This window comes from Anaeromyxobacter soli (genome assembly GCF_022808855.1).
GTDB classification, from domain to species: Bacteria; Myxococcota; Myxococcia; order Myxococcales; family Anaeromyxobacteraceae; genus Anaeromyxobacter; species Anaeromyxobacter soli.
The window spans coordinates 1-56,056 of record NZ_JAKZLF010000028.1 but is presented as its reverse complement, the minus strand read 5'-3'; the positions used below and the strand labels follow the sequence as shown (position 1 = coordinate 56,056).

At 74.2% G+C, this 56,056-nt stretch carries 49 protein-coding genes (1 of these 49 cut by a window edge); 28 read left to right on the top strand and 21 right to left on the bottom strand.

Features of this window, described 5'->3' with window-relative positions; genetic code table 11:
- The 3 genes from bioB to MLV88_RS17655 all read left to right on the top strand — a co-directional run.
- A protein-coding gene (gene bioB, locus MLV88_RS17665) for a biotin synthase BioB (protein ID WP_243338209.1) crosses the window boundary here: on the top strand, positions 1 to 276 show its end. 834 nt of this gene lie to the left of the window's left edge; 276 of the gene's 1,110 nt are visible here — the last part of the coding sequence; the start codon falls outside the window, past its left edge; the stop codon is at positions 274 to 276.
- Positions 277 to 279: 3 nt separating this feature from the next.
- On the top strand, positions 280 to 1,458 hold the full coding sequence (gene bioF / locus MLV88_RS17660) for an 8-amino-7-oxononanoate synthase (protein ID WP_243338207.1): 1,179 nt from the start codon (positions 280 to 282) through the stop codon (positions 1,456 to 1,458).
- 65 nt (positions 1,459 to 1,523) lie between these two features.
- Positions 1,524 to 1,763, top strand: a complete 240-nt coding sequence (locus tag MLV88_RS17655) for a DUF2905 domain-containing protein (RefSeq protein WP_242337775.1) — start codon at positions 1,524 to 1,526, stop codon at positions 1,761 to 1,763.
- 9 nt (positions 1,764 to 1,772) lie between these two features.
- Here the strand turns inward: MLV88_RS17655 and MLV88_RS17650 are convergent, their stop codons facing one another.
- From MLV88_RS17650 to MLV88_RS17620, 7 genes are all read right to left on the bottom strand, one after another.
- The gene (locus tag MLV88_RS17650; RefSeq protein ID WP_242337773.1) at positions 1,773 to 2,105 is read right to left on the bottom strand and encodes a hypothetical protein; all 333 of its coding nucleotides are present in this window, start codon (positions 2,103 to 2,105) and stop codon (positions 1,773 to 1,775) included.
- A gap of 113 nt (positions 2,106 to 2,218) precedes the next feature.
- Positions 2,219 to 2,707, bottom strand: a complete 489-nt coding sequence (locus MLV88_RS17645) for a hypothetical protein (protein WP_408628796.1) — start codon at positions 2,705 to 2,707, stop codon at positions 2,219 to 2,221.
- Positions 2,708 to 2,709: 2 nt separating this feature from the next.
- Positions 2,710 to 6,015, bottom strand: coding sequence for a protein kinase domain-containing protein (locus MLV88_RS17640; RefSeq protein ID WP_243338204.1), 3,306 nt, complete (start codon positions 6,013 to 6,015; stop codon positions 2,710 to 2,712).
- 14 nt (positions 6,016 to 6,029) lie between these two features.
- On the bottom strand, positions 6,030 to 6,599 hold the full coding sequence (locus MLV88_RS17635; protein ID WP_242341454.1) for an RNA polymerase sigma factor: 570 nt from the start codon (positions 6,597 to 6,599) through the stop codon (positions 6,030 to 6,032).
- A 187-nt stretch (positions 6,600 to 6,786) separates the two neighbouring features.
- Positions 6,787 to 7,017, bottom strand: a complete 231-nt coding sequence (locus tag MLV88_RS17630) for a hypothetical protein (RefSeq protein WP_242341453.1) — start codon at positions 7,015 to 7,017, stop codon at positions 6,787 to 6,789.
- Positions 7,018 to 8,229 (bottom strand): threonine ammonia-lyase, encoded by a 1,212-nt coding sequence (locus tag MLV88_RS17625; RefSeq protein WP_243338202.1) that lies wholly within the window; start codon positions 8,227 to 8,229, stop codon positions 7,018 to 7,020.
- A gap of 158 nt (positions 8,230 to 8,387) precedes the next feature.
- Positions 8,388 to 8,849 (bottom strand): helix-turn-helix transcriptional regulator, encoded by a 462-nt coding sequence (locus MLV88_RS17620; RefSeq protein ID WP_242341451.1) that lies wholly within the window; start codon positions 8,847 to 8,849, stop codon positions 8,388 to 8,390.
- A 372-nt stretch (positions 8,850 to 9,221) separates the two neighbouring features.
- Between MLV88_RS17620 and MLV88_RS17615 the strand changes: the two genes are divergently transcribed.
- The 3 genes from MLV88_RS17615 to MLV88_RS17605 are packed head-to-tail and all read left to right on the top strand — an operon-like array spanning position 9,222 to position 10,840.
- Positions 9,222 to 10,001 (top strand): GNAT family N-acetyltransferase, encoded by a 780-nt coding sequence (locus tag MLV88_RS17615; RefSeq protein ID WP_243338200.1) that lies wholly within the window; start codon positions 9,222 to 9,224, stop codon positions 9,999 to 10,001.
- Positions 9,998 to 10,342 (top strand): hypothetical protein, encoded by a 345-nt coding sequence (locus MLV88_RS17610; RefSeq protein WP_243338198.1) that lies wholly within the window; start codon positions 9,998 to 10,000, stop codon positions 10,340 to 10,342. The genes MLV88_RS17615 and MLV88_RS17610 overlap by 4 nt, the downstream gene beginning before the upstream one ends.
- 42 nt (positions 10,343 to 10,384) lie before the next feature.
- Positions 10,385 to 10,840, top strand: a complete 456-nt coding sequence (locus MLV88_RS17605; protein WP_242360751.1) for a hypothetical protein — start codon at positions 10,385 to 10,387, stop codon at positions 10,838 to 10,840.
- A 59-nt stretch (positions 10,841 to 10,899) separates the two neighbouring features.
- On the opposite strand, the gene dnaE is transcribed toward MLV88_RS17605, so the two are convergent.
- The gene (dnaE, locus tag MLV88_RS17600; protein WP_243338196.1) at positions 10,900 to 14,565 is read right to left on the bottom strand and encodes a DNA polymerase III subunit alpha; all 3,666 of its coding nucleotides are present in this window, start codon (positions 14,563 to 14,565) and stop codon (positions 10,900 to 10,902) included.
- 228 nt (positions 14,566 to 14,793) lie between these two features.
- Here dnaE and MLV88_RS17595 point away from each other — a divergent pair, with 228 nt between their 5' ends.
- Positions 14,794 to 14,994, top strand: coding sequence for a hypothetical protein (locus MLV88_RS17595; RefSeq protein ID WP_242371160.1), 201 nt, complete (start codon positions 14,794 to 14,796; stop codon positions 14,992 to 14,994).
- A gap of 89 nt (positions 14,995 to 15,083) precedes the next feature.
- Here MLV88_RS17595 and MLV88_RS17590 read toward each other — a convergent pair whose 3' ends face one another.
- The 3 genes from MLV88_RS17590 to MLV88_RS24685 form a co-directional block, all read right to left on the bottom strand.
- Entirely contained in the window at positions 15,084 to 15,764 is a 681-nt protein-coding gene (locus MLV88_RS17590) for a YkgJ family cysteine cluster protein (RefSeq protein ID WP_243338194.1), read from the bottom strand.
- Between the two features lie 183 nt (positions 15,765 to 15,947).
- Positions 15,948 to 16,874 (bottom strand): tetratricopeptide repeat protein, encoded by a 927-nt coding sequence (locus tag MLV88_RS17585; protein WP_243338186.1) that lies wholly within the window; start codon positions 16,872 to 16,874, stop codon positions 15,948 to 15,950.
- Positions 16,871 to 18,181, bottom strand: coding sequence for an ATP-binding protein (locus MLV88_RS24685; protein WP_243338184.1), 1,311 nt, complete (start codon positions 18,179 to 18,181; stop codon positions 16,871 to 16,873). The genes MLV88_RS17585 and MLV88_RS24685 overlap by 4 nt, the downstream gene beginning before the upstream one ends.
- A gap of 229 nt (positions 18,182 to 18,410) precedes the next feature.
- Between MLV88_RS24685 and MLV88_RS17575 the strand changes: the two genes are divergently transcribed.
- From MLV88_RS17575 to MLV88_RS17565, 3 genes are all read left to right on the top strand, one after another.
- Positions 18,411 to 19,865 (top strand): DNA-3-methyladenine glycosylase 2, encoded by a 1,455-nt coding sequence (locus MLV88_RS17575; protein WP_243338181.1) that lies wholly within the window; start codon positions 18,411 to 18,413, stop codon positions 19,863 to 19,865.
- Entirely contained in the window at positions 19,862 to 20,353 is a 492-nt protein-coding gene (locus MLV88_RS17570; protein WP_243338180.1) for a methylated-DNA--[protein]-cysteine S-methyltransferase, read from the top strand. Before MLV88_RS17575 ends, MLV88_RS17570 begins: the two co-directional genes overlap by 4 nt.
- A gap of 321 nt (positions 20,354 to 20,674) precedes the next feature.
- Positions 20,675 to 25,552 (top strand): InlB B-repeat-containing protein, encoded by a 4,878-nt coding sequence (locus MLV88_RS17565; RefSeq protein WP_243338178.1) that lies wholly within the window; start codon positions 20,675 to 20,677, stop codon positions 25,550 to 25,552.
- A 38-nt stretch (positions 25,553 to 25,590) separates the two neighbouring features.
- Here the strand turns inward: MLV88_RS17565 and ypfJ are convergent, their stop codons facing one another.
- From ypfJ to MLV88_RS17550, 3 genes are all read right to left on the bottom strand, one after another.
- The gene (ypfJ, locus tag MLV88_RS17560) at positions 25,591 to 26,472 is read right to left on the bottom strand and encodes a KPN_02809 family neutral zinc metallopeptidase (RefSeq protein WP_243338176.1); all 882 of its coding nucleotides are present in this window, start codon (positions 26,470 to 26,472) and stop codon (positions 25,591 to 25,593) included.
- Positions 26,473 to 26,603: 131 nt separating this feature from the next.
- Positions 26,604 to 27,254, bottom strand: coding sequence for a DUF6448 family protein (locus tag MLV88_RS17555; RefSeq protein ID WP_243338174.1), 651 nt, complete (start codon positions 27,252 to 27,254; stop codon positions 26,604 to 26,606).
- Positions 27,251 to 27,943 carry a TetR/AcrR family transcriptional regulator gene (locus MLV88_RS17550; RefSeq protein WP_243338172.1) on the bottom strand — a complete coding sequence of 231 codons (693 nt, stop codon included), beginning with the start codon at positions 27,941 to 27,943 and terminating at the stop codon, positions 27,251 to 27,253. Before MLV88_RS17550 ends, MLV88_RS17555 begins: the two co-directional genes overlap by 4 nt.
- A 119-nt stretch (positions 27,944 to 28,062) precedes the next feature.
- Between MLV88_RS17550 and MLV88_RS17545 the strand changes: the two genes are divergently transcribed.
- Entirely contained in the window at positions 28,063 to 28,620 is a 558-nt protein-coding gene (locus MLV88_RS17545; protein WP_243338171.1) for a YceI family protein, read from the top strand.
- An 82-nt stretch (positions 28,621 to 28,702) separates the two neighbouring features.
- On the opposite strand, the gene MLV88_RS17540 is transcribed toward MLV88_RS17545, so the two are convergent.
- The gene (locus MLV88_RS17540; RefSeq protein WP_243338162.1) at positions 28,703 to 30,016 is read right to left on the bottom strand and encodes a type 2 periplasmic-binding domain-containing protein; all 1,314 of its coding nucleotides are present in this window, start codon (positions 30,014 to 30,016) and stop codon (positions 28,703 to 28,705) included.
- A gap of 337 nt (positions 30,017 to 30,353) precedes the next feature.
- Between MLV88_RS17540 and MLV88_RS17535 the strand changes: the two genes are divergently transcribed.
- The 10 genes from MLV88_RS17535 to MLV88_RS17490 all read left to right on the top strand — a co-directional run bounded on the left by MLV88_RS17535 (position 30,354) and on the right by MLV88_RS17490 (position 41,300).
- A complete protein-coding gene (locus MLV88_RS17535) occupies positions 30,354 to 32,057 on the top strand; it encodes a methyl-accepting chemotaxis protein (RefSeq protein WP_243338160.1) in 1,704 nt (567 codons plus the stop codon).
- 15 nt (positions 32,058 to 32,072) lie between these two features.
- Positions 32,073 to 32,948 (top strand): phosphate/phosphite/phosphonate ABC transporter substrate-binding protein, encoded by an 876-nt coding sequence (locus MLV88_RS17530; RefSeq protein WP_242340130.1) that lies wholly within the window; start codon positions 32,073 to 32,075, stop codon positions 32,946 to 32,948.
- A 60-nt stretch (positions 32,949 to 33,008) separates the two neighbouring features.
- On the top strand, positions 33,009 to 33,539 hold the full coding sequence (locus MLV88_RS17525) for a chemotaxis protein CheW (protein WP_243338158.1): 531 nt from the start codon (positions 33,009 to 33,011) through the stop codon (positions 33,537 to 33,539).
- A 52-nt stretch (positions 33,540 to 33,591) separates the two neighbouring features.
- Positions 33,592 to 34,785, top strand: coding sequence for a methyl-accepting chemotaxis protein (locus MLV88_RS17520; RefSeq protein WP_243338156.1), 1,194 nt, complete (start codon positions 33,592 to 33,594; stop codon positions 34,783 to 34,785).
- On the top strand, positions 34,782 to 35,150 hold the full coding sequence (locus MLV88_RS17515; protein WP_242340127.1) for a response regulator: 369 nt from the start codon (positions 34,782 to 34,784) through the stop codon (positions 35,148 to 35,150). Before MLV88_RS17520 ends, MLV88_RS17515 begins: the two co-directional genes overlap by 4 nt.
- The gene (locus MLV88_RS17510; RefSeq protein WP_243338154.1) at positions 35,147 to 35,647 is read left to right on the top strand and encodes a chemotaxis protein CheW; all 501 of its coding nucleotides are present in this window, start codon (positions 35,147 to 35,149) and stop codon (positions 35,645 to 35,647) included. The genes MLV88_RS17515 and MLV88_RS17510 overlap by 4 nt, the downstream gene beginning before the upstream one ends.
- A 3-nt stretch (positions 35,648 to 35,650) precedes the next feature.
- Positions 35,651 to 38,089, top strand: coding sequence for a hybrid sensor histidine kinase/response regulator (locus MLV88_RS17505; RefSeq protein ID WP_243338152.1), 2,439 nt, complete (start codon positions 35,651 to 35,653; stop codon positions 38,087 to 38,089).
- Complete coding sequence (gene cheB / locus MLV88_RS17500; RefSeq protein WP_243338151.1) at positions 38,086 to 39,177, top strand: chemotaxis-specific protein-glutamate methyltransferase CheB; 1,092 nt, start codon at positions 38,086 to 38,088, stop codon at positions 39,175 to 39,177. Before MLV88_RS17505 ends, cheB begins: the two co-directional genes overlap by 4 nt.
- Before the next feature lie 123 nt (positions 39,178 to 39,300).
- Positions 39,301 to 39,633 carry a hypothetical protein gene (locus MLV88_RS17495; protein WP_243338149.1) on the top strand — a complete coding sequence of 111 codons (333 nt, stop codon included), beginning with the start codon at positions 39,301 to 39,303 and terminating at the stop codon, positions 39,631 to 39,633.
- A 17-nt stretch (positions 39,634 to 39,650) separates the two neighbouring features.
- Complete coding sequence (locus MLV88_RS17490; RefSeq protein ID WP_243338148.1) at positions 39,651 to 41,300, top strand: hypothetical protein; 1,650 nt, start codon at positions 39,651 to 39,653, stop codon at positions 41,298 to 41,300.
- An 81-nt stretch (positions 41,301 to 41,381) separates the two neighbouring features.
- Here the strand turns inward: MLV88_RS17490 and MLV88_RS17485 are convergent, their stop codons facing one another.
- From MLV88_RS17485 to MLV88_RS17465, 5 genes are all read right to left on the bottom strand, one after another.
- Entirely contained in the window at positions 41,382 to 41,969 is a 588-nt protein-coding gene (locus MLV88_RS17485) for a hypothetical protein (protein ID WP_243338145.1), read from the bottom strand.
- Between the two features lie 170 nt (positions 41,970 to 42,139).
- A complete protein-coding gene (locus tag MLV88_RS17480) occupies positions 42,140 to 43,882 on the bottom strand; it encodes a hypothetical protein (RefSeq protein WP_243338143.1) in 1,743 nt (580 codons plus the stop codon).
- A 171-nt stretch (positions 43,883 to 44,053) separates the two neighbouring features.
- Positions 44,054 to 44,509: a bactofilin family protein gene (locus tag MLV88_RS17475; RefSeq protein ID WP_243338142.1), complete on the bottom strand. Its 456-nt coding sequence runs from the start codon at positions 44,507 to 44,509 to the stop codon at positions 44,054 to 44,056.
- Positions 44,510 to 44,676: 167 nt separating this feature from the next.
- Complete coding sequence (locus MLV88_RS17470) at positions 44,677 to 45,402, bottom strand: hypothetical protein (protein ID WP_243338133.1); 726 nt, start codon at positions 45,400 to 45,402, stop codon at positions 44,677 to 44,679.
- A gap of 157 nt (positions 45,403 to 45,559) precedes the next feature.
- On the bottom strand, positions 45,560 to 46,183 hold the full coding sequence (locus MLV88_RS17465; RefSeq protein ID WP_243338131.1) for a lysophospholipid acyltransferase family protein: 624 nt from the start codon (positions 46,181 to 46,183) through the stop codon (positions 45,560 to 45,562).
- 130 nt (positions 46,184 to 46,313) lie between these two features.
- On the opposite strand from MLV88_RS17465, the gene MLV88_RS17460 reads away from it, so the two are divergent.
- The 7 genes from MLV88_RS17460 to MLV88_RS17430 all read left to right on the top strand — a co-directional run bounded on the left by MLV88_RS17460 (position 46,314) and on the right by MLV88_RS17430 (position 54,766).
- Positions 46,314 to 47,294: an OmpA family protein gene (locus tag MLV88_RS17460; RefSeq protein ID WP_243338129.1), complete on the top strand. Its 981-nt coding sequence runs from the start codon at positions 46,314 to 46,316 to the stop codon at positions 47,292 to 47,294.
- A 407-nt stretch (positions 47,295 to 47,701) separates the two neighbouring features.
- The gene (gene nrfD / locus MLV88_RS17455) at positions 47,702 to 48,907 is read left to right on the top strand and encodes an NrfD/PsrC family molybdoenzyme membrane anchor subunit (protein WP_243338125.1); all 1,206 of its coding nucleotides are present in this window, start codon (positions 47,702 to 47,704) and stop codon (positions 48,905 to 48,907) included.
- Between the two features lie 249 nt (positions 48,908 to 49,156).
- Positions 49,157 to 50,266: a hydrogenase small subunit gene (locus MLV88_RS17450; RefSeq protein WP_242339869.1), complete on the top strand. Its 1,110-nt coding sequence runs from the start codon at positions 49,157 to 49,159 to the stop codon at positions 50,264 to 50,266.
- A 3-nt stretch (positions 50,267 to 50,269) separates the two neighbouring features.
- Complete coding sequence (gene hybA, locus MLV88_RS17445) at positions 50,270 to 51,151, top strand: hydrogenase 2 operon protein HybA (protein WP_242339870.1); 882 nt, start codon at positions 50,270 to 50,272, stop codon at positions 51,149 to 51,151.
- Positions 51,148 to 52,365, top strand: coding sequence for an NrfD/PsrC family molybdoenzyme membrane anchor subunit (gene nrfD / locus MLV88_RS17440; protein ID WP_243338123.1), 1,218 nt, complete (start codon positions 51,148 to 51,150; stop codon positions 52,363 to 52,365). The genes hybA and nrfD (MLV88_RS17440) overlap by 4 nt, the downstream gene beginning before the upstream one ends.
- Positions 52,362 to 54,065, top strand: coding sequence for a nickel-dependent hydrogenase large subunit (locus tag MLV88_RS17435; protein WP_242339873.1), 1,704 nt, complete (start codon positions 52,362 to 52,364; stop codon positions 54,063 to 54,065). The genes nrfD (MLV88_RS17440) and MLV88_RS17435 overlap by 4 nt, the downstream gene beginning before the upstream one ends.
- Positions 54,066 to 54,175: 110 nt before the next feature.
- Complete coding sequence (locus MLV88_RS17430) at positions 54,176 to 54,766, top strand: hemerythrin domain-containing protein (RefSeq protein ID WP_242355540.1); 591 nt, start codon at positions 54,176 to 54,178, stop codon at positions 54,764 to 54,766.
- A 273-nt stretch (positions 54,767 to 55,039) separates the two neighbouring features.
- Here the strand turns inward: MLV88_RS17430 and MLV88_RS17425 are convergent, their stop codons facing one another.
- Positions 55,040 to 55,918: a hypothetical protein gene (locus MLV88_RS17425; RefSeq protein ID WP_243338121.1), complete on the bottom strand. Its 879-nt coding sequence runs from the start codon at positions 55,916 to 55,918 to the stop codon at positions 55,040 to 55,042.
- Between the last annotated feature and the right edge of the window lie 138 nt (positions 55,919 to 56,056).

The window sequence follows — 56,056 nt, the reverse complement described above, 5'->3', positions numbered from 1 at the left end:
GAGGTGAACCTCGGCGTCCACCAGCACCTCATCTTCCGGGCCGGCGCGAACGGCACCATGATCGGCAACTACCTCACGAGCGCGGGGCGCGGTCCGGGCGAGACGGTGGAGATGGTGGAGGCCCAGGGGCTCTCGCTCCGGGCGCCCGACACCGGCCGCGCCTGGTCGTTCGACGGGACGGTCCCTCCCGACGCCGAGTGGAACCGCCGCGCCGCCGAGCCGGGCGGGAAGCGGGCGCTGCCCGTCGTCGGGGCGCCGCGCGGCGGCTGCGCGTAGCCGATGGGGCGCGCCTCGCTCGACTGGATCGACCGCGAGCTCGAGGCGCTCGAGACGAAGGGGCTCCGCCGCGCGCTCGAGCCGATCGGCTCGCCCCAGGGGCCGGAGGTGGAGCTCGGCGGCCGCCGCCTCGTGAACCTCTGCTCGAACGACTACCTCGCGCTCGCGGCCGACCCGCGCCTCAGGCGCGCCGCCGCGGACGCGGCCGAGCGCGAGGGGGCGGGGAGCGGCGCCTCGCGCCTCGTCGCCGGCGATCTCCCGGTGCACGGCGCGCTCGAGCGGGCGCTCGCGGCGCACGCCGGGGCGGAGGCCGCGCTCCTGTTCGGCTCCGGCTACCACGCGAACGCGGGCGTCCCCCCGGCCCTGGTCGGACGCGACGACGCGGTCTTCTCCGACGTACTGAACCACGCGTCCATCGTCGACGGCTGCCTCCTGTCACGCGCGGAGCTCGTGCGCTACCGGCACTGCGACGTCCAGGAGCTCGCGGACCTGCTCGCGCGCTCGCGCGCGCGGCGCAAGCTCGTCGTCACCGACGCGATCTTCTCCATGGACGGCGACGCCGCGCCGCTCCGCGAGCTCGCCGAGCTCTGCGACCGGCACGGCGCGATGCTCTACGTGGACGAGGCGCACGCGGAGGGCGTGCTCGGGCCGCGGGGCGGCGGGCTGGCCGAGGCGCTCGGGATCGCCCACCGCGTCGACGTGCACATGGGAACGCTCGGCAAGGCGCTCGGCGCGGCCGGCGCGTTCGTGGCCGGGGAGCGGCGGCTCGTCGATCTGCTGATCACCCGCGCGCGGACGTTCGTGTTCACCACGGCGCCCGCGCCCGCGGCGTCGGCCGCCGCGCTCGCCGCGCTCGGGATCGTCGCGTCGGAGCCGGAGCGCAGGGAGCGGCTCGGGGCGCTCGTCGCGCGCATGAAGGCCGGCCTGGCCCGGCTCGGCTTCGACGTGGCGCGCGTGGTCGCGCCGATCTTCCCCGTGATCCTCGGGGACGAGGCCCGGGCCGTCGCCGCGTCCCGGGCCCTGCGCGAGCGCGGCTTCTACGTGCGCGCGATCCGCCCGCCCACGGTGCCGCGCGGCACGAGCCGGCTGCGCGTCACGCTGACCGCAGGGCACACGGAGGCGCAGGTGGACGCCTTCCTCGTCGCGCTCGCAGAGGTGATCACCCTAGCCGCGAAGGGCTGAGCCGAACCGGGGTCCCCGTCGGCTCACCCTTCGCGACACGCTCTCGCCTCCGCTAGGATGGGTGCATGGCAGCGGGTGGCCTCGGGGGCCTCGGCCGGATGCTCGTCCTCGCCGGCGCGATCATCGCGCTCGCCGGGGTCCTCCTCATCCTCGCCGAGCGCTTCCCCGGGCTTCGCCTCGGACGGCTGCCGGGCGACGTCTCCGTGGAGCGGGACGGCTTCCGCCTCTACCTCCCGCTCGGCACGTCGATCGTCCTGTCGATCCTCCTCACGCTGCTGCTCTGGCTCCTCGGTCGACGAGGCTGACCGTCCGCGTCACGGCGCCTGGCAGAGCGCGGGCGGCGTGTGGACCTGCAGCGTGGCGGGCGTGACGACAGCCGCCGCTCGGTCTCGCTGGGCGGTGGCCGGCGGCGTCCGCGCGCGGCGCGGCGCGTCGGTCTGCTGCGCGGCGCGCGCAGCGAGGACGTGGGCGTAGGCATCGCGTCGCGCCTCGACCCCGTACAGCCATTCGGCGCTCGACTTCGTGGGCACCAGGTCGGTCGCGAAGGCGACGGCGATACCGAGCCAGAGAGCGATCGTGACGAACCCGGCGAGACGCCGCCTGCGCGGCAACCCGGCAAAGAGGACTTCCTGCTTCTCGCGCGTCATTTTCCGCTCCTCCAGAGGGCGCTGCCACCACCCGATGATCTAGAGCAGCGAGAAGGAGTCTCGTGACGCGCGCCGGCGCGGTCCCTGGGGGGCCCACCGCAGGGCCAGGGGTATCACCGGAGGCGCGCGTAGCCCACGAGCGTCTGTAGCTCGAAGGGACTCCCCTTACCGACTTCACCTGACGCACAGCTCGTGAACGTGCCGCGGCCGACCGCGCGCGCGTACGCGCCCGTGCCGCCCACGACCGTCCAGCGCCCGAACAGCGCCGGGAAGCGCGGCACCTTCGCGGTGCGCTGCACGCGGAGGACGAGCGTCCCGCGCGCGCCCTCGAGCACGCGCTCCACCGTCGCCTGCGACGCGAACCCGCCGTCGTCCCGCGCCGTCCCCTCGTCGAGGAGGTCGCCGGAGATCGTCTCGAGCCGGAACTTGCCGGTGTACTGCCAGGGCGGGAACGTGACGCGGACCTCGACGCGCTCGGCGCCGGCCGGCGGTGGCTCCGGAGCGGGGGGCGGGAGCCGCGGTGGCGTGGGCGCGTCGGCGTGCGCGGGCGCGGCGGCGAGCGCGGCCACGAGGGAGAGGGCGGCGAGGGCGCGGGCGTTCACGGTCATCCTCCCCGCGCCGAGGTCGGCGGCGGAAGGCCGGCGCCCGGCTCTCCCTCCGGAGGCCGGCGGGGCTCGGGCGCCCGCCCGTGGCGCTGCTCGCACGCGGCGGCCCGGCGCTCCGCCTCCGCCGCGCTCTCCCCGAGGATCTGGACCCGGTGCGCCACCGGCAGGCACGCCGTCGTCGAGGCGCGAAGGAGGGCGAGCACGCGTCCCCACGAGACGGTCCACACGCGCGCGGTGCCGTCGACCGAGGCCGTCGCGAGCTCGGTGCCGTCCGGGCTGAACGCCGCGTGCCCCACGCTGCCGTCGTGGCCGCGCAGGATGAGCGGCTCGCCGGTGCCCGAGGCCGGGTAGACGCGCACGATGCCGTCGTGCGAGGTGAGCGCGATGCGGTCGCCGTCCGGGCTCGCCGCCGCGGAGAAGAGCCCCTCCGGCAGCGCCGCGATGGGCGGCAGCTCCTCGAGCGGCTCGAGCCGGTACACGTGCAGCGGCCCGTTCTCCTCGGCGACGAGCAGGCGCGTCCCGTCGGGCGTCACCGTCGCGCGGAAGACGCTCCGCTCCGCGCGGATGACGCTCGCCGGGGAGCCGTCCACCGGCCAGATGCGGACGGTAGCGTCGAGCTGCGAGGCCGAGACCACGAACTTGCCGTCCGGCGTCCAGCACACCGAGGTGATGCCCTTCTCGTGGCCGTAAAGCACGAGCGGCTCGCCGTCCCCGTCGGCGGGCCAGATGCGCACGGTGCCGTCGAGCGAGGCGCTCGCGATGCGGGTGCCGTCGGGGCTGAACGCCGCCGAGAGGACCGAGCTCGTGTGGCCGCGCAGCTCGCGGAGCAGCCGCCCGTCGCGGGCGTCCCAGAGCCGTACCGTCCCGTCCTCCGACGCCGTCACGAGCCGCCGCTCGTCGCGATCCAGGTCCGCCGAGTGCAGCACGCGACCCGGGTCGGAGATGACGAGGGGCGCGCCGTCCCCGTGGATGGGCCAGATCCGCGCCGTGCCGTCGTGCCCGGCGGTGACGATGCGCGTGCCGTCGCGCGTCCACTCGACGGTGTCCACGAGCTCGCCGTGCCCGCGGAGGACGCCGCGCTCCCGCGGGTCCTCGGCCTTCCAGACGCGGATCGTCCGATCCTTCCCCCGCGTGAAGATGCGCGATCCGTCGGGAGAGAACGCCGCCTCGAAGGCCGTGTGGCCGCGGAGCACGAGCGGCGTGCCCTCGCCGTCGGCCGCCCACACCCGCGCGGTCCCGTCCGCGCCGACGGTGAGGACGTGCGCGCCGTCGGGGCTGAAGCGCGCGTCGATGACCGCGCCGCGGTGGCCGCGCAGGCGCACCTGCTGGGCGGGCGCGGAGACCGGGTGGATCCGCGCGGACCCGTCCTGCGAGGCGATCACGATCCGCCGCGAGTCGGGGCTGAACGCGACGGAGGAGAGCGGCGCGCCCGCCGCGCCGAACGCCGCGCGGGGCGTGCCGCCGTCGGAGAAGAGGCGCGCCACCCCGTCCTCGGAGGCCGTGGCGATCGCGCCGCCGTCGGGGGCCCAGGCGAGCGCGAAGATCGCACCGCCGGGCAGGGTCACGCGCGCGAGCAGCGCGCCCGAGCGCGTGTCGAACACGCGCAGGTGCCCGTCTCCGCCGCCGGTGGCGAGCCGCGCGCCGTCCGGTGCGTAGGCGAGGGTCAGCACCGCCCCGTCGTGGACGAGCGGGCGCGCCGGCCGCGCGCCGTCGAGCGGGACGATCCAGGCGCGCCCGTCGAGCGCGCCGACCGCGGCGGATCGGCCGTCGGGCGCGACCGCCAGCGCCGCGTGCGGGCTCGAGCCGGCGGCCAGCACGAGCGGCCTCCCGCTCCCGTCCGCGCGGAACACCCTCAGCTCGCCGTCGTGCGTCCCCACGACATCGCGCGCCCCGTCGGGCGTGAAGGCGAGCGCGGTCGTGTGCAGGCCCGGGGCGGTGAGGACGCGAGCGCCCCCGGTGCCGTCCGCGTTCCAGATGGCCACGCCCGCCGCCGGGGCGCCGCCGCCGGCCGCCTCCGCCGAGCCCACCCCCACGGCGACCTCTCTGCCGTCGGGGCTCACCGCGAGCCCGAGGCCGCCCGGCGGGTGGTCGAGCACGGCGACGGGGATCGGCTCCGACAGGATCCGCTGCGCGATCTCGAGCGCGCGGGCGGGCGGATCCTCGCCGAGCTCGGTCATGAGGAGCGCCGCGGCGAGCGGGTCGGAGGCGCCCTCCGCCGCGCTCGCGATGCGCGAGGCGCGCAGGGCGCGCTCGGCCTCGCCGCGCGCCCGGAGCGCGAGCGCCGCCGCGCCCGAGGCCGCCGCGATCGTGATCGTGCCGAGCACCGCCGCGACGCGGCGCAGCCGGCGGTGGCGCAGCGCCCGGGAGGCGGCGGCGGCCCGCTCGGTGTACGCCTCCTCCACGCGCTGCAGGGCGGCGAGGAGGGCGCTCGCGCTCTGGGGGCGCCCGGCGGGATCCTTCGAGAGGGCGCTCGCGAGCAGCGCGGGGAGCTCGGGCGGCGCGTCGTGCAGGGGGAGCGGCGGCGGCGGGCCGGGATCGAGGGCCGCGCTCCGGCCCTCGACCTGCGGGAACGGGAGCCGTCCGGCGAGCATCTGGAAGAGCATCACCGCGGCGCTGAACACGTCGGCGCGCGCGTCGCCGGGCTCTCCCCGGAGCTGCTCCGGCGCCATGTAGGCCGGCGTGCCGCCGGCGAGGCTCGCGCGATCGAGGAGGCGGGCGAGGCCGAAGTCGAGGATCTTCAGGCCGCCCTCGTCGGTGAGGAAGACGTTGCCCGGCGTGAGGTCCCGGTGGACGACGCCGTTCGCGTGGGCGTGCACGAGCCCGCGCGCGACGTCGCGCGCGAACCGCACCGCCTCGAGCGGCGCCAGCGCGCCGCGGCGGATCCGCTGCTGGAGGGTCTCGCCGCGGAGGAGCTCGAGGATGAGGTACGGCGTCCCCTCGTGGATCCCGTAGTCGTGCAGCGTGACGACGTTCGGGTGGTTGAGCCGGGCGGCCGCCTCGGCCTCCTCGCGGAGCGGCTTCTCGAGCAGCGCCGGCTGCGCGAGCGACGGGCGCATGGCCTTGAACGCGACGAGCCGCCCGAGCTCCGTGTCTCGCGCCTCGAAGACCACGCCGAAGCCGCCGCGCCCCACCTCACGGAGGAGCTCGAACCTCCCGATCCGCTGGCCCGCCACGATGGGGCGGGCGAGGTCGCCGGGATCGCGCGCGGGCGCGCTCGCGAGCTCCATGAGCAGGGAGGACAGAGCCTCGCCGTCCCCCGCCAGCTCCGGGGAGGTGGGGCGCCGCGGGTGGATCCCGTCGTCCATGCGCTCCCGCGCTCCTACTCGAGGAGCCCCTCCTCGCGTGCCATCCGGGCGAGCCGCTCCTTGAGGCGCTCGAACCGCTTGCGGAGCGCCGGCTCGTCCACGCCCTCACCCTCCTCCGCGAGGACGGTCGCGACCTCCCGCCAGGACAGGCCGCGATCGAGCCGGAGCACGAGCAGCGTCTGCTCGTCGGGCGAGAGGCGCGCGCGCAGGAGGTCGATGCCGCGCTGCCGCGCCTCGCGCTGCCCGAGGAGGACGCTCGAGCGCACCTCCTCCGCGATGCGCGACAGCTCCGTGGTCTCCAGGCGCCTGCCGCGCTGCCGGTACGGATCGCGCAGGTGGCGCGCCGCGGCGTGCCAGGCGAGCCGGTACGCCCAGACGCGCACCGGGCACTCGCCGCGGAACCCGGGGAGCCCGCGCCAGAGATCCTCGGTGAACTGGGAGAAGACCTCGGCCGCGTCCGCGTCGTTGCGCAGGATCGAGGTGAGGTACCCCAGGATCTGGGGGCCGTAGTCGCGGACGACCGCCTCCGCGCCGGCCTGGAGCTCTCCGTCCTCGATGAGCGCCCCAGCGCGGTCGTCCCTCATGCGCGCGGACCTCCCTGCCGGCTCCCACCTCCGGGGCACGGCTACCAGGCCGGGATCATGACCGACCGGACGGATCCGTTCAACGCACACGAGGCTGCCCAATTTCGTCCTCCGCGGGTCGCCCCCGCAGCGCGGGCGAGGGCTCCCCCGGAGCGAGGCGCGGGCGGGGACGACGTGACGTGCCGTTTCAGCGCGCGTGCTCGCGCGCGTGCTCCTGCAGCTCGCCCACCGCGTCCCGGGCGCGCGCCTCGGGCGAGCGATCGGTCCACATCCGCACGAGGAGGCCAGCGCCGAACCCCACGATCGCGGCCACGATCGCGCCGATGAGGAGCGTGCGCGCCCGCTGCCGCCGGTGCGCGTCCGCCACGATCGCGTCCGCCCGCGCCTCGCCCCCCCTGCGATCCCGCCGCCTCGCCATCTACAGCCCCATGCGCTGCACCTGGTAGCCCCGCTCGCGCAGCGCGGTGAGGAGCTCCTCGACGTGCTCGGGCCCGCGCGTCTCGAGCGTGAGCTGGAGGGTGGTGTCGCCGAACCGGTAGGCGAACGCGCGCGTGTGGTGGACCTCGATCACGTTCGCGCGGTGGTGGGCGACGATCGAGGACACCTTCGCGAGCTGCCCTGGCTTGTCCTGGAGCGCGACGCTGATGCGGACGAGCCGGCCGTCCTTCACGAGGCCGCGCTCGATCACCCGGGCGACGAGGTTCACGTCGATGTTGCCGCCCGAGACGATCGCGACGACGTTGCGGCCCTCGACGCCGCGCAGCTTCCGCTGCATCAGCGCGGCGACCGTGACGGCGCCGGCGCCCTCGGCGACCGTCTTCTCGCGCTCGAGGAGGTACAGGATCGCGCTCGCGATCTCCTCCTCGGAGACGGTGACGATGTCGTCCACGTAGCGCTTCACGTGGTCGAGGGTGAGCTCGCCCGCGCGCTTCACGGCGATGCCGTCGGCGATGGTGTTCGCCGGCTCGAGCGTCACGGGCTTGCCCGCGTCGATCGCCGCGATCATGCAGGGCAGGGCCTCGGTCTCGACGCCGACGACGCGCACGCCCGGACGGCGCTCCTTCGCCGCCACCGCCACGCCGGACACGAGCCCGCCGCCGCCGATCGGGACGACGATCGTCTCGACCTCCGGATCCTGCTCGAGGATCTCGAGGCCGATCGTCCCCTGGCCCGCGATGATGGCGGGGTCGTCGAACGGGTGGACGAACGTGAGCCCCTCGACCTGCTCGAGCCTCCGCGCCTCCGCGTACGCCTCGTCGTAGTTCGCGCCGTGGAGGACGATCCGCGCGCCGTGCGCGCGGGTGTTCGCGACCTTCGTGATGGGCGTCGTCTCCGGCATCACGATGGTCGCCTTCACGCCCAGCCGGCCGGCGTGGTACGCGACCGCCTGCGCATGGTTGCCCGCGCTCGCCGCGATGAGACCGAGATCGCGCTCCGCCGGCGAGAGCAGGAGGAGCTTGTTCAGCGCCCCGCGCTCCTTGTAGGCGCCGGTCATCTGCAGGTTCTCGAGCTTGAGGTGAGCGCTCGTGCCGGTCAGCCGGGAGAGCGTCTCGCTGCGGGCGCAGGGCGAGACGTAGATGCGATCCCGGATCCGGCCGAGCGCAGCCTGGACGTCCTGGAGCGTGATCATGTGGGAGGGTGACGCTACCCCCCGCGGGCGATCGATCGCAAGGCCGGGGGCGCGCGGCGGGCCTGCGCGTCGGCCGTGAGGCCAGCGGCGGGCTCGGCGGTGACGGAGGCGGCGCGCCGCCGTCGCCGGGCTTCGGCGAACGGCGTGCGCCGCGCCGCCTAGTGCTGGACCAGGCGGCGGGCCAGCTCGACGCGGTTCCGGACGCCGAGCTTGTCGAAGATCGTCTTGAGGTGGCTCTTCACGGTCTGCGAGGCGATCCCGAGCCGCTCCGCGACCTCGCGCGACCGCAGCCCGTCGGCGACGAGCAGGGCGACCTCGCGTTCACGCTGGGTGAGCCCATCGCCCGGAGAGGCTTGCACGGGCTCGGGCCCGATCTGCACCGGCTCCGGCAGCGGCTCCCGCCACAGGTGCAGCTGCGTCTTGCCCTTCCCGACCGCGGTGACCTCGATCCGGAGCCGCTCGCCGTGGCCCTCCATCACGAGCGTGCGGCGGATCCCCGGCGGCCCTTGCTGCGCCCCGTCGGTGAGGCCTCGGAGCTCGCTCGGAATGGTTGCGCCGTCGGTGGCCTCCGGGAAGAACACGCGTAGCATGTCCTCCGCTTGACGGTCGCAGCGGAGCATGGCGTCGCCCTCGCAATGAGCCGCGGCGCCCCGCGGTGCGGGGACGCGAACGTTCGCGCGCATCATGGCACTGCACCCCCTGTCGTCTCTGTGGAGACAGGTCCCACATACTACAGGCTTGAAAACAACAGGTCACCCGACGCGGGCCGCTCGAAAGCTAATTTGGGTTTTCGCCTGCCAGATCAGGGGCCTTCGTGTCCGGTGACCCAAGGACTCTGCGCGGGTTCACCGCAGGCACCGACCGTGGGTACGGGCGAGCGCAGCGTGCGATCTGCCGCAGCCGGGGAGACGCTCCGTGACCGCGGAGGTCGAGCGGGCGAGCGGCCGCGAACGCGCTGGACACGCTCGGGATCCGCGCGGAGACTCGAAGCCATGCCCCTCCCCGACCTGCGCGAGCTCGCCCGGCGCATCGAACGCGCCGAGGCGGAGCAGCTCGCGCGGACCGGCGAGCCGGGGCCGAGCGGAGCGCTCGAGCTCGGGGGCGGGCTCGCCGTCTCCAAGGGGCAGGGGTCTCCGTTCTCGGCGGCGCTCGGCGTGGGCCTCGCGGGCACGGTGACCGCCGCGGAGGTCGACCGCATCGAGGCGCACCTCGGGAGCGGCGGTGGCGCGATCCGGATCGAGATCGCCGCGCCGGCCGATGCGTCGCTCCGCGCGGAGCTGGCGCGGCGCGGCTATCGCATCGAGCGGTTCCACCAGATCTGGTTCCGCGCGCCCACGCCGCTCCCGGAGGCGCCCACCGTGGAGGTCCGGCCGATCCGGCGGGAGGAGGAGCGCGCCTGGGCCGAGACCTTCGCCGTGGCGTACTTCGGGCGGATGCCGCAGTACGCCTCCATGATCGAGGGGCTCCTGACGATGCCCCGGGCCCCGGGCAACGTCGCGTTCGGTGCGTTCGAGCGCGGCACGCTCGCGGGGGTCGCGCTCGCCTCCGCGCACCGCGGCGTGGCGACGCTGTCGGGCGCCGGCGTCGTGCCCGAGCGGCGCGGGGGCGGCCTCCAGCTCGCGCTCGTGCGCGCGCGGCTCGCGTGGGCGGCCGCGCTGGGGTGCGATCTCGCCGCCTCCGCGACCGAGCCCGGGACGGCCTCGCAGCGGACGCTCGAGAAGGCGGGCTTCCGCTGCGCGTACCCGCGGGCCGTGCTGGTGAGGGAGCGATGAGCGCCGCGCGCGGGATCGCGCTCGCGCTGGCGCTCGCGGCCTTGCCGCTCGGCGCGTGCGCGCGGCGCGGAGCGCCCGCGGCGACCGCCACGGCCGCGCCGAGCGAGGCGCCGCCGGCTCCCGCCGCCGGGCTGCACGAGCCCTGCCCGGAGACCGGGTGCGCGACCGGGCAGACCTGCGTGGAGTACTGCGGCATCGCCGGCTGCGGCCCAGGCAAACCGACGTTCCGGACCTGCGAGATCCGCTGCGAGACGAGCGCGGAGTGCCCGCAGGGCCTCACCTGCGGCACGATCGCGGACGGCCCCGGGCGCGTGTGCACGCTCTCGCGACCTCCGCTCTAGCGGCGCGCCGCGCGAGAGGGGCGGGATGCGCAGGTTCTCCGCATGGAAGCGACTGCACTCCCGCGCAGGCTGGCGCTCGCCCAGGGCGCGTACTGGGTGGCGACCGGGATCTGGCCGATCGTCCACCTTCGAAGCTTCGAGGTCGTGACCGGGCCGAAGCAGGCGGGCTGGCTCGTGAAGACGGTCGGCGCCCTCATCGCGGCGGTGGGCGGGACGCTCGTCCTGGCGGGGGCCCGGCGCCGCGTGACGGAGGAGATCGCGTTCCTCGGCGCCGCGTCCGCGGCGGCGCTCGGCGGCGCCGGCGGCTGGTACGCGGCGCGCGGGCGGATCCGGCGCATCTACCTCGCGGACGCCGCGCTGGAGGCGCTCACCGTCCTCGGGTGGTCACTCGCGTGGCCGGAGACCCGCGGACGCGCCGCCCGGGGGCGGCGTGGAGCCGGGGAGTTCCGCGCGCGCGTCATCCCCATCGAGCGGAGCGAGGCGGTCCCGGAGATCTAGGTCGTTGCGTACGGGGCGGAGGATCGTCGCCGAGCTGTCCTGTCCCGGCGGCGGCCGGCTCAGCGCAGCTCCACCTCGAACCCGAGCCGCCGCGCCGACTCGAGCAGGTCGTCCGTCGGCTGCACCTTCGCCGGAACCGAGACGGTCGTCTCGCTCTGCTCCGGGACGACGGCGCGCACGGTGACCGTGCAGGTGCCGGGGTTGCGGGCGAGGAGCGCCTTCAGGTCGGTCGCGCGCTCCTTCGAGAGCCGCTCCGCGTCGATGCGGAGCGCGATCTCGGAGGTCTTCTGCTTGCGCACGAGCGAGAGCGGCTCGATGTCGATGGCGGTGATCTCCGCCCGCGGGTTCTCCTCCTCGCGGTTGTTGATGCGGACCTCGCCGTGGACGAGCAGCGGCTCGTCGGACTTGCAGAAGACCTCCCAGTCCGTCCAGCCCTTCTGCGCGGGCCGCTGGCCGGTCGCCGGGCGCGAGGCCCAGCACACCACCTCGACCGTGCCGGTGAGATCCTCGAGCGTGAGGAAGCCGAAGCGCGTGCCCTTCTCCTTGTTCATCCGCTCGCGCACCGCCGCGACGACGCCCACGACGGAGACCTTGTCGCCGTGCCGCTTGTTCGCGACCGCGGCGCAGGTGGTCGAGGCGTACCGTCGGACCTCCTTCTCGTAGCCCTGCAGCGGGTGGCCGGTGAGGTAGAAGCCGAGCGCCTCCTTCTCCAGCGCGAGCCGCACGCGCTCCGGCCACTCCTCGACGGTGAGCTCGCCGATGACGTCGCCGGGCCGCGGGTAGCGCGGCTTCTGCTCGACCTGCGCGGCGGGGAGGGCGCCGAACAGGCTCGCCTGGCCGGAGGCGCGATCGGCCTGCGCGGAGGCGCCGGCCGCGAAGGCGGAGTCGATGCCGGCGAAGAGTTGCCAGCGCGGCACGCCCTCGAAGTCGAGCGCGCCGGACTTCACGAGCGCCTCGACCACCTTCTTGTTGATCTTCTTCGAGTCCACGCGCGAGGCGAGGTCGTAGAGGCTCTTGAACGGCCCGCCCTCCGCGCGCGCCTCCAGGATGGCCTGCACGGCGGAGTCGCCCACGCCGCGCACGGCGCCCAGGCCGAAGCGGATCCGCCCCTTGGAGTTTTTGCCGGGGCGGCCCTCGCTTCGCCCACTTCCCCCCGCCTCCAACGGGCCGAACGCGCCGAAGTCCTTGAAGGACTCGTTCACGTCCGGCGGGAGCACCTCGATCCCGTCGGCGCGCGCCTCGGAGATGTGCAGCACGACCTTGTCGGTGTTCGACGCCTCGCTCGAGATGAGCGCGGCCATGAACTCGACCGGATAGTGCGCCTTGAGCCAGGCGGTCTGGACGGTGAGGAGCCCGTACGCGGCGGAGTGCGACTTGTTGAAGCCGTACGCCGCGAACTTCTCCATGAGGTCGAAGATGCCGCCGGCGACCTTCTCGTCCACGCCGCTCTTGACGGCGCCCGCGAGGAAGCCGACGCGCTCCTTGGCCATGACCTCGGCCTTCTTCTTCCCCATCGCGCGGCGAAGGAGGTCCGCCTGTCCCAGCGAATAGCCCGCCAGGACCTGCGAGATCTGCATCACCTGCTCCTGGTAGACGATGACGCCGTAGGTCGGCTCCAGGACCGGCTCGAGCTTGGGGTGGTCGTAGACCACCTTCTCGCGGCCGTGCTTGCGGTCGATGTAGACGTCCACCATGGTGCGGCCGTCCTCGAGCTTCTGGTCGAGGGGGCCGGGCCGGTAGAGCGCGCCCGCGGCGATGACGTCCTCGAACCGCGAGGGCTTCATCTTGATCACCATCTCGGTGAAGCCCGAGGACTCCATCTGGAACACGCCGGCGGTGTCGCCGCGGCTGATGAGCTCGTAGACCTTGGGATCGTCGATGGGGATGTCGGCGGCGGTGAAGTCCTTCATCTCCGGGTGGTTCTGCTTCACCATCCGGAGGGCGTCGTCGATGACGGTGAGGGTCTTGAGGCCGAGGAAGTCGAACTTCACGAGGCCCGCCGCCTCGACCTCCTCCTTCGCGAACTGCGACACCAGCATCTCGGACTTGTCGTCCTTGTACGCCGGCACGTACTCCCAGAGCGGCTTGTCCGCGATGACGACGCCCGCGGCGTGGAGCCCGGCCTGGCGGTTCAGGCCCTCGAGGCTCATCGCGATGTCGAGCAGGTCCTTGGTCGTGACCGTCTGCTGGACGCCCTTCTCGTCGACCCACTGCGAGATGACGGTCGGCTTCTTGTAGAGCTCCTCCAGCCGCGGCTCCGCCGGCAGCTTGTCGCTGCCGAACACGAGCTCCTTGAGCGGCGGCGTCTTGCCCTGGACGGGGTCCGGGACGAGCTTCGCGATCTTGTCGCCCTCGGCGAAGGGCAACCCCATCACGCGGACGACGTCGCGGATGACCGAGCGCGCCTTGAGCGAGCCGAAGGTGATGATCTGGCCGACGTTGTCCTTGCCGTACTTCTCGCGGACGTAGTCGATGACCTCGTCGCGCCGGTTCTGGCAGAAGTCGACGTCGAAGTCGGGCATCGACACGCGCTCCGGATTGAGGAACCGCTCGAAGAGCAGGTTCCAGCGGAGCGGGTCGAGGTCGGTGATGCGGAGCGACCAGGCGACGATGGAGCCCGCGCCCGAGCCGCGGCCGGGGCCGACCGGGATCTGGTGCTGCTTCCCCCAGTTGATGAAGTCCTGGACGATGAGGAAGTAGCCGCTGAACCCCATCTTCTTGATGACGCCGAGCTCCATCTCCAGCCGCTGCCGGTAGGCGTCGCGGTCGTGCGGGTACTTGCCGTCGATCTCGCGGAAGCGCGCGTCGAGCCCGTCCTTCGCGAGCTTCTCGATCCAGGCCTCCTCGGAGACGCCGTCGGGGAGCTGGAAGCGCGGGAGGAAGGACTTCCCGAGCTGCAGCTCGACGTTGCACAGCTCGGCGATGCGGAGCGTGTTGTCGATCGCCTCGCGGTAGTCCGGGAGCGCCGCGACCATGTCGTCGGGCGACTGGATGAAGAGCCCGTCGGTGTCGTGGCGCAGGCGCTTCGGGTCCTGGAACGTCTTGTTGGACGCGATGCACATGAGGACCTCGTGCGCCTTCGCGTCCTGCCGGGAGACGTAGTGGGCGTCGGCGGTGGCGACGAGCGGGATGCCCTCGTCGCGCCCGAGCTGCGCGAGCTTGGCGTTCACGTCGAGCTGCTCGCGCATCCCGTTCGACTGGACCTCGAGGAAGAACGAGCCTGGCTCGAAGATGTCGCGGTACTCGCGCGCGACGCGCCGCGCGCCGTCCATGTCGCCCTGCCGGGCGAGGCGCGGCACCTCGCCGGCGAGGCAGGCGGTCATCCCGATGAGGCCCTTCGAGTGGTCGCGCAGGAGCTGCTTGTCGATGCGCGGGTCGTAGTAGAAGCCCTCGGTGAAGGCCTTGGAGGAGAGGAAGCGGAGGTTCGCCCAGCCCTCGGCGTTCTTCGCGAGGAGGATGAGGTGGCGGCCGATGCGCTCGGAGCGGTCGTGCCGGCCCTTCTCGCCGGCGACGTACGCCTCCATGCCCATGATGGGCTTCACGCCGGCTTCCTTCGCCTTCTTGTAGAAGTCGACCGCGCCGAAGAGGTTGCCGTGGTCGGTCACGGCGACGCTCTTCATGCCCTTCGCCTGGACGGTCTTCAGCAGGTCCTTGATGCGGATCGCGCCGTCGAGGAGGGAGTAGAGCGTGTGCAGGTGCAGATGGACGAAGTCGGTGCCGGGCATCGAGCGCTGGGTTGTAGCAGGGGGGGCTGACGCCTGCCAGGCAGCGCAACCCCGCGTTGAGTAAGCAGGTTTTATCGTCGGCCCGCGTCGGGCGCCGGCGGCGCGCGCGGTCCCGGGGCGGCGGGCGCGGGGATCCGCGGTCTCGCCGGCTCGGTCCCGCGTCCCCGATCCGATTGCGCGTGCCCGTCGACGGCATCCCGTCTACAACTGCGGCCACAGGAGAAGATCATGCCCGTCAGCCCGAAGCGGAAGAAGAAGGGGAAGCCCGTGCACCGTGCGCAGCCTGCGGCTGCGGACGCGGCGGCAGAGGGCGCGTCGGCGTCGCCCGACGTCGCGGAGCATCAGAGGAACGTCGAGCGTCGCGTCGGGAAGCCGCGGAATCCGTTCGTCGAGAAGCAGGGCCCCAGGGCCTCGCAGCGCGGACGCTGACGGTCGATGCTGACGGTCGATCGGGACCCCCCGCGTCCGCGAGGTTCGCGGCCGGGGGCGCGCGCGTCCAGGCAGCTCGGCAGGGAGGCTCACTCGAGCGGGATCCGGCTCCCTGCGAGGAACCCGGCGACCGCTGCCGGGCCACCGAGGAAAGTTGCCGTCATCCCGGACACGTCCCGCTGGCGCGCGTCGAGCCCGCGCGCCGCGAGCGCGCGGGAGAGGGTCTCGCGCGCGGTGTCGTGAAGCGCCTTCTGCAGCGTATCCATGGCCACGAGCCCCGGCTCGTCCTCTGCGAGCTCTCCGAGGGCGCGGCGACACTCGGCGGGATCGAGCGAGCTGATGCTCCGGCAGGCGAGCGGCCTCGCCGCGTGGATGGCGCACCGCCCGGCCGCGTCCGCGAGCGGGCACGCGATGCGGCCCGAGATGCGCTCCCGGTCCTCGAGCCACCGGACGCGGTCGTGGAACGCGCCGAGCCTCGCCGCCAGCGCGGACAGCTCGCCCGCCGGGACGTCTCGCCGGAGGAGCGCCGCCGCGACCGCCCCCTCGATCGCGAGCGTCCCGACGTTCACCGTGCAGCACGCCGCGCACCCCGGACCGCACGCGGGGGCGGGGCTGCCCGCAGGACGACCGGACGCGAGCTCCTCCTCGACGATCGCCCACACCCCGCCGAGCAGCTCGGCGAGGTCGGCCTCGTCGCGCGCCCGCGCGAGCGACGCCGCAGCAAGGGTGGCGACGCGTTCCTCGCAGCGGGCGACGGGGTCGTGGAGCATGGCTTTGGCGGCATTGTCGGCGGCGGCGGCGAGCGCGGGAAGGGCGAGGACGGGGCGTGCCGGGGGAAACGCCGGGTTCGCACGCGGGGTGACGCGGGCGGCCCCACGCGTCCGGGCGCGCGGCTGCGCTCCGCCCGCGCGGGGCAGCTCGCGCGACCGGATCCGCCTTCGCGCGTGCCGCGGCTACGACCGCAGCCGCCCCGCCTTCCGGTCGGCCTCGAGCCGCACGTAGATCGCGTGAAGCTGCGGATCGGTCTCCGCGAGCCGCCGGATCCCCGCCGTGCGGCGCCAGAACCAGATCCCCCACGTCGCGACGGCGCCTGCGAGCACCACCGCGAGCGCGACCCAGCGCAGGGACTCGCTCGCGCCGCGGCCGATGCGCTCCAGGAGACGAGCGCCCTGCGTCACCCCGATCGCGACCGCGAACAGCGTGCCGCCGCCCGCGAGCTTGCGGACGGACGCGTGGGTGTTCTGCTTCGCCACGGTGAGCGTCGGGTCGAGGATCACCGCGGAGCGGAAGGCGAGCGCGGCGTCGCGCGTCCGCTTCTGCGCGTTCAGCGCGACGCCGAGGTTGTTGAGGGTGGCGGCGCGCTCCGGATCGAGGGCGAGGCTCTCCCGGTAGTGCCGCTCGGCGCGCGCAGGATCGCGCGCGAGGCAGAGGTCCCCGAGCTGCGCGTGGTAGCTGGCGTCCTCCGGGTCGAGCGCGACCGCGCGCTCGGCGGACTCGCGCGCCTCGGGGAGGGCCTTCATGGCCTCGAGGACGACCGAGCGCACGTAGTGCGCCGGCGCGAGGTCCGGGGCGAGGCGGACCGCCTCGTCCGCGGCGGCGCGCGCCTCGTCGCCGCGCCCCATCGCGGAGAGCGCGAGCGCGCGGAGCCGGTGGAGCCACTCGGAGTCCGGCGTCGCGCCGATCCCCGCCTCCGCCGTCCGGAGCGCCTCGTCGTTCGCGCCGCGCTGGAGCTGCACGCGCGCGAGCAGCGCGTGGCCCTCCTCGGCGGAGGGATCCACGGCGAGCGCACCGCGCGCGGCGCGCTCCGCCTCGTCCAGGCGACCGAGGTCGAGCGCGGCGCGCGCCCGCCCGATCAGCCCCTGCAGCCCCGGCGCGCTCATGCGAGCTTGATCGCCTCGAGGTGCTCGAGGAGGTCGTCGTAGGCGCCCCCCTCGTTCGCGTAGATCGCGTGGTTGCGCGCCACCTCGAACCAGGCGCGCGTGGAGGGCTTCACGTCCTTCGCGGCGCGCGCGAGGAGCGCGTCGTCGATGGGCTGCTCCGCCTTCCTCTTGCGGGTCGCCTCGATCGCGAGCTCGGTGGCGGCCTCCACCAACGCGGAGAGGTCCGCGCCGCTGAAGCCGTCGGTCATGCGCGCGACGCGCGCGAGGTCGGTGCCGCCCGCGACGGGCCGCTCCCCGAGCTTCAGCTCCAGGATGCGCTGCCGCGCCTCCGCGTCCGGCGGCGGCACGAAGGCCAGCCGGTCGAAGCGGCCGGGCCGGCGCAGGGCCGGGTCGAGGTCCCAGGGGTGATTCGTGGCCGCGAGGAAGAACACGCCCTCGTTCCGCGACGCGAACCCGTCCATCTCCGAGAGGAGCTGGTTCACGAGGTTCCGCCCGGCGGTGCCGCGCAGCTGCGAGCGGCGCTGCCCGAGGGCGTCGACCTCGTCGAAGAACAGCACGGTCGGCGCGCGGCGCCGGGCGTTCTCGAAGAGCTCGTGGAGCCGCCGCTCGCTCTCGCCGAACCACATGTCGAGCACCTGGGACAGCCCGACCTCGGTGAAGCGCGCGCCGATCTCGCCGGCGAGCGCTCGGGCGAGGAAGGTCTTCCCGCAGCCGGGCGGCCCGTAGAGCACCATCCCGCCGCCGATCTTCTTGCCGAAGCGCCGGTACGTCTCGGGATCGCGCAGCGGCCCGAGGAAGCTCCGCTCGAGCCGGGCCTTGAGCTCGTCCATCCCGCCCACGTCGGCGAACGCGACGGAGGGAGGCGCGTCGTCCTCGATCGGCTCGCCGTCGCTGGAGAGGAGGCGGAGGTTCGGTCCGCCCGCGAGCCGCTCGCCGCGGGACGGCGTCTCGTCGTCGTCCTCGTCCTCGTCCTCCTCGTCGACGTCACCGCGGGCGTCGGGCACGCGGACGGCGGGGGAAGGGGTGGAAAGCGGCGTCGCGGGCGAGAGCGGGCCCGCGAGCGCCTTCGCCGCGAGCCGGTACGCGGCGGCGCGGCCGGGGTCGCCGGCGGCCTCGGCCGCACGGGCCGCGCCGTCGAGGAGCGGCCCCGAGCCGGGCGCGAGCCGGAGGCCGGCCTCGAGCTCGTCGAGCGCCTCCCGCGGCGCGCCGGATCCGAGGAGGTGCTCCCCGAGCGCGGCGCGCAGCTCGGCGGAGTCGTTCGCCGCGATGGCCGCGCGGAGCGCGAGCACGACGGGATCACTGGTCACGATGCGATGCTACTCGCTCGGCCGCTCGCTTTGGAACCCGCGTGCTCGCTCATGGCGTGGCGCAGCGGGCCATGCCGCTGCCGCGCACACCCGCTCACGCCGGCGCCAGGAACGCGCGCGGGTCCGCCGCCTGGCGCCGGAGCGCGCCCGCCCCGGTGCGCGTTCTCGCCGTCGCCCCCAGGTCCGAAAACGGCCAGACGTCGTCCGCGCGAGCCGCTAGACAGGGGGCGTGATCCTCGACGCCGAAACCTGCTTTGGCGCGCTGACCGCGCGGGACCCCCGCTTCGACGGCCGCTTCTTCGTGGGCGTCCGGACGACCGGCGTCTACTGCCGCCCGGTGTGTCCGGCGCGCACGCCGCGCCGCGACCGCTGCGTGTTCTTCGCGCGCGCGGCGGAGGCGGAGCGCGAGGGCTTCCGCGCCTGCTTCCGCTGCCGACCGGAGCTCGCGCCCGGGGGTGGCCCGGTGGACGCGGTCCCGCGCCTCGTGTCCGCGGCGGCCGCGCGGATCGGGGAGGGCTTCCTCAACGAGGCCTCGGTGGACGACCTCGCCGCGGCGCTCGGCGTCACGTCCCGCCACCTGCGCCGGGCGGTGGCCGCCGAGCTCGGCGTCACCCCGATCGAGCTGGCGCAGTCGCGTCGGATGGCGCTCGCGAAGCAGCTCCTCCACGACACCGCGCTCCCGATGGCCGAGGTGGCCTTCGCCGCCGGGTTCTCGAGCCTGCGCCGGTTCAACGCGCTCTTCCAGCAGCGCTTCGGCCGCCCGCCCTCGGCGATCCGGCGCGCCCACGGCGACGGCGCCGCGACGAGCTCGCTCGTCCTCCGCCTCGACTTCCGCCCGCCGCTGGACTGGGAGGCGCTGCTCGGCTTCCTCGCCGCGCGCTGCACGGCGCGGGTGGAGCAGGTGGAGGGCGGCGCCTATCGCCGGACGGTGCGCCTCGGCGGGCGGAGCGGCTGGGTCTCCGTGACGCGCGACCCGGGACGGCCGGCCCTGCGAGCCGAGGTGTCGCTCTCGCTGGCGGGCGCGCTCATGCCGCTCGTGGCCCGGCTGCGCGGGCTGTTCGATCTGGACGCACGGCCCGACGCGGTCGCGACGTGGCTGCGGCGCGATCCGGTCTTCGCGCGCTCCGTCCGTCGTCGCGAAGGCCTGCGGGTCCCGGGGGCGTTCGACGGGTTCGACGCCGCGGTGCGCGTCGTCGTGGGACAGCAGGTCAGCGTCGCCGCGGCGACCACGGTGGCCGGGCGGCTCGCCGCCGCCCTGGGCGAGCCCGTCGAGACGCCGTTCCCGGGGCTCGACCGGCTCGCCCCCACGCCGGAGGCGGTGGCCGCGGCCGGGATCGACCGGATCGCCGGGGTCGGCATGCCCGGGGCACGCGCCCGGACGATCCTGGCGCTGGCGGAGGCGGTGGCCGGCGGCGGCCTCGCGCTGCACCGCGGCGCCGACGTAGAGGCCGTACGGTCGGGGCTCCTCGAGCTGCCCGGCGTGGGCCCCTGGACCGCCGAGGTGATCGCCATGCGCGCGGCCGGCGATCCCGACGCGTTCCCTGCCGCGGACCTCGGCGTGCTCCGCGCGCTGGGCACTGCCTCGGCCCGGGTCGCCGAGGTGCGCGCCGAGGGCTGGCGCCCGTGGCGCGCCTACGCGGTGATGCACCTGTGGACCCCGGCGACGAAAGGAGCGGAGAGATGACCTTGCGTGAGCGGGTGATGGAGAGTCCGGTGGGCAGGCTGCGGCTCCTGGCGGACGGGGACGCCCTCGTGGCCGTGTACATGGAGGATCAGGGCGGCGCGCCGGTGCTCGCCGCGGAGGACGGCCGGGGAGACGCCCTGCTCGAGCGGGCGTGCCGGCAGCTCGAGGGCTGGTTCGCGGGAGAGCGGACCACCTTCGACCTCCCGCTCCGCCCCCGCGGCACGCCGTTCCAGCTCGAGGTGTGGCGCGCGCTCGCCGAGATCCCGTTCGGCGAGACGAGGACGTACGGCGAGATCGCCGCTCGCCTGGGCGCGCCCTCGGCGGCGCGGGCGGTGGGCGCGGCCAACGGTCGTAATCCCCTCGCCATCGTGATCCCGTGCCACCGGGTGATCGGCGCGGGCGGTGCGCTCACCGGCTACGCCGGCGGGGTCGAGCGGAAGCGTTGGCTGCTGGAGCACGAGCGGGCGGCGCTTCCGCAGGCTCGCTGAGAGCGCCGCTCACCGCGCGTCACCCTCGGCGTGGTCACCGGCGGAGCGGGCGTCGTTCGCGACGAGCCAGGCGTGGCGCGCGCGCGGCTCTGATACGGCGGGCTCTGCTCCGGGGCCCGGGGGTCGCGATCGCGTCACGTCGCGCGGGCGATGTCCTCGGAACGCGGGACGCCTCGTCGCCTCGCACGCGAGAGCGCCACTCACGTCGGATGTAGGTGTGGCGCTGCGTCGGCTTTCGCCTTGCGCCCGCCGTCAGCAGTCGCGTACGGTGAAATTCACCGCGAGGCAAGGCGCACCGCCCGCCAATCCCTGGAGATTTCCATGCGTCGGGTCATCCCCGTCCTCCTCGTCGCGCTCGCGCTCGGCTGCGACTCGAAAGGCGCGCCGATCGCCTTTCGCAGCGCCGCCGGCTCGACCGTCTCCGCGCTCGGCCCGATCGTCGGCGCACCGGTGGGGATGGACGCTCCGGTCCCGGGCGCCAGCGGCGTGGCTCGAAGGGCGCCCGCCGTCGCGTTCGACGGCACGAGCTACCTCGTCGTGTGGGAGGACGAGCGGAACGGGGTCGACGCGGACGTCTACGGCGCGCGCGTCAGCGCGACCGGGGCGCTGCTCGATCCGCACGGGATCCCCATCGCCACCGGCCCCGGCGCCCAGCGCGCGCCGGCCGTCGCCTTCGACGGCGAGCAGTACCTCGTGGTCTGGGAGGACGCGCGGTCGGGCGCGTCCGACGTCTACGGCGCGCGCGTGAGCAAGGCGGGGGAGGTGCTCGACGCCGGAGGAGTCCCGATCTCGGCTGCCGTGGGTGACCAGATCCTCCCGGCGGTCTCGGGCGGACGCGGGGGCTTCCTCGTCGCCTGGAGCGACGTCCAGGGCGGGACGGCGCGCCTCCACGCGGCGCGCGCCACCGGCGCCGGCGCGCTCACGCTGGGCTCCGAGTTCCCGCTGTCCGCCGCCGCGGGGTGGCAGGACTTCGCGGCGATCGGCTTCGATGGCGAGAGCTACCTCGTGGCGTGGTCCGACGGCCGCAACGGCCTCGGCCCCGGCGACACGGACATCTACTCGGTCCGCGTGAGCGCGGCTGGCGCCGTCCTGGAGGGGAGCGAGGCGCTGGTGTCCGCGGCGCCGGGCGCCCAGCACCACCCCGCGATCGCGATCGGTCCGTCTGCCGCCCTGATCATCTGGGAGGACGAGCGAAGCGGCATGGGAGCGTCGGACGTGTACGGCGCGCGCGTGGGCGCGACGGTGCTCGATCCCGACGGGATCCTCGTCTCCAACAGTCCGTTCCAGGAGTACTCGCCTTCCGTCGGGTTCGACGGCACGGGCTGGGTGGTCGTCTGGAGCGATCTCGGCGGGGGCTCGGGCTCGCAGGTCTACGGGGCGCGCCTGAGCGCAGAAGGCGCGCTGCTCGACCGGCTCGCCTTCACCCCGGGGCTCTACGGTCAGGAGCGAACCGCGATCGCATGGGGCGCCGGGTCCGGGCTCGTCGTCTGGGGCGACGGTCACACGAGCAAGGGAACGGAGATCTCCGGCACGCTCGTCGACGGCGCCGGGCGGGTGCTGACGCCCAACGGCACGCCCTTCACGAGCGGCGCGAACACCCAGGTCGCCGGCGACGTCGCGTTCGATGGGGCCGACTACCTCGTCGTCTGGCATGACAACCGGAGCGGGGCGGGCTGGGACGTGTACGCCGCGCGGGTGAACGCGAGCGGCACGGTCCTCGACGCCGCTGCGATCCCGATCGCCACCGGGCCGGGTGATCAGGTCGCGCCGACGGTCGCTTTCGACGGGACGAACTACCTCCTGGCCTGGGAGGACCGCGCGATCGGTGGCGGGGACATCCGTGCTGCACGCGTGACGCCCGGCGGCGCCCTGCTCGACGCGGACGCCGTCAAGGTCAGCAGCGCGCCCGGCCTCCAGGTCCAGCCGGCGATCGCGTGTGACGGCTCGAGCTGCCTCGTGACCTGGCAGGACCAACGCAACGGGGTCTGGGACGTCTATGGCGCTCGCGTGTCCTCTCCCCAGGCCACGGTGCTCGATCCCGGCGGCATCCCGATCTCCACGGCGCCCGGCTGGCAGGTGGGGCCCGACGTGGCCTTCGACGGTCAGTCCTACTTCGTCGTCTGGACGGATCAACGGAGCTCCGTCGGCGACATCTACGGCGCTCGCGTGTCCACCTCCGGCGTCGTCGTCGACGCGCAGGGGTTGCCGCTCGTCACCGTGCCGGGGGGCCAGGGCGGGCCGCGGATCTCGTACGGCCGCGGGCAGTACCTCGTCGCGTGGAACGACAACCGGAGCGGGAACAACGACGTCTACGCGACGCGGGTCGGGGCGGCCGGCGCGGATCCCGTCGCGCTGGATGCGGGCGGGTTCCCGGTCACCACCGCGCCAGGACATCAGTTCCTGCTGGGGATCGCGTTCGACGGCGTGAACGATCTCGTCATCTGGGAGGACCGGGGCGGAGCCGCCGGAGCGGTCGCCGGCCTCCGCGTGAGCGGGGCGGGGGCGCTCGTGGACGGGAGCCCCTTCGCGCTCGCCACCTCTGCGAAGCAGGGCCTGGTCGCCCGGATCGGCCGCGGCGCGCCCGGGCAGACCCTCGTGGCCTACGCGGGCTGGGATGGCTCGGCGCCCGCCGACGGCGCCACCCGGGTGCGGGCGGAGCTCGTCACCGCGTGGGCACCCCTGCGAGTCTCGCGCGCCGGGACCGGCGCCGGGCGCGTCGTCTCGTCGCCGGCAGGCATCGACTGCGGAACGGGGTGCAGCGCGGACTTCGACGCCCCGGCCCAGGTGACGCTCAGCGCCGTGGCGAACGTCGATTCGACGTTCCAGGGGTGGTCGGGCGCGTGCTCGGGCACCGGGACCTGCACCGTCACGATGGACGCGGCGAAAGACGTCACCGCGACCTTCGCCGTCACGAGCTACGCGCTCACCGTCCGAACGGCCGGCCTGGGCAAGGGCAGCGTCGCGGGCGACCTCGGGATCGCGTGCGCCCCTGGATCGTCCGAGGGATGCACCGTGCAGGTGCCGAAGACGACGCCCGCGCAGCTCGTGACCCTCACCGCGACCCCCGGCGCGGACTCCGTCTTCGCGTCCTGGTCGGGCTGCACGAGCGTCTCGGGGCCGGTCTGCACGGTGGCGATGACGAGCACGCGTACCGCCACCGCGACGTTCCAGCCCGCGACCTACACGGTGACGACGCGCACCTACGGGACGGGGAAGGGGAGCGTGGCGGGCGATGGGCTCACCTGCGTGAGCGGCGTGTGCACGGTGAGCGTCGCGAACACGAGCCCGGCGCAGGTGGTGACCTTCACTGCCGTTCCGGAGGCGGACTCCGTGTTCGCCTCGTGGTCCGGCTGCACGAGCGTGTCGGGCCCGGTGTGCTCGGTGGCGGTCACGGGCGCGAGAACGGTCATCGCGACGTTCCAGCCGGCGACGTACACCGTCACGACGCGGACGTCCGGGGTCGGCAAGGGCGCAGTCGCAGGCGACGGGCTGACGTGCGTGAGCGGCGTGTGCACGGTGAGCGTCGCGAACACGAACCCGGCGCAGGTCGTGACCTTCACGGCCGTTCCCGAGGCGGGGTCGGTGTTCACCTCATGGTCGGGCTGCACGAGCGCGTCGGGGGCGGTCTGCTCGGTGGCGGTGACGGGTACGAAGACCGTCACCGCGACGTTCGGGCCGGCGACCTACACGGTGACCGCGCGGACCACGGGGACGGGGAAGGGCAGCCTGTCCGGGGACGGGCTCACCTGCGCGAGCGGCGTGTGCACGGTGAGCGTCGCGAACACGAGCCCGGCGCAGGTGGTGACCTTCACGGCGGTGCCCGAGGCGGGATCGATCTTCACCTCGTGGTCCGGCTGCACGAGCGTGTCGGGCGCCATGTGCTCGGTGGCGGTGACGAGCGCGAAGACGGTGACGGCCACGTTCCAGCCCGCGACCTACACCGTGACGACACGGACCACGGGGACGGGGAAGGGCAGCGTGTCTGGGGACGGGCTCACCTGCGCGAGCGGCGTGTGCACCGTGAGCGTCGCGAACACGAACCCTGCTCAGGTGGTGACCTTCACTGCCGTTCCGGAGGCGGACTCGGTGTTCTCTTCCTGGTCCGGCTGCACGAGCGTGTCGGGCCCGGTGTGCTCGGTGGCGGTCACCGGCGCGAGGACGGTCACCGCGACGTTCCAGCCGGCGACGTACACCGTGACGACGCGGACGTCCGGGACCGGAAAGGGCGCAGTCGCGGGGGATGGGCTCACCTGCGTGAGCGGCGTGTGCACGGTGAGCGTCGCGAACACGAACCCTGCCCAGGTGGTGACCTTCACGGCCGTGCCTGAGCCGGACTCGGTGTTCACCTCGTGGTCGGGCTGCACGAGCGTCTCCGGACCGGTGTGCACGGTGGCGGTGACGGGTACGAAGACCATCACCGCGACGTTCGGGCCGGCGACCTACACGGTGACCACGCGGACCTCCGGGATCGGCAAGGGGAGCGTAGCGGGTGACGGGCTCACCTGCGTGAGCGGCGTGTGCACGGTGACCGTCGCGAACACGAACCCGGCGCAGGTCGTGACCTTCACGGCCGTGCCGGACGCGGACTCGGTCTTCACCTCGTGGTCGGGCTGCACGAGCGTGTCCGGGCCAGTCTGCTCGGTGGCGGTGACGAGTGCGAGGACGGTGACGGCGACGTTCCAGCCCGCGACCTACACGGTGACGACGCGGACGTACGGAACGGGGAAGGGCAGCGTGTCCGGGGACGGGCTCACGTGCGCGAGCGGCGTGTGCACGGTGAGCGTCGCGAACACGAACCCTGCCCAGGTGGTGACCTTCACGGCGGTGCCCGAGGCGGGGTCGGTCTTCACCTCGTGGTCGGGCTGCACGAGCGTCTCCGGACCGGTGTGCACGGTGGCGGTGACGAGCGCGAGGACCGTCACGGCGACGTTCGGGCCCGCGACCTACACGGTGACGACGCGGACGTACGGAACGGGGAAGGGCAGCGTGTCCGGGGACGGGCTCACCTGCGCGAGCGGCGTGTGCACGGTGAGCATCGCGAACACGAGCCCTGCCCAGGTGGTGACCTTCACGGCGCTGCCCGAGGCGGGCTCGATCTTCACCTCGTGGTCCGGCTGCACGAGCGTGTCGGGCGCCGTGTGCACGGTGGCAGTGACGAGCGCGAAGACGGTGACGGCCACGTTCCAGCCTGGCAGCTGACCCGCGAGGCTCGGCTGCGTCGAGTCCGTCGCAGGAGGTCACGGCTCCGGGGCCGCTCGCCCGCGCGGCCTCGGCGCGCCCCGGTCCTCCCCGTCGCCGGCGATGGCTCCGCCGAACGTGTCGCACGCGTCGAGCTTCGCGGTGTCGTAGCCGCGGCGGAACCAGCGCGCCCGCTGCTCGGCCGTGCCGTGCGTGAAGCGCTCGGGGTGCACGCTCCCGGTGGTGGTCTGCTGGATCCGGTCGTCGCCGACCGCCGCCGCCGCGCGAAGGCCGGCCTCGAGGTCGCCGGGGTCGAGCTGCCCGCGGTCGGCCACGGTCCGGGCCCAGGCGCCGGCGAGGCAGTCGGCCTGGAGCTCCATCTTCACGGAGAGCGCGTTCTGCGCCGACGGGTCGCGCTCCTGCGCCTCGCGCACCCGGGGGGCGATCCCGAGGACGTTTTGCACGTGGTGACCGACCTCGTGGGCGATGACGTAGGCCTGCGCGAGCTCGCCTGGCGCGCCGAACCGGCGCGCGAGCTCGCGATAGAACCCGAGGTCGATGTAGACCTTCTCGTCGAGCGGGCAGTAGAACGGCCCCATCGCCGAGGAGGCGTCGCCGCAGCCGGAGCGCGTCCCGTCCCAGAACAGCACGAGCCGCGACGGGCGGTAGCGCCGGCCGAGCTCGCGCGTCCAGACGTCCTGGGCGTCGTTGAACGACGCGACGGCGACGTCCTCGAGCGGGGACTCCTCCGCCTTGCGTTGCTCGACCTGCTCGGGGGACGACGGCGCCTCGCCGCCGCCCACCATCGAGAGGAAGTCCTTCCCGAAGATGAGGCTCAGCGCGGCCACGACGAGCGTGCCGCCGAGCCCCAGGCGCAGCCCCGCCCCGCCGAGCCCACGCCGGTCCTCCACGTTCGAGCTATCCCCCCTGCCGAGACGCATGCGTCCGCCCTCCCTTTCACAAGATGATGACGGAGGGCGGCCCTGGCGGTCGAGCCGTTGCGGGAAGCGTCGCCGGCGCTCGCGGGGATCCGGCGCGGCGGGCGTGTCCACCCGGCCGCGCCGGACCGGCGTCAGTGGACGTGGCGGGCGTCGGCGCCGCGCGCCGGGTCACGCCGGGCCTGCTCCGGAGCGTGAGCGGCCTCGGGCGCGCCCGCGTGGCCGTGCGCGCCGGGCCCAGCCGCGGCGGCCTGCACCCCCTCGACCCAGTGGACGAACGGGACGTAGGCGGCCACCCAGCGGCGGCCGGCGGCCACGTCGTCGGCCGGCGGCTTCTCGGCCGCGAGCCGGCGCCAGCGGGCCTCGAGGCCACCGTGCACGGAGTCCCGGAGGAACGCGTCGATGGCCCTGGGATCGCCCTTCGCGATCGCCTGGTCGACCACCGCCACCGCGGGCTCGACCTCACCCGCGGGCTTGAGGCCGGTGTAGGGCGCGCCCTCGCTGGCGCGGTGGACGCGGACCACGGTCTCGAAGAACCAGCGGTCGGCCACCTCGCGGGCCTCCTTGCCGGCCTTGCGGGCCGCGCGGGTCTTTGCGAAGGCCTCGCGGATCTCGGCCTCGCCGGAGGCCGGCACCCACGCGAGGACCGGGTTCAGCTGGCCCGACTCGAGGGCGGACCGGGCGGCCACGACCACCGGCCCGTCGAGCGTGTCGCAGTGGGCGCGCGCGAGCGCGGGGGAGAGGAGGGCGGACAGGGCGAGCGGCAGCAGCAGCTTCGTCTTCATGGGAGTTCTCCTGGGCTTCGAGTACGGGTCAGGTGCCGTCGGGTGGGGGGCGGCGGACGGCGGGCCGCGCTCCGCGGGCGGGGAGCGGCCCCGCGGAGGAACGTCTCGAGCGTGCTCCAGACGCGCTCGGGCAGATCGGCGACGTCGCCGGGCGGCACGGCGCGCGAGTGGGCCAGCGCGAGGAGCGCGCCGAGCACCACGATCGAGGCCTCCTCGACGCGGAGCCCCTTCGCGAGGGCGCCGCTCCGGAGCGCCTCGGCGATGCAGGCGCGGACGAAGTCCGTGGACCGGGCGCGGAACTCCTCCAGCCGCTCCGCGCCGGCGGCGGGCGCCGCGTGCGCGAGCTCCTCGGAGGCGAAGAGCCGGGCGATGCCGGGGCGGCCGCGGATCACGGCCACGCGCTGGCGGAAGAAGTTGCCGAGCCGCCGGATCGGATCGGCGTCCTGCGGCGGGAACGCCTCGAACAGGAGCTCCCCCACGCGGTCGATGGCCGCGAGGACGATGGCCTCCTTGGTCGGGAAGTGCCGGAACAGCGCCGCGTCGGTGACCCCCACCTCGCGCGCGATGGCGAGCGCGGTGAAGCGGCCGACCCCCTGGCTGGCGATGACGCGCAGGGCGGCGTCGGCGATCTCGCGCCGGCGGTCCTCGGCGGGCTTTCGTTCGCGGAGAGGTTCGGGCGGCCGTGGCATGCCGGATTGGTAAGTAAGTACGAACTAACTTGCCAGTCGCTGTGCCGATGGGACCCATCGAGGTGCGCGCGCCGCTGGCCGTCCTTGCTCCTCCCATGGGACGACGCCATCCTGCGGCCATGGCGGACCCGGCGAGCCTGTCGAGGCGTAGCTACGGACCCGACGCGGCCCGCTGCGAGGTCCTCACCTTCCGCGAGGGGGCCCTCTCGGCCTTCGCGCACGACCTCCTCCTGCGCGTCACGGCGTTCGAGCTCGTCGTGGACCCGGTCGTCCCGTCGGTCGCCGCGCGGCTCGATCCGACGTCGCTGCGCGTGGTGGGGGCGATGCGCGACGGCCGCCCGCTCGCGGGAGCGCTCCGCGCCACGGACGCGCGGGAGATCGAGGAGGCGATCGCGGCCACGGTGCTGCGCGCGCGGCGCTTCCCGGACATCCGCTTCGTGTCCACGGGCGTCTCCCGCCGCGACGGCGGCGGCTACGACGTCCGCGGCGCGCTCACGCTCGTCGGGGTGACCCGGCCGATCGAGGTCGCGGTGAGCCGCGACGGCGAGCGGCTCGTCGCAGAGGTGCCCCTGCACCAGCCCGCGTTCGGCGTGAGGCCGTACAGCGCGATGCTCGGGACGCTCCGCGTGAAGCCGGACGTCCTCGTGCGCCTCTCCGTGCCCGCCGACGGCCTCTGAGCCGGCGCGCGCCCGGAAGGCGCCGGCGGCCGCCCCCGCGAGGGAACGGCCGCCGGACACTACGTCACCGCCTCCGGCGAGCCTACTTCGGGAACCTCGGCTGCCAGGTCTCGCCGCTCTCGTTCACCCAGCCCTCGAAGCGGATCTTCGAGTCGACCTTCCGGTCGTCCCAGTAGATGTCGCTCGCGGCGACGTACTTGCGGAGCGCCTCGAGGACCGTCTTGTAGTCGCGGCGGTCCGTGGCCGGGAGCGTCGCGTCGTAGACGCGATCGTTGAGCATCGCGATCGTGGACTTGATCATCAGGTCCTGATCCTTCCTCGGCCACTTCACGAGCACGAGGTCGTTGTTCGGGTCGGCGTCGTAGCGGTTCACCTCGAGGATGTACCTCAGGGCCGCGCCCTGCTGGCGCATGTTCTCGCCGTACGACGCGAGCACGTGGTCACGCGCCACGCTGTACGCGAGCGTCTGCTGCGCGGTGTTGAGCGAGTTCCACACCTGCTTGTTGACGATCATCCAGGTGATGAGGAACTGCTGCTGCCAGCCGGGGAAGTGGACGTAGCGGACACCGACCGTGCCCGGGTTGTCGGCGGTGTTGAAGAGCGACGAGACGTCGTCGAGCGGCGTCGCGAACTCGAAGCCCTGGAGGTAGCCCAGCTTCACCGCGTCGACGAGCGAGCCGCCACCCGGGATGGGCGCGATGAACTTGAGGTTCTTCTGGGGGATGACGCCGCGGGCGACGAGGTCGTCGCAGGCGCGGTTGAGCGTGTACTCGCCGGGCGGGAGGTAGCGGAGCGTCCAGTTCCGCTGGCACAGACCTTCGAGTCCGATGCCCGCGCGCCCGGGGGCCTCGCCGATGGGCTCGTAGAAGTAGCCGGACAGCTGCTCGGCGTTGCCGACGATCGGGAGGACGACGACGTTCCGGTTGTTGAGGTCGAGGATCGACTGGAGCAGCTCGAGGCCGGAGCGCTGCCCGTCGTCCACGGACTTCCCGAAGAGGAAGCCCAGGTACTCGTCGAAGCCGGGGCCGAACGGCACCCCCGAGTTGAAGAGGAAGCCCCAGGTCTTGTTGAGCTCGCTGCCGGAGTTGTACGCGGCGTCGAAGCCGCCGCCGGCCGCGCCTGCCCCGACGGCGGCGACGATGTCGCCCTTGAACTGCGAGGGGATTGCCGGGATGCCCGGCAGCTTCACGAAGTTGACCCTGCCGGCGGGGCCGAGTGTGAGGTCCGTGATGCTCGCCAGCTTCGCGCCGTAGTCGTCTGCCGGCGGCCCCATGGCCGCGGCGGTGCTGAAGCTTCGGAAGTAGATGTCCGTCGCGAGCGCGGGCGTCGCCGCCAGCGCGAGGACGCCGGCGAGGAGCGCCGTGCCCGCCGCGTGCAGTGGGTTGCGAGTGTTCATGAGGTCCCCTTCGGATGCGTGGTCAAACGCTCGGTGATGGTTCACAGACCGAGGTGATTCGCGGATGGTACAGCGCGCCGCCGGGCCCAGTCGACGTGATCTCGAGCGGAAAAATCGCTTTTCAGCGCGGTCGTTTTCGACCCGGTGGACCCGTGTCGGCGAGCGACCGACAGTGAGATTGAGCCGCGCACACGCCCCGTGCAAAAGGGGAGCGGTTCATTTGACGCACGCGCTGTCCCCAGCTTAGGGTTCTTCACTCGCTGGAAATCTGCTCCGCCCGGCGGGACGGACCGGGGGGCTCCGTGAGCACGAGCGGCGTTCATCAGAGGTGGCGCGCATGCAGACAGCGGCGAGCACGTCCGGGCGCGAGGCGTCCCCCCGAGTGCTCGAGGCGGCCCGGAGGTCCCGGTTCGGCCTGAGCCTCAAGATCATGGCGATCGCCGGGGCGTCCACGGCGATCGTCGCGATCATCCTGGCGCTGTCCTTCGGTCGCGAGGTGGAGAAGCTCCTCGAGCGGGAGCTGACGAGCCGCGGCCGCCTGGCGGCCCTCACGGTGGCGAACACCTCGGCGAGCCTGATCTTCGCGCAGGACAGGGCGGGGCTCGAGGCGCTCAGCGCGGCGACGCTCGGCGACGTCCCGGGCGCGGCGTACGTCATCGTGCGCGACGAGCGCGGGCGCCCGCTCGCCGAGGCCCTGAAGGACGAGTTCGGCGTCGCCCGGCCGGAGGCGGTGAAGCTCGCGGACCTCGAGCTCGGGACCCGGCTCCTCGAGCGGTCGGTGACCGTGGGGGGCCGCCAGGTGCTCCACGTGGTCGCGCTCGTGACCTTCAAGGCGAAGTCCGACGCGCAGTACCTCGATCCGCTCGGGCTGGAGGAGGCGCTCGGCGCCGGGTCCGCGGGCGACGCCGGCGTGAAGGTGCTCGGCTCGGTGGAGATCGGCTTCCCCTACGCGGACCTGAGGAGCCAGATCGCCGAGGCGAGCCGGCGCGCGCTGGGGCTCGCGTCCGTCGTCTTCGTCGCCTGCCTGCTGGCGATGTTCCCCATCGCGCGCTTCACCACGAAGCCGCTCATGGAGCTCTCCCAGGCCGCCCTCGGGATCGCCCAGGGGGACCTGCGCCAGGAGGTGCGGCGCGCCGGGAGCGACGAGGTCGCGGCCCTGGGGCGCAGCTTCTCGCACATGGTCGCGGAGCTGCAGTCGATGCTCGGCGAGCTCAAGGAGGCCGCGGCGGCGCTGGCGCAGGAGTCCGACGCCATGCTGGGCGCGGCGACGCGGCAGGCCGCCATGGCGGCGCAGCAGTCCGCCGCGGTCGCGGAGATGAACGCCTCGACCCAGGAGATCGCGCAGACCTCGAGCGCGGCCATCGAGCAGGCGGACCGCGTGATCACCGTGACGCAGACGGCGGAGGAGTCGTCGCGCGCCGGCGAGGGCATCGTGGAGGAGGCGGTCGGCAGCACGACGCACGTCGAGCAGCAGGTCTCCGCCATCGCCACGCGCCTCGGCGCGCTCTCGACGCGGGTGGGCGAGATCGGCGACATCATCGGCAAGGTCAAGGACCTCGCCCTCCGCTCGAACGTGCTCGCCCTGAACGCGGCGATCCAGGCGGCCCGCTCGGCGGAGAGCGGCGCGAGCTTCTCCGTGATCGCGCGGGAGATGCGCGCGCTCGCGGAGCAGTCGAGCGCCACCGCCGGCGAGGTCCCGAAGCTCCTCGGGGAGATCGCGGAGAGCAGCGAGGCCGCCGCCGCCGCGACCCAGCAGGGCAGCGAGAAGGCGCGCTCCACCGCGGCGCTGGCGCGGCGGGCGGGCGCGACCATCGGCAACCTCGCGAACGTCTGCCGCGAGTCCGCGACCGCGGCGCGACAGATCGCCGAGAGCTCGCGCCAGCAGGCGAGCGGCGTGAACGAGATCGTGGGAGCCCTCGCGCAGCTCGCGCAGGCCGCCGAGGGCAACGTGGCCGGAAGTGAAGAGACGAGGCGCGCGGCGGAGCGGCTCAAGGCCGTCTCCAGCCGGCTCACGCGCCTCGCGGAGCGCTACCGCAGCTGAACGGAGGAGGCACGCATGGTTCGCAAGAAGAGAGCCCTGAAGACCGGGATCGCCGCGCTGCTCGCCGGCGCCCTCTCCGCCGCGGCGGGTCCCGCCCGCGCGGAGGAGCCCGTCTACGACTTCGGCGTCCTGCCCCAGGTGGCGACCGCGAAGGTCGCGGAGCAGTGGGTGCCGTTCCTGGACAAGGTGAGCGAGATGTCGGGCGTGAAGCTCCGCTTCGTCACCGCCCCGAGCATCTCCGAGTTCGGGACGCGCGCGAAGGCGGCGGCGTACCCGTTCTACTACCACAACACCCTCGCCTACGTTCAGCAGGACGACCAGTACGCCGCCTTCGCGCGCGAGGTCGGCGCGAAGACGGTGGGCGTGCTCGTCGTGGCCAAGGACAGCAAGCTCTCCCGGCTCGCGGACCTGAAGGGCTCGACCGTCGCCATCCCGAGCGCGGGCTCGTTCGGGGCCGCGGTGCTCCCGCTCTTCGCGCTCCAGAAGGAGGGCGGGCTCGAGCTGCAGAAGGACGTGAAGGTGGTGGTCGCCGGCTCCCACGAGGCGGGCTACCAGGCGGTGCTGCAGGGGAAGGCGACCGCCTCGGGCGGGCTCACGCGCACCTTCGAGCTCCTCCCCCAGGCGGATCGCGCCAAGCTCCGCGTGCTCTACACCACCAAGGCGTACTCGCCGCTCCCGTTCGCCGCGCGCAAGGACGTGCCGGCCGACGTGGTCGCCAAGGTCCAGAAGGCCCTCGTGGCCTTCGCGAAGGACCCCGCCAACAGGAGCATCCTCGAGGCGCTCAACATGAAGCAGGGCTTCGAGGCCGCGAAGCCCGCGGACTGGGACGACGTCCGCCACGCGCGCGACGACCTCGTCCGCGTGACGAAGACCCTGTCGAACGGCAAGTGAGCGGCGCGCCCGGGCGGCCCGAAGCGTGAGCACCCCGAGTCGCACGCCACGGGAGCGGGCATGAGCGAGCTCGGAGCGCAGCGCCGCGCGCTCGTGGAGGAGCTCCGCGCGATCGAGCGGGAGTATCAGCGCGTTCGCGCGGGGCTCGTGGCGCTCGGCCCGGGGGAGCGCCTCCCGGGCCTGTACCTGCTCGCCGGCGTGGCCGCCGGCCGGGTGCTCCTGCCCGCCGCCCGCGCCGCGGAGCTGGCGCGCCGGGTGGCCTTCGACAAGGTGCCGGGCGCAGCGCCCTGGCTGCTCGGGAGCTTCGTCTGGCGCGGACGCCCCGCGCTCGCCGTCGATCTCGGCGTGCGGCTCGGCGGCGCGAGCGCGCTGTCGCTCGACGCGATGATGGTGATCCTCGACGGCGCCCCCACGGTGGCCCTCGTGGTGGAGGAGGTCCACGGCCTCGTCGAGGATCCGCTCCTCGCCGACGGCGGCGCGGGAGCGGGGGAGTCCTCGCACCTCGTCCTCGGCGCCTGCCGGGTGGGAGACGAGGCCGTCCCCGTCCTCGCCCCCGAGCTCGTGGAGCGGGACGCGCTGGAGCAGTCGTGAACCCCTCGCTGCCGGACGCCGGAGCGGCGTCCCCCTGGTCGGAGGTCTTCGAGTGAACCGGACCGAGAGTCCGAGCGGGCGTCCTCGCTGGCGGCGCGGACGCCTGGCGCTCCCGCTGCGATGGGGGATCCTCCTCGTCGGCGGAACCGCGCTCGCCGCGGGAGCGGCCTCGGCGCGGCTCCCGAGCGGAAGCGGCCTCGCCGCGATGGGGGTGGCCCTCGCGGCGGTGCTCGTCGCGGCCACGCACCTCGCGCGCCCGGCCGAGCGCCTCGCCGCGGCCGCCCGGGCCGCGGTGCGGGGCGACCTCACCCGCCCGGTCGTGCCCGAGGGCGCCGCGGAGGTGAGGCGGGCCGGGCGCGATCTCGACGCCTTGCGCCTGACGCTGGGCGCGACGCTCGAAGAGCTCTCGAAGGCCTCGGCCCAGCTCGCCGAGGACTCGAGCCTCCTCGCGGGCGGCGTCTCGCGGCAGTCGGCCCTCGCGGCGCGCCAGTCCGCCGTCGTCGCCGAGACGAGCACGACCGCCGCGGAGATCGCCCAGACGGCGCGGGCGGCGGCGCTCCACGCGGAGGAGGTGGTCCAGGTCGCGCAGCGCTCCGAGGACCTCTCCGCCGAGGGCCAGCAGGTGCTGGAGCGGACCGTCGAGACGATCCGGAGCCTCGCCGGGCAGGTCCAGACCCTCTCGCGCGCCATCGCCGATCAGGCGCGGCGCTCGCGGCACATCGGCGAGATCGTCGCCGGTCTGAAGGATCTGGCGGAACAGACGAGCCTGCTCGCGCTGAACGCCTCCATCGAGGCGGTGAAGGCTGGCGATCGCGGGCGCGGGTTCTCGGTGGTCGCCGTCGAGATGGGGAACCTGGCCGAGCAGTCCACCTCCGCCGCCGGCGACGTCCGCGGCATCCTCGCCGAGATCGAGAAGGGGACGCAGGCGGCGATGCAGGTGGCCGAGGAGGGGACGCGCCGCGCGCACGGCGCGATGGAGCTCGCGGCGGACGCCGCGAAGGCGATCTCCGGCCTCACGCGGGCCATCCGCGACTCCTCTCTCTCCGCCCGGCAGATCGCCAACAACACGCGGCAGCAGGGCATCGGCGTCGAGCAGATCGTCGCCGCGATGTCCGACCTGTCCTCCGCGTCCGAGGAGGCGGTGGCCGGCACCGAGGTCGTGGAGCGCGCCACCGCGAGCCTCTCCTCCCTCGCCGCCCGGCTCGGCGAGGCCACCGCGCGGACCCGGAGGGAGGAGCGCGCATGAAGGTGCTCATCGTCGATGACACCCACACGCTCCGCTCGCTCGTCCAGATCTACCTCATCGCCCAGGGCTGGGAGTTCAGCGAGGCGTGCGACGGCGCGGAGGGCCTGCAGAAGGTGCGCGCCCTGCGCCCGGACGTGGTGATCTCCGACGTCAACATGCCGGTGATGGACGGGTTCGAGCTGTGCGCCGCCATGCGCAGCGACCCGTCCCTCCGGCACATCCCGGTGCTGCTCCTCACCATGCTCGGGGACGAGGGGTCCCGGCAGCGGGGGGTGCTCGTCGGCGCGAGCGCGTTCCTCACGAAGCCGGTGTCGCCCCTCCAGCTCCGGGACGCGGTCCGCAAGGTCACGGCGGTGATCCGGTGAGCGCGCGCGCCGCGGCGGAGGCCGCCCGGGCCGAGGCGATCCTGCGCGAGCGAGCCCGCGAGCTCGCGCAGGCGCGGGAGGAGGAGCGCGCCGAGGTCCGGGTGATCCTTCCCTTCGAGGTCCTCGGGGACAGGTACGCGGTGGAGGTGACCCGGATCCACCAGGTCCTCGACGCCCGCCGCGTCCACCCGCTGCTCGGCGCGCCGCGCGGCGTCGTCGGGGCCATCGTGGCGCGCACCCGCCCGGTGCCGGTCCTCGATTTCCGCCACGTGCTCGGGCTCGAGGGCGGCGGGCTCTCGGATCTGCCGCGGGTGATCGTCCTCGACGACGAGGGCGATCTCTTCGGCGTCGCGGTCGAGCGGGTGGGCAGGCGCCTCGAGATCCCGCTGTCCGACCTGAGGCCACCGGAGAGCGGACCCTTCGCGTGGGTGACGCCCGATCGGCGGGCCGTCCTCGACCCCTCGCGCCTCGGCGTCGCGGAGCGCGACAGGAGCTGATCCTTGGCCGACCTCCTCGAACGCGTATGGCCGGTCTTCGAGGCCGAGACCCGCGAGCAGGTCCAGGCGCTCGCCGCCGGGATCATGGAGCTCGAGAGCGCGCCGTCGCCCGGCGCCGTCGTGCCGCTTCGCCGCATCGCCCACACGCTGAAGGGCACGGCCGCGAGCCTCGGCCTCCACGACATCGAGAAGGCGGCGCACGCGGTGGAGGACGTGCTCGTGCTCGCTGACGGCGGCCGGGGCCTGCCCGCCGGTGCGGTCGAGGCCGTGCTGCGCGCTGCACGCGCGGTCGAGGAGTCGCTCACCGCAGCCGCGCAGGGGCGGATCGCCGACAGGGACGAGGTGCTCGCAGGGCTCGGGGCCGTCCTTCCCCGGGAGGCGGGAGCGCCGGACCCGCGCGGCCGGCCGCCGGCGGCCGGCCCCTCGGCCGACGTCGAGGTGCTCACGGCCGAGCTCGGCGCGGTCTGCACCTCGGACGGCGAGGCGCGGTCCTCGCACGTGGCGCGCGCGCGCGAGGCGGCGAGCCGCCTCGCGGCCGCGCTGCGGGGGCGCGCGGCGGAGCTGGCCAGCCGGGTCGAGGCGACGGTTCGCGAGCTGGAAGGCGGCGGCGGCGACGACCTCCCGAGGCTCCTCGCGCGCGCCGCCGCGGAGGTGGTGGAGCTGCGCGAGGTGGCGGCGGCCGCGGAGCCCCGCCCCGCCTCGCCGCCGGAGGGCGCGCCGGCGCGGTCGAGCAGGGACGAGGAGCGCAGCGTCCGGGTGGACGCCACCCGGCTCGACACGGCGGCCGCCGACGTGGACCAGCTCGTGGTCGGCGTCTCTCGCCGCGAGCGCCGCGGCCGCGACCTGGAGCGGACGGCCCAGGCGCTGCGCGAGGCGCTCCTGCTCGTGCAGCGGGGGCTCGACGAGGCGGGGATCGCGGACGACGCTCGCCCGCGCGCCCTCGACGAGGGGCTCGAGCGCATCCGCGCGCGCGGCGCCGATCTCGGCCGCACCGCGCGCGAGCTCCGCCGGGAGGCGGAGCGCGAGCGGATCTTCGCCCAGTCGCTGCGCGACACGCTCCAGGGGCTGCGGATGGTCCCCGCGGAGGCGGCGTTGCAGTCGCTGCGCCCCGCGGTCCGGGAGCTGGCCGCGCAGCTCGGCAAGAAGGTCTCGCTGCGGCTCGCCGGCGGCGAGGTGCGCCTCGACCGCCGGGTGCTCGACGAGCTCAAGGGGCCGCTCCTGCACCTCGTGAGGAACGCCCTGGACCACGGGATCGAGGCGCCCGGCGCGCGCCGCGCGGCGGGCAAGCCCGAGGAGGCGCTCCTCTCGGTGCGGGTGGAGTCGCGCGGCGACCGCGTCGTCCTCACCGTCCGCGACGACGGCGCGGGGCTCTCGCCGGAGCGGCTGCGGGCCTCCGCGGTCCAGCGCGGGATCGTGACCGCCGGGGAGGCCGCGCGGCTCGGCGACGCGGAGGCGATCCGGCTCGCGTTCCGGGCGGGCCTCTCCACCGCGCAGGAGATCACCGCGCTCTCGGGTCGCGGCGTGGGGCTCGACGTCGTGGCCGAGGCCGTGCGGCGGCTCGGCGGCCGCGTGGACGTCGCGAGCGACCGCGGCCGCGGCGCCACCTTCGTCCTCGACGTGCCGCTCACGATCGCCGGCACCACCGGGCTCCTCGTCCGCGCGGGCGGCGGCGTGGCGCTCCTCCCCGCCGACGCCATCGAGCGCGTCCTCCTCGTGGGCGCCGGCGACCTCGGGACCGTGGCGGGGCAGGTGACGGTCTCGGTCGACGGTGACCAGGTGCCGTACGCGCCCCTCGCGCGGGTCGTCGGCGCGAGCGGCCCGCCGACGACGCGGAGCGAGACCGGGGCGACCGTCGCGCTGCTCGTGTCCTCGGCCGGCAGGAGGGTCGCGTTCGCGGTGGACGAGGTGCTCGGGGAGCAGGCCATCGTCGTGAGCGCGCTCGGGCGGCGGATGTCCTCGGCGCAGCACGTCGCGGGCGCGGCGGTGCTCGACGACGGGCGCGTCGTCGCGGTGCTCCAGCCGTCGCACCTCGTCGACGCGGCGCGGCTCCCCGCGGACGCGAAGGCCCCCGCCCGCCACCGGATCGTCGTCGCCGACGACTCCCTCGGCACCCGCTCCGCGGTGAAGGCGCTCCTCGAGATCGCCGGGTTCCTCGTGCTCCCCGCCGAGGACGGGGAGGAGGCGCTCGCGCTGGCCCGGGAGTCGGGCTGCGACCTCGTCGTGAGCGACGTGCAGATGCCTCGCCTCGACGGCCTGGGCCTCACCCGGCGCCTCAAGGCGGATCCGAAGCTCTCCCACGTCCCGGTCATCCTCGTGACGTCGCTCGACGCCCCGGAGGACCGCGCGGCGGGGCTCGAGGCGGGCGCCGACGGCTACCTCGTGAAGCGCGAGGTCCAGCGCGGGAAGCTGCTCGACCTCGTGCGGCAGCTCCTCCCTGCATGATCCGCTGCGTCCTCGTCGACGACGCCCGCGCCTTTCGCGCCGTGCTCCGGGACATCCTCTCCTCCGCCCCCGGGGTCGAGGTGGTGGGAGAGGCGGGCGACGGGCGCGAGGCCGTCTCGCTCGTGAAGGCGCTCCGGCCCGACGTCGTCACGATGGACGTGCGGATGCCACGCCTCGACGGGCTCGCGGCGCTCGAGGAGATCATGCGCGTCGCCCCGACGCCGGTGGTGGTGGTGAGCGGCGAGGCGGGCGGCGAGGCGCAGCAGCTCTCGTTCCGCGCCCTCCAGCTCGGCGCGATCGAGGTGCTGGCGAAGCCGCGCGACCCCGGGACCGCGCGGTTCGAGCGGCAGGCCGAGGCGATCCGCCAGGCCGTCCGGGCGGTGGCGGGGCTGCTGCTCGTCGGCCGCAGGCGGGCGTCGCGGCCGCCTCCCGCGCCGCGCCGCGAGGAGCCGCGCCGCCCGGCGCCGGAGCGGGCCCGGGTCACCGTGCCGGAGGCGGGCGTGGCGCCGGAGGTGCTCGCCCTCGTGGCCTCCACCGGCGGTCCGGCGGCGCTCGCCCGCATCCTCGCGCGGCTCCCCCGCGATCTCCCCATCCCGCTGCTCGTGGTGCAGCACATCGCGGCGGGGTTCGAGGCGGAGCTCGCGCGCTGGCTCGACTCGCTCACGCCCCTCGCCGTCGGGCTCGCGGTGGACGGCGCCCCGCTCGCGCCGGGCACGGTCCACCTCGGCGCTGACGGGCGGCACCTCGGCGTCCGGGGGCGGACGGTGCGGCTCTCCGAAGAGCCACCCGTGCACGGCTTCCGGCCCTCGGGCACGCAGCTCTTCGCGTCCCTCGCGCGCGAGCTCGGGCCGCGCGGCGGCGGGATCGTCCTCTCGGGGATGGGCCGCGACGGCGCCGAGGGGCTCGCGCTGCTCCGCGCCGCGGGTGGCTACACCGCCGCGCAGAGCGCCGCCACCTGCGTGGTCTACGGCATGCCGAAGGCCGCGCTCGACTGCGGCGCGGCGGCCCGCGAGCTCGATCTCGACGAGATCCCGGAGGAAATCCTCCGGCTCGCCAGGCGCGAGGTGCGCGGCGGCGCCCCGGTCTGATCCGGGCGCCCGAGCCCGGGTGTCCCAGCAGCGCCGCGGGGATTGACTGTGCGTGTGGAATCACGGAAGGATCGCGTCCACACTCGAGGCGCGCCGGTCGCCGGGCCGGCTCCGGGGGTTCACATGAAGCGGCTTCTCCTCGCGGGCGCGGCCGCGCTCCTCTCTGCGATGCCTGCGCTCGCGCAGACGGCGCCGGTTCGGTACGTGTTCGTGGCCGTGGACGCGGTGGAGATCCGCTCCACCACGACGATCAAGGTGACCGGAGTGGTGGACGGCGAGAGCGCCCCGCAGACCGTCACGATGACCCTGTCCAACTCCTCCGGAGTGGACAGCGTGGCGGCGTGCGAACGACTGGCGCTGCTCGCGATGACGCGACCGGGCCAGTTCCTCTTCGAGATCCAGGGATCCACGACCTACAACCTGAACGTGTGCAAGCTCGCGCGGGCCACGCCCTAGGCGCGCGCGACGAAGTCATGCGCGCCACGCCCTGGATCCTCGCCGCGCTCGCGGCCGCCTCCGTCCACTGCGGGGGCGAAGGCGGAGCGGGCAGTTCCGATCCCGCGACCCTCGACGCCGATCGCGACGGCGTCGTGCGCGCGCAGGACTGCAACGACGCGGACCCGAGCGTCTGGCGGCCCGTGACGGCCCACCCCGACGCGGACGGCGATGGCTGGGGGGCGGCGACCGAGGGGGTGACCTGCGCCGGCGACGCGCTTCCTCAGGGCTGGGCCGCCGACGGGAGCGACTGCGACGACGGCGACGCCCGCCGCTGGATGCTCGGCGAGGCGTACCCGGACGCGGACGGCGACGGGAGGGGCGGCGGCTCGCTCGCGACGATCTGCCGGGGCGAGGCCCTCCCGCCCGGCTGGGCCGACGCGGCGACCGACTGCGCGCCGGACGACGCCATGCGCTGGACCGAGCGGGCGTACCTGTACCGCGACGCCGACGGCGACGGCGTCACGACCTACGGAGTGGGTGTCGTCTGCAGCGGCGACGCGCTCCCGTCCGGCTACGCCATGGACGCGAGCGGCCAGGACTGCGACGACGGGGACCCGGCGGCGTTCGTCTGGACGGAGGCGTTCGCCGACGCGGACCTGGACGGCCACGGGAGTCCGGCGGGCACCGTCTGCGCAGGGTACGCGCTCCCTTCCGGCTGGGCGTCGACGGGCGGCGACTGCGACGAGGGTGACGGCGGGCGCTGGCAGCGGCTCTCGTACGTTTACGTGGATCGCGACCAGGACGGCTACACCGCCCACGAGAGCGGCACGGTGTGCAGCGGATGGGGGCTCTCATGGCCGTACTCGAACGTGTCCGGCTGGCGCGGAGACGGCGACTGCGATGACGCGGACGCGGCCACACACCTCGCCATGTACGGGTACGCGGACGCGGACGCGGATGGCGTCGGGGGAGGCGCCGCCGTCGCGCTCTGCACGACCGGCCGGCTGCCCGCGGGATACCTCGCGACCGGCGGCGACTGCGCCCCGGACGATCGCGATCGGTGGCGCGAGTACGCGTACACGTATCGCGACGCCGATGGCGACGGGCACTTCGTCTCGTCGGCCGGCACGCTCTGCTACGGCACGACCGTCCCGACGGGCTACGCCACCTCGTCCGCCCTGCCCTTCGACTGCGACGACGCGGACCCCTCGGTTCACAGCGCGCTGTGGGGTTACGCCGACGCTGACCACGACGGCGTCGGCGCGGGGCCGGGCGTGCTGTTCTGCACCGCGGGCACGCTCCCGGCCGACTGGGTCGCCGCGGGGACGGACTGCGCGGCGGAGGACGGGGGCCGCTGGCAGCTGCTCGCCTACGCGGGGCTGGACGAGGACGGGGACGGATTCACCACCCGCGCCGCGGGCAGCCTCTGCGCCGGCGCCGCGCTCCCCGATCCCTACCGCGCGAAGGTCGCCGGGAACGACTGCGACGACGCCGACGTGGCGCTCTGGCGCTGGACGGTGCTGTACCCGGACGCGGACGGCGACGGCATCGGCACGCCGCCGCGGGAGATCCTCTGCCTCGGCGACGCGATCCCCGCCGGCTACTCGCTCGAGGGCTGGGACGCGTATCCCGCGGACCCCGGCGCGCTGGTGGTGGAGGACCCGCTCGCCGTGCTCCAGCCGTAGCGCGCCGCGAGCGGGCGGATCACGGAGCGCCGCCACCGCGACGGGGCGAGGGCGGGGGCGGTGAGGGAACGGGTCCTGCCCTCAGAACGTCGCCCGGATCGTGACCGGCGCGCCGCCGGCGTCGAGCGCGGGGAGGGTGCCCTCGAGCGTGCCGTGCACGGCGAGCACCTGCGCGTCGGTGGCGCCCGCCGGCGGGATGGCGGTGAAGCGGGTCGCGAGTGCGCCCGTGCCGGAGCTCGGGTCGAGCGGATCGAGCGGGGCGAGCGCCTCGTGCGTCTCCGCGTAGGTGCCCGCCTGGACCGAGCCCGTGCCGCGCGTGGCGGTGCCGCTGTCCACCGTGGTCGCGGTCGCGGACCATCCGTAGGGCTGGTTCAGCGCCGGCCGGCCCGTGAGGAAGAACCCGACCTGGGCAGCCGGCTCCGGCAGCGCGCTGCCCGCCACCGGCTGTCCCCGGTAGGCGACCAGCATGAAGACCCACTCGTTCGTCGGCATGCTCGGCATGGACGAGTAGTCGTAGGCGGTCGCGATGCACCAGAGGTCCTCGGTCACGGCGCCGCGGACCTGGAGGCTGCAGGCGAAACCGCCGGGCGCGGGCTGCGAGTCGCCACCGCCGCAGTCGAAGGCGAGGAGCGGGAGCGAGAGGAGGGCGAGGAGGAGCTTCTTGCGCATGGGGACCTCTCCGGAGAGGCCGCGGATCCTATCACGCACCGTGACGTCGCAGAGGATTGACGATGGGTGGAGGAGGCCCGCGGACGAGGTGGGCGCCTCGCGTACCTCGCCCGCGCTGGCCCGGGTCGGCTCGAGAGCCGCCGCGAGGTGAGGCCCCGCCCGGCGGCGGGTTACTCTGCGTCCCCGATGAGCGCGTCCAGCCGCGGCGCGTCCTCCTCGGAGAGCTGCTCGCGCGGGAGCGCCCGCGCCGCCGCGCGAACCTCGGCGCGCGCGGGGTCGCTCGTGGCGAGCCGGGCGCGTGCCTCGAGGGCGAGGAGCTGGAAGTCGATCGAGAGCGCCCGGACGTCCGCGCCCGCCAGCGCGGCGCGGGCGGCGTCCGCCTCGTCGCGCGCGGAGTGGTAGGCGGCCTTCACGACCGCGAGCTCCGCGGCGGGGGCGCCGGCGGCGCCGTCGATCCAGCGGGGCGCGGCCGCGACGTCGCCGTCCGCGAGCGGCTCCGCGAGGAGCTGGGTGGCGAGGTGCGCGTGCAGCTCGGCGCGGCTGGTCGGGAGGTGCGGGCGCTTCACGCCGCGCAGGTACTCGAAGGCGCGATCGAGCCTCGGCCAGGCGGTGGCCTCGTCGCCCTTCACGAGCGCCGCGACGCCCTCGCCGTAGTCGGTGAGCGCCGCGTCCTCGCGCGCGATCGCCGCCTCGAGCCGCTCGACGAGCCCCGCGTCCACGGGGGTGCCGTCGAGATCGCCGCGCAGGCGGTCCGCGTCGGCGAGATCGCCTGCCTCCATGAGCGCGAGCACGAAGCGCATCCGGCGCGCCTCGTCGACGCCGCCCCCGGCCTCGAGCGAATGCCAGCGGGCGAGCGCGTCGTCGAAGCGGCCCTGCGAGGCGAGGCGGCTCGCCTCGCGCGCGGCGCCGTCGTGGCGGAGGTCGCCGCCGGCGAGCGCGAGCAGCCCGCCAGCGATCGCGATGCCGGCGGCGAAGAGGAGCGGGCTCCAGCGCGGGAAGGACGGGAGGTTCCGCGCCTGGGCGCCGGGCGCCGGCGCCAGCGCGAGCGGGACGAGCCCCTTCCTGCCCATGTGGCGCGTCAGCCGCCGGTCGATCACGCGCGGCACGCCGATGAGCAAGAGGAGCATGAGCGCCGCGAGGCCGAGGCTCTCCGCCTCGCGGTTCGCGAGCGCGTCGGCGAGGAGCGCGAGCCCCAGGCCGAGCATGGCCATCGAGCCCAGGAACTCGAGCGCGCCGAAGAGGTGGTGGCGCAGGTAGAGGTCGCCGAGGCCGGGCACCCAGGTCGAGAGCCGCGCCGCCTTCTCGGGATCGCGGAACGGGATCCGGCAGGCGGGCGAGGGGCACGTCGCGATCGCGCCGACGGGTCCCGGGACGACGCCGAGGCAGGCGGGGCAGAGGTGCTGGAGCGAGGGCTCCGCGGCCTTGGGTCCGTCCACCGCCGGGAGGAGCGCCTCGAGCCGCTTGCGGTCCGCGGCCCTCAACCCCACGAACCTGAGGCACGAGCCGTCGGCGAGCCGGATGCGCCAGCCCGACAGGAAGTGACGGCCCGCGCCGCGCAGGGCGGGGAGGGGGACCTGGTTCTTGATGTCGCCGGGCCGGCCGCGGCCGTCGAGCTGGACGAGGAGCAGGCGCCGGTCGGTGAGCACGAGCGCCGTGATGTTGTGGACGTACGCCGGGGCCCCGCCGAACGCGTACTCGAAGAGGAAGTAGCGCATGCCGCGCGCCGCGTAGCGGATCGTCTCGCCCGGCGCGAGCGCCGTGCGGAGGACGCCCGCGATGCCGTCCACGAGCTTCGCCCGCTGCGCCTTGGCGCGCCGGCCGAGGAAGCCATCGGGCTCCGGGTAGAGCGACGCGGCATCGACCGGCAGCGCATCCGTGCCGGGGGCCTGCGGGTGGATCGCCAGCTCGCGCATGAACGCCGTCCCTTCTCACATCGTGAACGCCCTTCCGTACGGGACGGTGAGCGGACGGTCAATGTGGGGACGCGTGGGAGGCGTCAGCGAACGTTCACGACCCGGCGCGGGGGCCGGTCGCGCGGCTGCGGGCGCGTACACGGTGCGTGCACTGCACGCGCCCGCGGGGCGCTACTGCTTCGCCGGGGCGGGGGCCGGGGTGGACTTCGCGGGCGCGGGCTTCTCGCTCGAGCCGCCCGGCGTCATCTTCACCGAGCCCTGCAGCAGCGCGCCCTTCTGCACCTCGATCGCGGCGGTGTCGACGTTGCCCCGCACGCGCGCGGCGCGGTGGAGCTCGACGCCGGTCTTCGCGTGGATGTCGCCGTTCACCTCCCCGAGGACGACGACCGTCCCGCAGGTGATCTCGGCGTCGATCCGCGCGTGCTCGCCGACGACGAGCACGTCGTTGGTCACGATCGATCCCTTGAAGAGCGCGTCGATCCGGACCGTGCCCCGGAACGTCAGCTTCCCCTCGAACTCGGCCCCCGCCCCGAGGAGCAGATCGCTCGAGCCGGTGGGCGCCGCGCTGGGGCCGTTGGCGAGGGGGTTCGGCGGTGCGGCGAGATCGTCGCGCTTGATCATGGACATCAGGTGGGCTCCTCGGGGGTGGGTGCTGCGACGCACCACTTACACCCGGGCGACGGCGAGCATTCCCGCGCTCGCTCGATCGCCCCTCCCGGAAGAGACCCGAGGGAGGCACGGGCGCGGAACCCCGCGCCCGCGCCCCTCGCGCTCGCTCTGAAAAAGCGTGTGCGCTACTTCGTGCCGGTGTCGCTCCCCGCCGGGGCGCCCTGCCCCTCGGAGACGCCCGGCATGTCCCCCCAGCCGCCCTCGATCATCGCCTTCACCTTCCACTCCCCGCCCTTCCGGACGAGGAGCAGCGCGCTGCGGCCGGTGGTCTTCTTCTTGCCCATCGTCATCGTCCAGTTGTCGTCCACCGTCGCGAGCGCGTCGGAGACGAGGAAGATCTTCGGGGCGTGAGTCATCTTCAGGTCCTTCATCGGCTTCCCGTAGACGGGCTCCATCATCTTCCGCCACTGCTCCTCGTTCCACGGCCCGCCGATGCCGTCGCCGGCCTTGTTGTCGGTGACCATGAGGACCGGGAAGTCCACGAGCGCGGCGGCCGCGTCGAGCTCGCCCTTCTGGCTCGCCTGCTGCAGCTTCTTGAGGAGGGCCGTGATCTGCGTCTGGCCCTGCTTCTCCTGCGCCGGCGTGACCTTCCGCGGCGTCCAGCCCGCCATCGCCTCGCCCATGTCCTTCCCGTGCGACGGCGCGGGCTCTGCGGCGCTGGGCGCCGGAGCGCTGGGCTCGGCGGCGCCGGGCGCGGGAGTGGCGGGCTCGGCGCTGCCGGGCGGAGGAGTGCTGGGCTCGGGGGTCGAGGGCGAGGGGCGGGTGGGCGCGGGCGGGGCGCCCGCCCCCTGGCCGAGCACGGCGATGGGGACGAGGAGGGACAGCAGCGCCAGGAAACGAACGGGGCTCATCATGAACGGCTCCTTCCGTGGATGACACGGGTCGTGCACCCCGAGTAACGGGCGCGAGCGGGCGTGGCACCTCCCTGCGGCGGTCTCCCCATCGGTGAGGTCGCTCGGCCGGCGCACGGCCGGTCGCCCGGGGAGATCCAGCGGCCGCGGTCGCGGCTCAGCGCGCTCGCGCGGAGCGGAAGCGGATCTCGCTCGCCTGCTCGGGGTGCTTGCCGGTCTTGTCCGCGTAGAAGGCGCGGATCCGCGCGAGGTCTGCCTCCTCGTCGCCGGTGAGCGGCAGGTACTCCGAGAGGCCCACGGTGCGCGTGCGGTAGTCGATGAAGGCGAGGCCGACGGGGACGCCGGTCGCGAGCGCGATCCGGTAGAACCCGGACTTCCAGTGATCGGTGTACGAGCGGGTGCCCTCGGGCGCGATGGCGAGGAACAGCCGCTCGCGGCGCGCGAGCTCGCCCTCGAGCAGCTCGATGATCCCCGCGGGATCGGCGCGGTTCACCGGGATGCCGCCCATCCGCCGCAGCAGCCCGCGGAAGGGCCAGCGGAACAGCGTGTGCTTCCCGACGAAGGTGACCGGGAGCGCGGAGGCGAGCCGGGCCAGGTATCCGACGACGAAGTCCCAGTTCGACGTGTGCGGGTACACCACGATCACGCAGCGCGGGACCGGCGGCCAGCGGATGTCGGTGCGCCAGCCGGCCGCGGCGAGCAGCGCGCGCGCGACGCGGGCGGCGACGGTGGGTGACGGGGAGTCGGGGCGCGCTGTGGGCGCGGGTCGTGGGTGTCGCAACGAACCGAGCGTGACACGGGACGCCCGTGCCTACAAGCCGTGTGGTAGGCGCGGCCACCCTGGCGCTTGCCCGCCTCCTGACGCTCGGTGGAAGAATCCTCCGTTTTCCCCCGGCGAAAGGGAGCGCTGCATGCCGAAGTTCGAGGAGGCGGAGCTGCTCGACACGCGCGACGTGATGGAGCTCGACCGCGTCGAGGCGAGGCGCCCGAGCCGCGCACCGTGGGTGCTGCTCGTCCTCACGCTCCTCGCCGGCACGGGCGTCGCGGGCTGGCTCCTCTACCGGCTCCAGCTCGCGCGCGACGAGGCAGCCACCGCGGCGCAGCGCCTCCAGGGGGTCCGGGCCGAGCTCGACGACGCGCGGGCCCAGCGGGCGGACCTCGCGCAGCGGCTCGGGCAGACGGAGATCGAGAAGCAGGAGCTCACGACCGCGAAGGCCGAGCTCTCGCAGGACGTGCAGGCGAAGGACGAGCAGATCGCGACGCTCCGCGGCGAGTTCGACGAGCTCCAGGAGAAGATGAAGGCGGAGATCGAGAAGGGGAACATCCGCCTCTCGCAGGAGCAGGGGCGGATCAAGGTCGACATGGTCGACGAGATCCTCTTCGATGTCGGCGAGGCGTCGATCTCCACGCAGGGCGAGGAGGTGCTCTCCCGCGTAGGGGCGGTGCTCGCCCGCCTGGCCGACAAGCGCATCCAGGTGTCCGGGCACACGGACGACCTGCCGATCTCCCCGCGGCTCGCGGACCGCTTCCCGACGAACTGGGAGCTCTCCGCCGCGCGCGCGATCACGGTCGTGCGATTCCTCGAGGAGCGCGCCCATGTCCCCGGCCGCCGCCTCGTCGCCGCGGCGCACTCGCAGTTCGATCCGATCTCCGCGAACAAGACCGCGAGCGGGCGCGCGCGCAACCGGCGCATCGAGATCCTGCTCACGCCGGAGATCGATCCCGATCGGAGGGCGACCCTCGCGGCGGCCGGGAACGCTGCGGCCGCTGCTCCGGCGGCCGCGCCCCGCAAGATCGCCGCGGCGACGACGCCCGCGCCGGCGCCGAAGCGAGCCGCGCCGGCGACGGCGACGGCCCACAAGCGCGCGGCGGCGAGCCGGACGAAGCGCTGACCCGGCGAGCTCGCAGGCGGGGTTCGGCGTTCGGCGCCCGAGCTCCCGCGTCCGGGTCCGTCCAAGAGGTGAGCGGGCCCTCCCCCCGGGTGTGCACGGATTCGACGGCCGTGGAGAATCGCGACGGTCCTCGCGATCGCCGCCGGTCATCCTCGATTCGCCTCGACTTTCGGCGCGGTTGCCCGCGGCCGGCCGTTGAGCACGGCAACAGCCCGGGGCGGGTCCCCTCGCTCGCGCGCGGCGCCGGGTGAAGGATTCGCGCGCCAGTCGCGCGTTCGGTGCGGCGCGCGGCCGGTCTGCGCCTTGGCGCCGGCCTTGCGATGCGGAGGGCTCGGGGCCGGCAGCCGCCCGGGGTCGTCCGCCGCTGCGGGCCCCTCACCGCTCCCTCCGGAGCGGGGAGGTGGAACATGGCCCACGCATCCGTGGCTCCCGTCGCAGGCCCGCTCCTCACCCGCGGCACGAAGCTCGCGCTCGCCCTCGCCGCGTCCGCGTCGGTCCTCGTGTCGATCCGGCTGTTCGCCGGGCTCGGGTCGATCACCGCGCTGAACGACGGCTTCGCGTGGGGGCTGTGGAAGCCGCTCAACGTCGTGACCTTCACGGGGGTCGGCGCGGGCGCCCTCGGCCTCGCGCTCGTCGCGCACGTCGCGAACCGCGGCCGTCACCACCCGCTCGTGCGCTCCGCGGTGTTGACCGGCGCGATCACCTACACGCTCGCCGGTCTCTCCGTGCTCGTCGATCTCGGCCGCTGGTGGAGCGTGTGGGGGCTCGCCGTCCCGACGCGCTGGAACGTGCGCTCGGTGCTCCTCGAGGTCGCGCTCTGCGTCGTCGCCTACTGCGCGGTCCTCTGGCTCGAGGTGCTGCCTGTGCTGCTCGAGCGCTGGCGCGACGCGCCGGGCGCGCGAGGCCGGCTCGCCGCGCGCGTGCTGCCGCGCCTCCAGCGGATGTTCCCCTTCCTCCTCGCGCTCGCGATCGTGCTGCCCTTCATGCACCAGTCGTCCCTCGGCGCGCTCTTCCTCTTCGCCCCGACGAAGCTCCACCCGCTCTGGTACACGGGCTGGCTGCCCACGCTGTTCCTGCTCTCTTGCCTCAGCATGGGCTTCGGCGCCGTGATCGTGATCGACACGCTCTCTCACCTCGCCTGGCGGCGCACGCGGGACGTCCGGCTGTGCGGCTCGCTCGCGCTCGTCATGGCGGCCCTCTCGTTCGCCTTCGTCGCGCTCCGGGTCGGGGACCTCGCCGCGAGCGGCGCGCTGCGGCACGTCACCGGCTGGCGCGGGGTGCTGTTCCTCGTCGAGCTGGGCCTCTTCACGTATCCGGCGGTGCGGGTGCTCCGGCGCTCGTACCGCGAGGACCCCGGCCTGCTCTTCTGGGCGGCCCAGCTCGCGGTCGCGGCCGGGGCGATGTACCGGTTCGACGTCTACCTCGGAGCGTTCACGCCGGGTATGGGGTGGAGCTACTTCCCCTCGCTCGCCGAGATCGTGTTCTCGGTCGGCCTCGCCGCCGCAGGCGTCGCGCTGTACGTCGTCCTCGTGAAGCGGCTGCCCATCCTGAGCGGCGTCGCCCGCGCCGCGGAGCGGCGGCCGGAGGCCGAGCGGCTGCGCGCGCACGCCTGAGTGACGAGGCGATCGGCCGCCGGCGCCGCCCGCGTCGCGCTGCCGCGAAGGGGTCAGAGTCGTGTCCGGCAGCGCGGTTCATCCGCAGCTCTACTCATTTTTGCGCACTGCCCAACCTCGCGAGATTCCGAGCGAACGCAACAAATGCGCGCGTTCTTTGCGTTGAGTGACGGAGGTCAAGGTTGGCGTCGGAAAACGGCGCCCATCATCGCACCCATCCGCGGACACCCCGCGGGCAAGGAGGGCGCGATGCCGCACCCGACCTCGGTCGCGGAGACCTCCTCGCTGTCACGGCGAGACTTCATGAAGGTCTGCACCACCGCCGCGGCGGCGGTGGGCTTGCCGGCGTGGGCGGGCGAGCGCATGGCGGACGACGTGGCGAAGGGCAAGAAGCCCTCCGTCATCTGGCTCCACTTCCAGGAATGCACCGGCTGCACCGAGTCGCTCCTGCGCACGAGCCACCCCGACGTCGCGGCGCTCATCCTCGACCTCGTCTCGCTCGACTACCACGAGACGCTCCTCGCCGCCGCCGGCGTTCAGGCGGAGGACGCGCTCGCGAAGGCGATGGCGGAGAACGACGGCAAGTACGTGTGCGTCATCGAGGGCGCGATCCCCACGCGCGAGGGCGGGCGCTACTGCACCATCGCGGGCCGCACCGCGCTCGAGATCGCGCGCACCGTCGCGGGCCGTGCCGGGGCGATCGTGGCGATCGGCTCGTGCGCGTCGTGGGGCGGCGTGCCGTCGGCCGCGCCGAACCCGACCGGCGCGACCGGCGCGCCGGAGGTGCTGGCGGGGAAGACCGTCGTGACGCTGCCGGGCTGCCCGGCGAACCCCTACAACCTCCTCGGCACCGTGCTCCAGTTCGCGACGTTCGGCACGCTCCCCGCGCTCGACGGCAAGGGCCGGCCGAGCTTCGCCTACGGCCGCGTCATCCACGAGGACTGCCCGCGCCGGCCGCACTTCGACGCCGGGCGGTTCGCGAAGACGTTCGGGGACGAGGGGCACCGGAACGGCTGGTGCCTCTACAAGCTCGGCTGCAAGGGACCGCAGACGCACGCGAACTGCTCTCTCCTCCCGTTCTGCGAGGTGCCCGGCGCCTGGCCCATCGGGATCGGCCACCCCTGCGTCGGCTGCACCGAGCAGCAGATCGCGTTCCGCGTCCCGCTCCACACGACCGTCGAGGTCCAGAAGCCGACCGGACCGATGGCGTACCCGGGGATCTCGCCGGAGCGCGGCGAGGTGAGCGCGGTCTCCGCGGGCGTGGCTGGGCTCCTCGTCGGTGGCCTCGCCGCCGCGGGCTACGTCTCGTCGCGCAAGCTCGCCGGGCAGGAGCCCCGGGAGCCGCCGAAGGAGGAGTAGGCCATGCCGACCGTCTCCCGACGCACCGTCCTCGGGACGCTCGGCGGCGCCGCCGCGCTGGCCGCGGCCCCCGCGCCCGCCTCGGCCCGCGCCCCGAAGCCGCCACACGGGGACGATCTCGGGCTCCTCTTCGACTCGACCCGCTGCGTCGGCTGCCGCGGCTGCGTCGCGCGCTGCCGCGAGGCGAACGCCCTCCCGGAGGACGTGAAGCTCGTGGACGGCGCGCCCTACGACGCGCCGCTCGATCTGAACGACCGGACGCTCACGATCATCAAGCGCACGGGCGACGGGCCGGGCGACGCGTACGTGAAGGCGCAGTGCATGCACTGCGCGGACCCCGCCTGCGTCTCCGTGTGCATGCTCGGCGCGCTCCACAAGGGCGAGCGCGGCGTGGTGGCGTACGACGTGGACCGCTGCGTCGGCTGCCGCTACTGCCAGGTGGCCTGCCCGTTCAACGTGCCCCGCTTCCAGTGGTCGTCCGCGACGCCGCGCATCGTGAAGTGCGAGCTCTGCCGGCACCGCTGGCGCGAGGGCAAGGGCGCGGCCTGCGCCGAGGCCTGTCCGCGAGACGCGGTGGTGTTCGGCACGCGCGCCGAGCTTCGCGCCGAGGCGCACCGGCGGCTCGATGCCGAGCCGGGGCGCTACCGCGGCGGGGTGTACGGCGAGCGCGAGGGGGGCGGCACGGGCGTGCTCGTCCTCTCCGCCTTGCCGTTCACGGCGCTCGGCCTGCCGGCCCTGGGGCCGGAGCCGGTGCCCGCGCTCGGCGAGACGATCCAGCACGGCATCTATCAGGGCTTCGTCGCGCCGGTGGCGCTCTTCGGGGCGCTCGCCTGGGTCACCTGGCGCAACCGGCGCGCGAGCGGCGGCGGGGAGGAGGAGCCATGACGTCGGGAGCGCGCGCGGTGGGAGGGCGGCTCCTCACGCCGACCTTCAAGGTCATGCTGGTCCTGTGGGCCGCGGCGACCGCGGTCGGCGTCGTGCGGTTCACGCAGGGGCTCGGCGCGGTCACCGCGATGAACGACGGCTATCCGTGGGGGCTCTGGATCGCCTTCGACGTGGTGGTGGGGACCGGGCTCGCGAGCGGCGGGTACGCCATCGCGCTCCTCGTCTTCGTCCTGAACCGCGGCCGCTATCACCCGCTCGTCCGGCCGGCGATCCTGACGAGCGCGCTCGGCTACTCCGTCGCGGGCATCGCGGTCATGTTCGACGTCGGCCGCTACTGGGCGCTGTGGAAGGTCCCGCTCATGCCGTGGCGCTGGAACACGAGCTCGATCCTCCTCGAGGTCGCGCTCTGCATCATGGCGTACCTGGCGGTGCTCCTCGTGGAGCTCTCGCCGGCCCTGCTCGAGCGCTGGGCCCGCGGGAGGCATCTGCGGCGCGAGGCGTTCGCGGCGCGCTGGCTGCCGCGGCTCTCGCGCGCGCTGCCCTTCGTGATCGCGCTGGGGCTCGTGCTCCCCACGATGCACCAGTCGAGCCTCGGCTCGCTGCTCGTCGTCGCCGGCACGAAGGTCCACCCGCTGTGGCACACCGGCGCGCTGCCGCTGCTCTTCCTCCTCACCGCGTTCGGCATGGGCTACGCCGTGCTGTACTTCGAGACGATCTTCTCGAGCGCCGCGTTCGGGCGGCCGCTCGAGACGCGGCTGCTCGGCTCGCTCGGCGTGTTCATCGCGGGCGTGATCCTCGCCTTCGTCGCGGTGCGGTTCGCCGGGCTGATGGGCGCCGGGCGCCTGGGCCTCACCGTCACCTCGGGGACGCTGTCGTTCTTCTTCTGGGCCGAGACGCTGCTCCTCCTCTCCGCGGCGGGACTCTTCCTGCAGCAGTGGGTCCACGCGAGCCCGGTCACCCAGCTCCAGGCGGCGCTCCTCGCGCTCGCCGGCGGCGCGCTCTACCGCATCGACGCGTTCCTGGTCGCCTTTCAGCCGGGCCACGGCTGGCGGTACTTCCCGTCGCTCGGGGAGATCCTCATCACCCTCGGCTTCATCGCCACCGAGACGATGCTCTACATCGTGGCGGTGCGGCGCTTCCCGATCCTCGCCGGCGTGAGCGTCGCCGCGGCGGAGCGCCTGCCGGCCGGGGTCCAGGAAGGAGCGGCATCATGACGAGCCAGCGCATCACGATCGACCCGGTCACCCGGATCGAGGGGCACCTGCGCATCGACATCGAGGTGGACGGCGGCGCCGTCCGCAAGGCCTGGTCGAGCGGCACGATGTGGCGCGGGATGGAGCTCATCCTGAAGGGCCGCGACCCCCGCGACGCGTGGGTGTTCACCCAGCGCATCTGCGGGGTGTGCACGACTGTCCACGCGATCGCGTCGGTGCGCGCGGTGGAGAACGCGCTCGGGCTGCCGATCCCGCTGAACGCGCAGCTCATCCGCAACCTGCTCGTCGCCGCCCACGCGCTGCACGACCACGTGGTGCACTTCTACCAGCTCTCCGCGCTCGACTGGGTGGACGTGACGCGCGCGCTCGAGGCCGATCCGGCGAAGGCCGCCGCGCTCGGCGGGAGCCTCTCGTCCTGGCCGGGGAACTCGCGGGCCGCCCTCGCGGCCGTGAAGGCCAAGCTCGACGGCTTCGTGAAGGCGGGGCAGCTCGGGATCTTCCGGAACGGCTACTGGGGTCACCCGGCGATGCGCCTCTCGCCGGAGGTGAACCTCCTCGCGGTCGCGCACTACCTGCAGGCGCTCGACGTGCAGCGCAAGGCGAACCAGGCGGTCGCGATCCTCGGCGGCAAGACGCCCAACATCCAGAACCTCGCCGTCGGCGGCGTCGCGAACGCGATCAACCTGGACAGCCCCGCCGCGCTCAACATGGAGAAGCTGTACCAGGTGAAGACGCTGCTCGAGGAGGTGCAGGCGTTCGTGCACCAGGCGTACTTCGCCGACGTCTGCGCGGTGGCCGGCATGTACCCCGACTGGCTGCGCCACGGCGCGGGCGTGACGAGCTACCTCTCCGTCCCCGACCTGCCCATCGACGCGCCCGGGACGAAGTTCGATCTGCCCGGCGGGACGATCATGGCGGGCGACCTCTCCACCGCGCGGCCCTTCTCCTCGTTCAGCGATCCGTACTTCCGCGACAACGTCACGGAGTCGATCGCGCGATCGTTCTACGAAGGGGACTGGCAGAAGAGTCCGTTCGCGGAGGAGACGGTCCCGAAGGTCCAGGACTGGCAGCCGGAGGGGAAGTACTCGTGGGTGAAGGCGCCGCGCTTCCAGGACAGGCCGATGCAGGTCGGTCCGCTGGCGCAGGTGCTCGTCGGCTACGCGCTCGGCCACCCGCGCATCCGCTTCTGGGCCGACCGCTGCCTCGACGTGGCCGGGACGGTGGCGGGCGCGAAGCTCACACCGGCCGTGCTCCACTCCACGCTCGGCCGCCACGCCGCGCGCGCCATCCGGACCGCGGTCCTCGCCGAGCTCGCCCTCAAGCACTGGCAGCTCCTCGTCGAGAACATCGGCCGGGGCGACACGGCGGTGTTCAACGCGCCGACCTTCCCGAAGAACGAGGTGCGGGGGTTCGGGTTCCACGAGGCGCCGCGCGGGGCGCTGTCGCACTGGGTCGTCATCGAGGACGGCGCGATCAAGAACTACCAGGCGGTGGTGCCGTCGACCTGGAACGCCGGGCCGAGGGACGGGAAGGGGCAGGCCGGGCCGTACGAGGCGGCGCTGGTCGGGAATCCGATCGCCGACCCCAAGCTGCCCCTCGAGGCGCTGCGGACCATTCACTCCTTCGATCCATGCCTCGCCTGCGCGGTCCACACGGTGGACGGGGAAGGGACCGAGCTCGGGACGGTCAGGGTGGGGTAGGGCGTCACCGACCGGCCGCGCTCACCCACGTCGGTTCGTTCGTCGGAGTGCGGCAAGGATCCGCGCGCCCGTGGGCGCCGTGTGGTTACACGACACGCGGAGGTCCTGCCATGCGCGATGGGAAGCCCGTTCGAGCCCGCCGGCTGCTCTCCTGGACGTCGATCGCTCCTGCCCTCGTGCTGGCGGCCGCCGCGCACGCGCGACCGGCCGCTGCGCAGCACGGGCAGGAGGCCGAGGCACCTCACGCAGCGGCGCCGTTCCAGATCCCGGACTCCATGCGCGCAGAGCACGCGAAGATCCACGAGGAGCTCGTGCGCGCGACGAAGGCACCTGCGGCGGTCGGGCAGGCCGCGCGAGCGCTCGCCGAGGTGCTCCACCCGCACTTCGTCCGGGAGGAGGAGATCGCGCTTCCGCCCCTCGCGCTGCTCGAGCCGCTCGCGGCCGGGAAGTACGACGCGAAGATGGCGGAGGTCTTGAAGCTCACCGACGCGCTCCGCGAGGAGCTCCCGAAGATGCTGAAGGAGCACGAGGCCATCGGCGCCGCGGCGAAGAAGCTCGAGGCCACGGCGAGGAAGGCGGGGAACGCGAAGGTCGAGCAGCTCGCGAAGGACCTCCAGCTCCACGCGCGCACCGAGGAGCAGGTGTTCTACCCGGCGGCGCTCCTGGTGGGAGACGCGGTCAGGGCGAGGGGTTCGCGCTGACCTCTTCGCTTCGCTTCGCTTCGTTCGGCCAGACCGAGAGTATTCGAGAGTATTCGGCCAGACCGAGAGTAACCAGCGGCGGATACGGCAGGAGAGGGCGCTCGATGCGCAATCTCGGCGTCATGGTTAGGCAGTCCGGCGACTCACGCCCGCCTGCGAGTGACGTTTCGACGCGCTTTCGGGCTGTGGACGCGAGTTTCGCTGGCTGCGCGCGCACCCCTGCCATGGAAGCGCGCGGAACCGACCCACTGAGTCCGTGAGCGAGAGCGGATCCTACGCTGCGCCGGCGCACCGCACGCCGTGGAAAAGGCGCAGGTGGTAGGTGCCGGCGGGGAAGACCACGGTCCGCACACCCGAGCTCCACTCGACCAAGGCCTGCCGGTACTCGACGAGGAAGGACCGGAGGCGGAGGAGGCCCTCGATCCTCTTCCACTTGTCGCGCGCGGCAATCCGGGGCTTGAGCTCGAAGCGAGGCTCTCCGGCAGGCGGGCTCGCAAACGGGTTCTGCGCCAGCACCCGCGTGACGCCGACGAACCGGCGGCCCTTGGTGGCGATCTCCTGGTGGTGCCTCTTCTCGAGCTCCTGCACGGCGGCCGAGAGCGAGGCACGGAACTCGTCCGCAGAGGCGAAGCCCGGCGGGGCTGAGAGCTCGAGCTCGACAGTCTCCGGGAGGTAGCCTTTGGGGTCGAAGAAGAAGCTCGGCCTTCGGGCCACGAGCTTGATGGTCCCGATCTGCTCTGGGGCAGTCCAGAGACCCGGCCACTCCGCGCCCCGCCTGACGAGTCCGGCGGCGACGGGATTGGCGAGCACGTACGCAGCCTTCGCGAGGACGTCCTCAGCATCGAGCGGCTCGACCGCACTGTAGCTCCCGTCGGTCGCCCAGAAGCTTTCGAAGCGGCCGAGCGAGGCGTTCACCGCGCGTGCGACGAGAGAGTCCAGGTACTGCATGAAAGCCGGGAGGCGTCCTTCGGGATCGGTGACGATGAGGTGCGCGTGGTTGGAGAGGACGCAGAACACGTGGACGAGGACGCCGTGGCGACGGGCTGCGAGGGCGAGGACGTAGAGGAAGATCTCGTTGATGATCTTGGACGGGCGAAGGAAGAAGCGGCGTTCCGAGCAGCGCCGCGTGATCAGGTAGACGGTGCCTGGCAAAACGCGGCGAGGGAACCAGTCAAGACATCGCTGACACTTTGCTCGGGATCTTGGCTTGTCTCCCGCGCTGACGAATCCGCTGCTCGGTGTTTACCCAGGTGACAGGTGGCATCACCGTGTTCTGGGCGAGGGCGTGGT

Coding starts and splice junctions, on each gene's coding strand:
- MLV88_RS17640 (WP_243338204.1), bottom strand. CDS start 6,015: ATGGACGACGGGATCCACCCGCGGCGCCCCACCTCCCCGGAGCTGGCG.
- MLV88_RS17530 (WP_242340130.1), top strand. CDS start 32,073: ATGGTTCGCAAGAAGAGAGCCCTGAAGACCGGGATCGCCGCGCTGCTC.
- nrfD (WP_243338125.1), top strand. CDS start 47,702: ATGGCCCACGCATCCGTGGCTCCCGTCGCAGGCCCGCTCCTCACCCGC.
- MLV88_RS17480 (WP_243338143.1), bottom strand. CDS start 43,882: ATGCGCGAGCTGGCGATCCACCCGCAGGCCCCCGGCACGGATGCGCTG.
- MLV88_RS17545 (WP_243338171.1), top strand. CDS start 28,063: ATGGCGGACCCGGCGAGCCTGTCGAGGCGTAGCTACGGACCCGACGCG.
- MLV88_RS17610 (WP_243338198.1), top strand. CDS start 9,998: ATGAGCGCCGCGCGCGGGATCGCGCTCGCGCTGGCGCTCGCGGCCTTG.
- cheB (WP_243338151.1), top strand. CDS start 38,086: ATGATCCGCTGCGTCCTCGTCGACGACGCCCGCGCCTTTCGCGCCGTG.
- MLV88_RS17515 (WP_242340127.1), top strand. CDS start 34,782: ATGAAGGTGCTCATCGTCGATGACACCCACACGCTCCGCTCGCTCGTC.
- MLV88_RS17590 (WP_243338194.1), bottom strand. CDS start 15,764: ATGCTCCACGACCCCGTCGCCCGCTGCGAGGAACGCGTCGCCACCCTT.
- MLV88_RS17570 (WP_243338180.1), top strand. CDS start 19,862: ATGACCTTGCGTGAGCGGGTGATGGAGAGTCCGGTGGGCAGGCTGCGG.
- MLV88_RS17615 (WP_243338200.1), top strand. CDS start 9,222: ATGCCCCTCCCCGACCTGCGCGAGCTCGCCCGGCGCATCGAACGCGCC.
- MLV88_RS17595 (WP_242371160.1), top strand. CDS start 14,794: ATGCCCGTCAGCCCGAAGCGGAAGAAGAAGGGGAAGCCCGTGCACCGT.
- hybA (WP_242339870.1), top strand. CDS start 50,270: ATGCCGACCGTCTCCCGACGCACCGTCCTCGGGACGCTCGGCGGCGCC.
- MLV88_RS17565 (WP_243338178.1), top strand. CDS start 20,675: ATGCGTCGGGTCATCCCCGTCCTCCTCGTCGCGCTCGCGCTCGGCTGC.
- MLV88_RS17535 (WP_243338160.1), top strand. CDS start 30,354: ATGCAGACAGCGGCGAGCACGTCCGGGCGCGAGGCGTCCCCCCGAGTG.
- MLV88_RS17470 (WP_243338133.1), bottom strand. CDS start 45,402: ATGAGCCCCGTTCGTTTCCTGGCGCTGCTGTCCCTCCTCGTCCCCATC.
- MLV88_RS17620 (WP_242341451.1), bottom strand. CDS start 8,849: ATGCTCCGCTGCGACCGTCAAGCGGAGGACATGCTACGCGTGTTCTTC.
- MLV88_RS17495 (WP_243338149.1), top strand. CDS start 39,301: ATGAAGCGGCTTCTCCTCGCGGGCGCGGCCGCGCTCCTCTCTGCGATG.
- MLV88_RS17485 (WP_243338145.1), bottom strand. CDS start 41,969: ATGCGCAAGAAGCTCCTCCTCGCCCTCCTCTCGCTCCCGCTCCTCGCC.
- MLV88_RS17435 (WP_242339873.1), top strand. CDS start 52,362: ATGACGAGCCAGCGCATCACGATCGACCCGGTCACCCGGATCGAGGGG.
- MLV88_RS17540 (WP_243338162.1), bottom strand. CDS start 30,016: ATGAACACTCGCAACCCACTGCACGCGGCGGGCACGGCGCTCCTCGCC.
- MLV88_RS17490 (WP_243338148.1), top strand. CDS start 39,651: ATGCGCGCCACGCCCTGGATCCTCGCCGCGCTCGCGGCCGCCTCCGTC.
- MLV88_RS17605 (WP_242360751.1), top strand. CDS start 10,385: ATGGAAGCGACTGCACTCCCGCGCAGGCTGGCGCTCGCCCAGGGCGCG.
- MLV88_RS17450 (WP_242339869.1), top strand. CDS start 49,157: ATGCCGCACCCGACCTCGGTCGCGGAGACCTCCTCGCTGTCACGGCGA.
- MLV88_RS17460 (WP_243338129.1), top strand. CDS start 46,314: ATGCCGAAGTTCGAGGAGGCGGAGCTGCTCGACACGCGCGACGTGATG.
- MLV88_RS17430 (WP_242355540.1), top strand. CDS start 54,176: ATGCGCGATGGGAAGCCCGTTCGAGCCCGCCGGCTGCTCTCCTGGACG.
- MLV88_RS17630 (WP_242341453.1), bottom strand. CDS start 7,017: ATGGCGAGGCGGCGGGATCGCAGGGGGGGCGAGGCGCGGGCGGACGCG.
- MLV88_RS17475 (WP_243338142.1), bottom strand. CDS start 44,509: ATGTCCATGATCAAGCGCGACGATCTCGCCGCACCGCCGAACCCCCTC.
- MLV88_RS17650 (WP_242337773.1), bottom strand. CDS start 2,105: ATGACGCGCGAGAAGCAGGAAGTCCTCTTTGCCGGGTTGCCGCGCAGG.
- MLV88_RS17550 (WP_243338172.1), bottom strand. CDS start 27,943: ATGCCACGGCCGCCCGAACCTCTCCGCGAACGAAAGCCCGCCGAGGAC.
- MLV88_RS17525 (WP_243338158.1), top strand. CDS start 33,009: ATGAGCGAGCTCGGAGCGCAGCGCCGCGCGCTCGTGGAGGAGCTCCGC.
- MLV88_RS17585 (WP_243338186.1), bottom strand. CDS start 16,874: ATGAGCGCGCCGGGGCTGCAGGGGCTGATCGGGCGGGCGCGCGCCGCG.
- MLV88_RS17555 (WP_243338174.1), bottom strand. CDS start 27,254: ATGAAGACGAAGCTGCTGCTGCCGCTCGCCCTGTCCGCCCTCCTCTCC.
- ypfJ (WP_243338176.1), bottom strand. CDS start 26,472: ATGCGTCTCGGCAGGGGGGATAGCTCGAACGTGGAGGACCGGCGTGGG.
- dnaE (WP_243338196.1), bottom strand. CDS start 14,565: ATGCCCGGCACCGACTTCGTCCATCTGCACCTGCACACGCTCTACTCC.
- MLV88_RS17655 (WP_242337775.1), top strand. CDS start 1,524: ATGGCAGCGGGTGGCCTCGGGGGCCTCGGCCGGATGCTCGTCCTCGCC.
- MLV88_RS17635 (WP_242341454.1), bottom strand. CDS start 6,599: ATGAGGGACGACCGCGCTGGGGCGCTCATCGAGGACGGAGAGCTCCAG.
- nrfD (WP_243338123.1), top strand. CDS start 51,148: ATGACGTCGGGAGCGCGCGCGGTGGGAGGGCGGCTCCTCACGCCGACC.
- bioF (WP_243338207.1), top strand. CDS start 280: ATGGGGCGCGCCTCGCTCGACTGGATCGACCGCGAGCTCGAGGCGCTC.
- MLV88_RS17625 (WP_243338202.1), bottom strand. CDS start 8,229: ATGATCACGCTCCAGGACGTCCAGGCTGCGCTCGGCCGGATCCGGGAT.